The 40,899-nt window shown below is 59.8% G+C and carries 25 protein-coding genes and 7 pseudogenes; 18 read left to right on the top strand and 14 right to left on the bottom strand.

What is annotated here, in order from left to right; translation table 11 throughout:
* Nucleotides 1-439: 439 nt before the first annotated feature.
* The 8 genes and pseudogenes from IAG25_RS39510 to IAG25_RS39480 form a co-directional block, all read right to left on the bottom strand.
* The gene (locus IAG25_RS39510; RefSeq protein ID WP_187609691.1) at nucleotides 440-3,562 is read right to left on the bottom strand and encodes an adenylate/guanylate cyclase domain-containing protein; all 3,123 of its coding nucleotides are present in this window, start codon (nucleotides 3,560-3,562) and stop codon (nucleotides 440-442) included.
* 12 nt (nucleotides 3,563-3,574) lie between these two features.
* Nucleotides 3,575-3,700: pseudogene (locus tag IAG25_RS42400) on the bottom strand (double zinc ribbon domain-containing protein); the annotation flags it as partial.
* Nucleotides 3,701-4,487: 787 nt separating this feature from the next.
* Nucleotides 4,488-5,408: a 5-dehydro-4-deoxyglucarate dehydratase gene (gene kdgD / locus IAG25_RS39505; protein WP_187609690.1), complete on the bottom strand. Its 921-nt coding sequence runs from the start codon at nucleotides 5,406-5,408 to the stop codon at nucleotides 4,488-4,490.
* Between the two features lie 32 nt (nucleotides 5,409-5,440).
* The gene (gene gudD, locus IAG25_RS39500; protein WP_187609689.1) at nucleotides 5,441-6,790 is read right to left on the bottom strand and encodes a glucarate dehydratase; all 1,350 of its coding nucleotides are present in this window, start codon (nucleotides 6,788-6,790) and stop codon (nucleotides 5,441-5,443) included.
* Between the two features lie 125 nt (nucleotides 6,791-6,915).
* Nucleotides 6,916-7,809: a 2-hydroxy-3-oxopropionate reductase gene (locus IAG25_RS39495; protein ID WP_187609688.1), complete on the bottom strand. Its 894-nt coding sequence runs from the start codon at nucleotides 7,807-7,809 to the stop codon at nucleotides 6,916-6,918.
* 36 nt (nucleotides 7,810-7,845) lie between these two features.
* Entirely contained in the window at nucleotides 7,846-8,631 is a 786-nt protein-coding gene (gene garL, locus IAG25_RS39490) for a 2-dehydro-3-deoxyglucarate aldolase (protein ID WP_187609687.1), read from the bottom strand.
* A 47-nt stretch (nucleotides 8,632-8,678) separates the two neighbouring features.
* Entirely contained in the window at nucleotides 8,679-9,734 is a 1,056-nt protein-coding gene (locus IAG25_RS39485; protein WP_187609686.1) for an SMP-30/gluconolactonase/LRE family protein, read from the bottom strand.
* Between the two features lie 67 nt (nucleotides 9,735-9,801).
* Nucleotides 9,802-11,109, bottom strand: a complete 1,308-nt coding sequence (locus IAG25_RS39480; protein ID WP_255504328.1) for an MFS transporter — start codon at nucleotides 11,107-11,109, stop codon at nucleotides 9,802-9,804.
* A gap of 352 nt (nucleotides 11,110-11,461) precedes the next feature.
* Between IAG25_RS39480 and IAG25_RS39475 the strand changes: the two genes are divergently transcribed.
* On the top strand, nucleotides 11,462-12,490 hold the full coding sequence (locus IAG25_RS39475) for a LacI family DNA-binding transcriptional regulator (protein WP_187609685.1): 1,029 nt from the start codon (nucleotides 11,462-11,464) through the stop codon (nucleotides 12,488-12,490).
* A 518-nt stretch (nucleotides 12,491-13,008) separates the two neighbouring features.
* Here the strand turns inward: IAG25_RS39475 and IAG25_RS39470 are convergent.
* Nucleotides 13,009-14,111 (bottom strand): annotated as a pseudogene (locus IAG25_RS39470) (glutathione-independent formaldehyde dehydrogenase).
* A gap of 754 nt (nucleotides 14,112-14,865) precedes the next feature.
* Between IAG25_RS39470 and IAG25_RS39465 the strand changes: the two are divergent.
* From IAG25_RS39465 to IAG25_RS39450, 4 genes and pseudogenes are all read left to right on the top strand, one after another.
* Nucleotides 14,866-16,000, top strand: a pseudogene (locus IAG25_RS39465) (zinc-dependent alcohol dehydrogenase); the annotation flags it as partial.
* Nucleotides 16,001-16,372: 372 nt separating this feature from the next.
* Nucleotides 16,373-16,651, top strand: a complete 279-nt coding sequence (locus IAG25_RS39460) for a PAS domain-containing protein (RefSeq protein ID WP_187609684.1) — start codon at nucleotides 16,373-16,375, stop codon at nucleotides 16,649-16,651.
* 11 nt (nucleotides 16,652-16,662) lie between these two features.
* Nucleotides 16,663-18,057 (top strand): putative bifunctional diguanylate cyclase/phosphodiesterase, encoded by a 1,395-nt coding sequence (locus IAG25_RS39455; protein WP_187609683.1) that lies wholly within the window; start codon nucleotides 16,663-16,665, stop codon nucleotides 18,055-18,057.
* Between the two features lie 369 nt (nucleotides 18,058-18,426).
* Entirely contained in the window at nucleotides 18,427-18,936 is a 510-nt protein-coding gene (locus IAG25_RS39450; RefSeq protein WP_309244022.1) for a tyrosine-type recombinase/integrase, read from the top strand.
* A gap of 112 nt (nucleotides 18,937-19,048) precedes the next feature.
* Here the strand turns inward: IAG25_RS39450 and IAG25_RS39445 are convergent, their stop codons facing one another.
* A complete protein-coding gene (locus IAG25_RS39445; RefSeq protein ID WP_187609681.1) occupies nucleotides 19,049-20,116 on the bottom strand; it encodes an SDR family oxidoreductase in 1,068 nt (355 codons plus the stop codon).
* 97 nt (nucleotides 20,117-20,213) lie between these two features.
* Between IAG25_RS39445 and IAG25_RS42395 the strand changes: the two are divergent.
* Nucleotides 20,214-20,956: pseudogene (locus tag IAG25_RS42395) on the top strand (LysR family transcriptional regulator).
* Nucleotides 20,957-21,330: 374 nt separating this feature from the next.
* On the opposite strand, the gene IAG25_RS39435 reads toward IAG25_RS42395, so the two are convergent.
* Both IAG25_RS39435 and IAG25_RS39430 read right to left on the bottom strand, forming a co-directional pair.
* Nucleotides 21,331-21,804, bottom strand: a complete 474-nt coding sequence (locus IAG25_RS39435) for a PH domain-containing protein (protein WP_187609680.1) — start codon at nucleotides 21,802-21,804, stop codon at nucleotides 21,331-21,333.
* A gap of 404 nt (nucleotides 21,805-22,208) precedes the next feature.
* Nucleotides 22,209-23,446: pseudogene (locus IAG25_RS39430) on the bottom strand (IS1182 family transposase); the annotation flags it as partial.
* A 98-nt stretch (nucleotides 23,447-23,544) separates the two neighbouring features.
* Between IAG25_RS39430 and IAG25_RS39425 the strand changes: the two are divergent.
* From IAG25_RS39425 to IAG25_RS39415, 3 genes and pseudogenes are all read left to right on the top strand, one after another.
* Nucleotides 23,545-24,335 (top strand): annotated as a pseudogene (locus IAG25_RS39425) (oxidoreductase).
* 228 nt (nucleotides 24,336-24,563) lie between these two features.
* Nucleotides 24,564-25,931 (top strand): hypothetical protein, encoded by a 1,368-nt coding sequence (locus IAG25_RS39420; RefSeq protein WP_187609679.1) that lies wholly within the window; start codon nucleotides 24,564-24,566, stop codon nucleotides 25,929-25,931.
* 10 nt (nucleotides 25,932-25,941) lie between these two features.
* Entirely contained in the window at nucleotides 25,942-26,295 is a 354-nt protein-coding gene (locus tag IAG25_RS39415; protein ID WP_187609678.1) for a hypothetical protein, read from the top strand.
* A 1,202-nt stretch (nucleotides 26,296-27,497) separates the two neighbouring features.
* Here IAG25_RS39415 and IAG25_RS39410 read toward each other — a convergent pair.
* Nucleotides 27,498-28,627: pseudogene (locus IAG25_RS39410) on the bottom strand (IS110 family transposase).
* A gap of 247 nt (nucleotides 28,628-28,874) precedes the next feature.
* Between IAG25_RS39410 and IAG25_RS39405 the strand changes: the two are divergent.
* Both IAG25_RS39405 and IAG25_RS39400 read left to right on the top strand, forming a co-directional pair.
* Nucleotides 28,875-29,750 carry a tyrosine-type recombinase/integrase gene (locus IAG25_RS39405; RefSeq protein ID WP_187609677.1) on the top strand — a complete coding sequence of 292 codons (876 nt, stop codon included), beginning with the start codon at nucleotides 28,875-28,877 and terminating at the stop codon, nucleotides 29,748-29,750.
* A 9-nt stretch (nucleotides 29,751-29,759) separates the two neighbouring features.
* Complete coding sequence (locus IAG25_RS39400; protein WP_187609676.1) at nucleotides 29,760-30,935, top strand: IS91 family transposase; 1,176 nt, start codon at nucleotides 29,760-29,762, stop codon at nucleotides 30,933-30,935.
* Between the two features lie 774 nt (nucleotides 30,936-31,709).
* Here the strand turns inward: IAG25_RS39400 and IAG25_RS39395 are convergent.
* Nucleotides 31,710-32,564, bottom strand: a complete 855-nt coding sequence (locus IAG25_RS39395) for an alpha/beta hydrolase (RefSeq protein WP_187609692.1) — start codon at nucleotides 32,562-32,564, stop codon at nucleotides 31,710-31,712.
* Between the two features lie 124 nt (nucleotides 32,565-32,688).
* Between IAG25_RS39395 and IAG25_RS39390 the strand changes: the two genes are divergently transcribed.
* The 7 genes from IAG25_RS39390 to IAG25_RS39360 all read left to right on the top strand — a co-directional run bounded on the left by IAG25_RS39390 (nucleotide 32,689) and on the right by IAG25_RS39360 (nucleotide 40,411).
* A complete protein-coding gene (locus tag IAG25_RS39390) occupies nucleotides 32,689-33,471 on the top strand; it encodes an AraC family transcriptional regulator (RefSeq protein WP_187609675.1) in 783 nt (260 codons plus the stop codon).
* A 111-nt stretch (nucleotides 33,472-33,582) separates the two neighbouring features.
* Nucleotides 33,583-34,047, top strand: coding sequence for a RidA family protein (locus IAG25_RS39385; protein WP_187609674.1), 465 nt, complete (start codon nucleotides 33,583-33,585; stop codon nucleotides 34,045-34,047).
* Between the two features lie 7 nt (nucleotides 34,048-34,054).
* Nucleotides 34,055-35,377, top strand: coding sequence for an adenylosuccinate synthetase (locus IAG25_RS39380; RefSeq protein ID WP_309244021.1), 1,323 nt, complete (start codon nucleotides 34,055-34,057; stop codon nucleotides 35,375-35,377).
* 12 nt (nucleotides 35,378-35,389) lie between these two features.
* Nucleotides 35,390-36,022 (top strand): pyridoxamine 5'-phosphate oxidase family protein, encoded by a 633-nt coding sequence (locus IAG25_RS39375; RefSeq protein WP_187609672.1) that lies wholly within the window; start codon nucleotides 35,390-35,392, stop codon nucleotides 36,020-36,022.
* Nucleotides 36,023-36,171: 149 nt separating this feature from the next.
* The gene (locus IAG25_RS39370; protein ID WP_187609671.1) at nucleotides 36,172-37,545 is read left to right on the top strand and encodes an MFS transporter; all 1,374 of its coding nucleotides are present in this window, start codon (nucleotides 36,172-36,174) and stop codon (nucleotides 37,543-37,545) included.
* A gap of 62 nt (nucleotides 37,546-37,607) precedes the next feature.
* Nucleotides 37,608-39,908: an NADP-dependent malic enzyme gene (locus IAG25_RS39365; protein ID WP_187609670.1), complete on the top strand. Its 2,301-nt coding sequence runs from the start codon at nucleotides 37,608-37,610 to the stop codon at nucleotides 39,906-39,908.
* Nucleotides 39,905-40,411: a RidA family protein gene (locus tag IAG25_RS39360; protein WP_187609669.1), complete on the top strand. Its 507-nt coding sequence runs from the start codon at nucleotides 39,905-39,907 to the stop codon at nucleotides 40,409-40,411. The genes IAG25_RS39365 and IAG25_RS39360 overlap by 4 nt, the downstream gene beginning before the upstream one ends.
* Nucleotides 40,412-40,899 lie beyond the last annotated feature (488 nt).

Here is a 40,899-nt window from a genome sequence, read left to right as displayed (position 1 = left end):
GAGTCTTGCGGAGGAGGATGGCGTCAAGGGTGGCATTCGTTGGCGAGCCAATGAAAGTCGAGTGCGCTCTTGATTCTGTAGCTCATTCTCGCACGTTATCACGACGCGAGCCGTCTCCACATGTGACCACTAAACACCACGCGTGCTTGCATCGATTCAATGCCCACGTGAACTGCGTGGACACTGATCGAATGCGGCTTGTTGCGACCAGTTGCAGACGTTCAGCTCCGCCTCAACGCGGACGTTCCAACGTCTGCTCTGTTTACATCAAGGTAGCTTCCTTGAGATCACTCAAACGAAGACTGTCCTGCCGACATCTAAAGGCAGCGCCGTCGATCAGGGGCCCTATGTCGCTCTTGGAGCGTCGGATCGCATGACGCTCAAGCTCGTCAATCCTTCGATTTTCACTTGGCCTGCTGATTGAACGCGAGCTTGCTGCCTAGCTTGCGAGCCGCCGATTTTCAGCGTTTTCGCTCATTCGCTCCAGCGCGGTATCGATTCCCTGGAGCGCCGAACCTAATCCGGCAGCAACCACCTCCTGCCGCAGCAACAGGAGTCGAGTGCGCGTACCGGCTACGTCCGTGCCGGCTGTTGCAGCGACAACGAGGCGCGCGCGTCGCACGAGAAGACAGGCCCATGGCAAGGGCTCGGGCTGCATGAACGCTTCGAGCGCCTCAGCATGACGAAGTACGGAATCCAATTCACCCGCTTCGATGGTGGCTTCGAGAGCATGAATATGAAAGCGCAGAATCGACTGAGCAAGGCAAGGCTGCGAAATCAATACCGCGCCCTGACGCAGCGCCTCGACCCTCGCTTCCGCGCTCGGTGCGGCGCGGGCCAACATCGCATACATTGCTGCACCGGCGTACCCGAAGCCGGTGTCTTGGGCGATCTGCAACGCAGCGCTAGTCTGGCGCACGGAGTCTTCGCGTGAACCTGCTCTCAGTTGAATCTCCGCCAGCGACAGGAGAAACGTGGATTCGAAACGGCGAGCGCCGACTTCCCGAGCCAACGGTAAACCTTCGGTACATACTGCCTCAGCTTCATCGAATCGTCCGGCATCGACGAGAATCGTTGCAAGGCTCGACAACGCGAACACCTGTGCGGGCACGAGCCCTGTCCTCCGCGCATCGACTAGCGCGCGCTGCACTTCATTTACCGCTTGATCCAGCTTTGCCGCGTATTGCAGGCAATATCCAAGCATGCAGCGGTTAGGAATCTCGATTGCGATCCATTGCCGCGCTTCACATAACTCGACGCAGCGTTCGAACGATTGCAGCGACTCGGTCAGGTGCCCTTGTTCGAGCTGAGCATCGCCGAGGCCGCTCAACGCCCGGATTTCGTACTCAGGGTTATTGCTGCATTTTGCATGGCGAAGCGCCTGACGATGCTCCGCTGCGCAAGCTGGCACGTCGCCGCGCGCGAAGTGGATGCTCCCACGCAGATAGTGGATCTTCGAACGCTCCAGCTCCAGAAGAAGGGGCTCAGCGAGAGAATCTGCCTGAGCGAGCGCATCAAGCGCTTCTTCGATTGCCCCGGTCACACGATATCCGGCGGCGATCTCCATCAATGCGTGGCATCGTTGTTGATCGGATGTCGCAAGCTCGAGCGCCGAACGGCCTGCGGCTAACGAGTCGGGCAGTCGGCCGGACTCGCGCAGCAACTCGCCGTGAAGAAGCGCGAGCTCGCAAGCGACAGAGGCGTCGCGGGCAAGGGCGGCACCGCGTTGAGCCAGCGCGACTGCCGCATCGGGATGGAAATGCTGCATGCCGTCTCTGGCGGCCAGCAAGTAGGCCCGTGCGGCGTCCGGATCCTCTGCGCGATCCAGGTGTTCCGCGCGCAGCACCGGGTCTGCATCGCCGACGCGCAGCGCAACTTTCCTGTGCAGCGAACGTTTCCTGGCCTTGAGCATCGACCCATAAACGGCTTCCTGCACCAGCGCGTGTGTGAACTGAAATTCGTCGCCATCTACTCGAATCAACTCTGCTCGCACGAGTGCTTCGCAATGGTCAGCCGGATCGCTCGTAATCACGCACAGGTCGTTCGACGCGAAGCGCCGCCCGATTACGGACGCAGCCTGCAGAGCCGTTCGTTGAGCCGATGTGAGACGGTCCATCTGTTCGAGAACGAGGCTCTGCACCGTGGGCGGAACGGCTGCCACGTCGCTGTCGTGCGACGCGCGAAGCAGGTGCTCCAGAAACAATGGATTGCCCTCTGCGCGCCTTGCACACTGCTCCAGTACTTCGTTTCCCTGAGAGGATCGGTCGCTTGCGAGCATGCACGATTCTTCGTAGCTCAAGGGTCCTAGCTCGATCTGCAATAAAGGCCCGCTACGCACCGTACTGGACCATGCTTCGTTTAACGGCCCGGCTTCGATGCGCTCAGTCATCGCGAGGACGAGTGACGAATGCTCGATATTTTGTGCAATGACCATCAACTGTCGAAGCAATGGCATTGGCGCCCAATGGACATCTTCTATCGTGATCAGCACCGGATGTACTCTGGCAGCTTGCTCCAGCGTCCGTATCAAGGCCTGATCGGAGCGTTGGGTTCGAGTCACGGGGCTCATCGACTCGAAGAGCGCCTTTTCGCCTGCTGGGAGATCCACTTCCAGCAGAGCGGCGATGAAGAGCGCATCGTCTTCCATCACGATTTCTCGTTCGATGGCGCGCTCGAGCCCTGCTTGTATCGCTTCATTATCATCCGACAATGACAGGCCGAGCAAAGACGCGAGCATTGCCGGCAACGCCGCTTTTCGGCGTGAAGCGCCGAAGTCCAGTACCTGCCCGAACGGCACCGCAAAACCCCGTGACTGGGCGCGCTGTCGGACCTCGATCATCAATCTGGACTTCCCGATTCCAGCGCGGCCGCGCACGAGTATCACGGCGCCGCGTCCCGCATCCCGCGCCCGGTCCAGAACACCGGCGATCTGATCTGATTCCGTCTTTCGGCCGACCAGGGGCAAGTACTCGGTCGACACTGTGCTCAGACTTCGTACGCGCCATACCGCGACAGGAGCCGTAAATCCTTTGACTGTATGGATGCCACAGGAATCGGCTTGCACCAACGTCGCGACTGACCGAAACATTCCCTCTGAGATCAGGGTTTCGCCAGGCCCGGCCAGGGCTTGCAGACGTGCAGCGAGATTGACGATCTCGCCGGTGACGGAGCAATTGGACTGTGTGTCGCAATCGGTCTTGGCTACCACGACCTCACCTCGGGCAACGCCGATGTGCAACTTGAGCGGTCGTCCCTCGCAGTCCGCAATCGCCGAAGCCGCAGCGTGCATTTCGAGGGCGCTTCGAATCGCGCGCTCGGGATCGTTTCCGTGGGCGACGGGCGCACCGAAGACCGCCATCACTGCATCGCCCATTCGATTCAGAACCTGCCCGCCGTGGTGCGCGATGATCGTTTCCATCGCTGTGTAAAAGCGGTCGAGCATCGCCTGTACTTCTTCCACATCGCTTTTTGCGCAAAGTGTCGAATAGCCGGAAATATCGGCGAATATCGCGGTTGCCTCGCGACGGTCTTCCGCCAATGGGAAGTCGCTGGCGACGGTCATCCCGCATGCGCCGCAAGTGGTGGCAAAGGTCCTCAGCGGCGCTCCGCATGAATGACACGCGGGGTGCAGGGGCAACCCACACTCCTCGCAGAATTTCGCAGACTGCGGACACTCGTGCGCACAACGCAGACACTTCATGGGATGCCCCGGATCATCAGTGTGACCATTGGTCGCTCAGGGCACAAGACCGGGGCGCCCCATTGGCTCGAGCATTAGGGCGCGAACCCAGCCGGCAGAAAGCTACTGAGCTTCAATTCGCAACATTGCGCGCGGTTCGAACGTAGGTCAACACGATGGCGCGGGTAGTGTCGACAGGGAGCGCTGAGTTCCTGTCTTTTAGTTAAGTACTGAGATTGCCCTAGGCGCTGGACAGCTTGTCGACGATGGACCACGGTCCGCCGTGCAGGCGCTCTTCTCGTGATTAGGGGAACCTGCCAACGGCAGGCATACTGCTAGTAGCAGTGGTAGACAACTGTGGCTGGAAGGGGTCCTTAGGGTCGGGTCGGTAAGTTCGGGCCAAGGTGGCCGGAGACGCCGCGCGCTTACTGCGATCTTCGGCAACCGGCCATTTGCGGTTCCCAATGCCTTTCTGGCCGACATTCGAGCGGCTGCTTCCTTCGGACTTCAGTCTTCACACTGAATCTTCTCGCTCGATACCCATCCCACCCGTCGTGTACGTTCGCCGGAGCGCCGTCAGCGGCAGTTCGGGGATCCCGCAAACCTCTCGCGAATCGCTGGCTCCTACAGCATCGAAAGTTTCCGACGACTTTCGCTGGACGCGCGACGAGTTCTTTCCTGCAAGAGCGGTCGCCGGAGGGTTGGGATGCTTTGGCGGGTCGAGGTATGTATGCAGACCGAGCGGCGGATCGCTTTGTCTGCGCGGGAAAATGCACGCTCAAATATTACGTCCTCGCCCAGAACCTGGTTAAGTCTGTGGTCCGAGCTTCTTGATGAGCGCGTCGAGCAGCGCCAGTTCTTCGTCGTTCAGGTCGGTCAGCGGGGCGCGCACCGGGCCTGCGTCGTGGCCGACGAGCTTCGCGCCCGCTTTCACGATGGAAACCGTGTAGCCCGCGCGACGATTGCGGATCGCGAGATACGGCAGGAAGAACTCGTCGATCAGCTTGCCGACGGTCGCGTGATCGTCGGCTGCGATCGCGCGGTAGAAGTCCATCGCCGTCTTCGGGATGAAGTTGAACACCGCCGACGAATACACCGGCACGCCGAGCGCCTTGTAGGCCGCTGCGTAGACTTCCGCGGTCGGCAGGCCGCCGAGGTACGAGAAGCGGTCGCCGAGACGGCGGCGGATCGTTACCATCGATTCGATCTCGCCCACGCCGTCCTTAAAGCCGATCAGGTTCGGGCAACGATCGGCCAGGCGTTCCAGCATGTCAGCGTTGAGCTTCGAGTTCGCGCGGTTGTAGATAATCACGCCGATGTTCGGCACCGCCTTGCAAACCTCTTCCGCGTGCGCCGCGATGCCTTCCTGCGACGCTTCGGTAAGGTAATGCGGCATCAGCAGGATGCCGTTCGCTCCGAGACGCTCGGCTTCCTTCGCGTATTCGATCGCGACGCGGGTCGGACCGCCCGCGCCCGCCAGGATCGGCACCTTGCCCTTGCAGGTTTCGGTCGCCGTGCGAATCACGTTCGAGTAGTCGCTCTTCGTCAGCGAGAAGAATTCGCCCGTGCCGCCAGCCGCGAACAGCGCAGTCGCGCCGTAAGGGGCGAGCCATTCAAGCCGCTCGGTATAGGTGTCGGCGCGGAAATCGCCGTTGACGTCGAAATCGGTGATCGGGAAGGAGAGCAGGCCTTCGGAAACGATTTGCTTGAGTTCTTGCGGTGTCGTCATGGTCGGAATCAAATAAGGGTTCAGTTTATGCCTCAGCGCACGAGACACGGGCGCTTGTTATCGAACTTCCAGTTCGGAATCAGGAACTGCATCGCGACGCCGTCATCGCGCGCGCCGAGGCCGTGCTGCTGATACAGCGCGTTCGCCTTTTCGAGTTCGTCCATGTCGAGTTCGACGCCCAGCCCCGCCTTCTGCGGCACCTTTACCTTCCCGCCCACGATCTGCAACGGCTCGCGCGTCAATCGTTGTCCGTCCTGCCAGATCCAGTGCGTATCGATCGCGGTGATCTTGCCCGGCGCCGCCGCAGCGACATGCGTGAACATCGCGAGCGAGATATCGAAGTGGTTGTTCGAATGCGAACCCCACGTAAGGCCCCAGTCGTTGCACATCTGCGCGACGCGCACCGAGCCCTGCATCGTCCAGAAATGCGGATCGGCGAGCGGAATGTCGACTGATTGCAACTGGATCGCGTGGCCCATCTGGCGCCAGTCGGTCGCAATCATGTTGGTCGCTGTCGGCAGGCCGGTCGCGCGGCGGAATTCCGCCATCACTTCACGCCCCGAGTAGCCGTTCTCCGCGCCGCACGGGTCTTCCGCATAGGCGAGCACGTCGTGCTGGTCGCGGCACAGGCGAATCGCTTCCGCAAGCGACCACGCGCCGTTCGGATCGAGCGTCACGCGCGCGTTCGGGAAGCGCTCGGCGAGCGCCGTCACCGCTTCGATTTCCGCATCGCCCGCCAGCACGCCGCCCTTCAGCTTGAAGTCGTTGAAACCGTAGCGGGCCTGCGCGGCTTCGGCGAGCCGCACGACCGCTTCAGGCGTCAGCGCGACTTCGGTGCGCACGCGCTCCCAGTCGTCGCGGCCTTCGGCGCCGCTCGCGTACGGAAGATCGGTCTTCTTGCGATCACCGATGTAAAACAGGTAGCCGAGCATTTCCACTTCGTCGCGCTGCTGCCCCTCGCCGAGCAGCGCCGCCACCGGCACGCCGAGATGCTGCCCGAGCAAATCGAGCAACGCGGCTTCGAGCGCGGTCACCGCGTGAATTGTCGTGCGCAGGTCGAAGGTTTGCAGACCGCGGCCGCCAGCGTCGCGATCGGCGAACTGGGTGCGCGCCTTGTTCAGCATCGCCTGCAGGTTGCCGATCGACTGGCCGACCACCAGCGGGCGCGCATCGTCGATCGTCTGGCGGATCGCTTCGCCGCCCGGCACTTCGCCGACGCCCGTGTGGCCCGCGCTGTCCTTCAGGATCACGATGTTGCGCGTGAAGAACGGGCCGTGCGCGCCGGAAAGGTTCATCAGCATGCTGTCGCGGCCGGCGACGGGGACGACGCGCAGTTCGGTGACGGTCGGTGTGGCGTTCGATTGAGCGGAGTTCGTGGACATAAGAGGAATACCAGTGAGTTGATGGGCTGGCTGCGTGAGTGACGTGAAGTGGCCAGCTACCGTAAGTCGAGTCGTAGATAGAGGCGATACATCAACGCAATGGCGACGCCTCCCGCAGAACACATCTAGTCGGGCTTTTGCCCGATCTCATGATTCGCCATGATTTCGAGCGCGCGGACCATCGCCGAGTGATCCCATGCCTTGCCTCCGTTCGCCGAGCACGCGTTGAAAAGCTGCTGACACGTCGCGGTATTCGGCAACGACACACCCAGCGCCTGCGCCGTCGAAAGCGCGAGATTCAAATCCTTCTGATGCAGCTCGATCCGGAACCCCGGATTGAACGTGCGCTTCGTCATCCGCTCGCCGTGCACTTCGAGAATCCGGGACGACGCGAAGCCGCCCATCAGCGCCGTGCGCACCTTCTCGGCATCGACGCCCGCTTTCGATGCAAGCAAGAGCGCCTCGCCGACCGCCTCAATGGTCGCCGCGACGATCACCTGGTTCGCCACCTTGCACACTTGCCCCGCGCCGACTTCGCCGATCAGGGAGATGTTCTTGCCCATCATGTCGAAGAGCGGTTTGACGGTGTCAAAGCTTTGCTGCGAACCGCCGACCATGATTGTGAGCGACCCGGCCTTCGCGCCGACTTCGCCGCCGGACACGGGCGCGTCCATGTATTCAGCGCCGCGCTCGCGCACGCGTGCCGCGAAATCGCGCGTAGCCATCGGCGAAATCGAGCTCATGTCGACGACGATCTGCCCCGCGCGGAGGGTTTCCGCGACACCGTCTTCCCCGAACAGCACGCGCTCGACGTCCGGCGTATCCGGCACCATGATGAAGATCACGTCCGCTTGTGCCGCGACCGCAAACGGGCTGTCGCAGGCGACCACGCCTTCTTTAGTGAGCTCATCGGGCACGCCACCAAGCGTAAACGCCGCTAGCTCAACGCCGTTCTTGCGAAGGTTCGCCGCCATCGGCCTACCCATGATTCCGAGCCCAATAAATCCTATCTGTGCCATGTGTCGCCTCCACATTCGGTTGTTCGATCCAGCCGGTCACTTCGGCATGAAGTGGTCTTTCACGCCTTGCGCCGCGTTCCTCAAGAGCCCCATATCCGCGCAGACTGCGACGAGGGTGCTCCCCATCGACAGGTAGCGCTGCGCGTCCGCCTGCACCGGTGCGAGAATGCCGCACGGCTTGCCCGCAGCCTTCGCGCGCTCGAAAACGTGGGCGATGGCCTCCTGCACGTCCGGATGATTCGCGTGGCCGATGTGCCCATAAGCTGCGGCAAGATCGGACGGACCGACGAACACGGCGTCGACGCCGTCTACCGCAGCGATCTCGTCGATGGCATCGACCGCGGCGCGGCTCTCGATCTGAACCACGACGCAGATGTTCTCGTTGGCCGTATGAAAATAGTCCGCGACCGTCCCGTAACGATTGCCGCGCTGCCCGACCGACACGCCTCGGATACCCTGCGGCGGATAGCGGGTCGCGGCCACGGCACGCTGCGCATCCGCGGCGCTATCGACAAACGGGATGAGGAAGTTGAAGAACCCAGCATCGAGGAGCCGCTTGATGACTACACTGTCATTCGCCGGCGGGCGGACAACGGGCGCCGAGCGGCTGTCCTTCAGCGCCATCAGTTGCGGGATAAGCGTGAGGACGTCGTTCGGCGCGTGCTCCGCGTCGAGCAGCATCCAGTCGAAGCCGACCACGCCCAGCAACTCGGTGACGATCGGACTCGCGAGGGACGCCCAGCACCCGATCAGCTTTTCGCCTCGCGTGACGGCGCAGCGGAAGTCGTTGGGTAACGGGCGATACGGCGTTGAGGCTGTCATGGCGACTCCTTTGAAAGCATTCAGATGTGGGCTGGTGCTCGAACATGTCAAACGGCGCCTTCGGCCTCGACATACAGCGCGTACAGCGAATGCGAACTCGCCATGTAGAGCCGATTGTTTTTCGGGCCGCCGAACGTGAGATTCGGACAACGCTCGGGCAGGTGGATAAACCCGATCGGCGTGCCTCGGGAATTGAAGACCTTCACGCCGTCGAGGTCGGCCGAATTCACCCCGGCGCGACCATCCGAGCCCCAGCCGCACCATAGGTTGCCGTCCTTGTCGACCTTGAAACCGTCGAGCGAACCGGGGCCGTTCGCATCGATTAACTTGCTCTTGTTCGACAGCGTGAAGCCATCGGAGCCGACGTCGTAGCTCCACACGATGCGGCTAGGGGTAGCGCGACTTTCGATTACGTAGAGCTTGGACTCGTCGGGTGAGAAGGCGAGGCCGTTCGGGCCCGCGAGGTCCGTGATGATCGCCTGCAGGTGGCCGTCCGGCGAGATGCGATAGACCGAGTGCGGCAACTCTGGCGTCGCCTTGTCGCCTTCCCAACTGCCCGCGATACCGAAGGGCGGATCGCTGAACCAGATCGAGCCGTCCGACTTGCACACGATGTCGTTCGGCGAATTCAGGCGCTTGCCCTGATAGTTATCCGCGAGCACGGTGATCTTGCCGTTGTGCTCGGTGCGCGTGACGCGCCGCGTAAGATGTTCACAGGTGACGAGGCGTCCTTGCAGATCGCGAGTATTGCCGTTGCTCTGATTCGACGGCGAGCGAAATTCTCCCCAGTTTCCTGTCACTTCGTCGTAACGCATCATCCGGTTGTTCGGAATGTCGCTCAGGACCAGATAGCGGCTCGCGGGAAAGTACACGGGGCCTTCGGCCCAACGCATGCCGGTTCCCAACTGCTCGACCGTGCTGCTATAGATCCGGTATTTGGTAAAACTGGGGTCGAGAACTTCTACGGCAACGTCGGGGTAACGCGTATTTGGTTTGAATTCGACAGACTGCGCAACGGCGAGTCCGGTTGCGGACGCGAAGCCGCTTGCTGCTGCCGCTTTGAGGATCGTGCGCCGCTTGCTGGAAACGTCGGGCGTGGTCAATTCGGATCTCCTTGATTGTCTGTACGCATCGGAACGGACGGGTCGCGGACGGGATCGACACTCACGCTCAGTGAGAAACCGGTTTGATTTCGAAACGCTCGATTTTCCCGACGACAAACAGGTAGCAGACGATCGCGATGAGCGCGTTCGCACTCACGAAGACAAGCGCTGCGGCAAACGAACCCGTGCCCTGAACGAGATAGCCGATGACGATCGGAGTGGTGATACCCGCGGTGTTGCCGAACGTGTTGAAGAGCGCTGCGCACAGGCCACTGGCTTCCTTCGGCGCGGTGTCGGAGACCACCGCCCAGCCGAGTGCGCCGATCCCCTTGCCGAAGAACGCGGCTGCCATGATGCCGACGACGACCCACTGGTTGTCCACGTAGTTGCACGCGATCATGCAAGTCGACAGCAGCAGTCCAACGACGATCGGAACCTTGCGGGCGGCCGTCGTCGAGAATCCGTGCTTCATCATCCGGTCGGAGACGATGCCGCCCAGCACGCCACCCAGAAATCCGCAGATGGCCGGAATCGAGGCGACGAAGCCCGCCTTCAGGATCGACATGTGACGTTCCTGAACGAGGTAGATCGGAAACCAGGTCAGAAAGAAGTACGTGAGCGTGGTGATGCAGTACTGCGCGATGAACACGCCGAGCATCATGCGGCTCTTGAGCAGCTGTTTAAAGACTTCGCTGGTCGGGATCGTTCCTTCGCCACCTTTGGTACGTGCGGCGCGACGCTCCTTCGCCAGTTGCTTGTCTTCGAGGTCGACCATTGCGCCGCCGTCCGCGATATACCGGACTTCCGCTTCGTTTGCGGAGGGATGCTGTCGGGGTGCGTAAATCGTTTTGAGCCAGATTCCGGTGATGACGACGCCTAGCGCTCCCATCGCGAAGAACACGTACGGCCAGCCGTAGGTGTGAGTGATCCAGCCCATGATCGGCGTGAACAATACGGCGGCGAAGTATTGCGACGAGTTGAAAATCGCAGATGCCGTTCCGCGTTCGGCCGTGGGGAACCAGGTCGCCGTCAGGCGAGAGTTGCCTGGGAAGGCAGGCGCTTCAGCGGCGCCCACCAGGAAGCGCAGTGCGAAGAGCGTCACGATGGCGACCGCAGCCGGCAGCAACGCGACAAAACCCTGCAGCGCGGTGAGGACCGACCAGAAGAAGATGCTGCACGCGTAGACGCGCTTGGAGCCGAAACGGTCCAGCAGCCATCCGCCGGGAATTTGCGAAATCACATACGCCCATGCGAAAGACGAAAAGATATAGCCCATCGCGACCGGCGAGATACCCATCGCGTGCTGGATCGACGAACCCGTGATGGACAGCGTCGCGCGGTCTGCATAGTTGATCGTGGTGACGAGGAACAGCATGGCGACAATCAGGAATCGGGCTTTCGTGCGGCCCTTATGGGGATCGGTCCGACGTTGCGGCGCCAGCGGATCGCCCGGGTCTTCGGGTTTGATTGATGCGTGATTTTCTAAATCAATCGCACGCATGGTCTTTTGTTCCATCTCTGTCTCCGGTGGTCGACTTGTCTGATGTCTCATCACATTCGTAGATTATGTTAGCGCCAACATTGTGAAAATCGGTGTTTTCCCTCGCTAATTCGCTCGAATAGATACGACGTCGTATAACAATATTGAAACGTGAATGCGACCTGGCACAAATAACGCGCGAGCTATTAATCGCAGCGGCGCTAAAATGCGAACTCCGGGGGGAGAAATGGACGAGGCTTTCACACAAGGGTCGGAGCCGCCGACGGTGCGCACATCGGTCACGCTCGAGGACGTCGCGCGCGTCGCGGGCGTGACGGCGATGACCGTATCGCGCGCATTGAATCGGCCGGAGTTGGTACGCAGCGAAACACAGCAACGCGTGCTCGATGCGGTCCGCGCGACTGGCTACGTGCCGAACTTGCTGGCGGGAGCCTTGGCGAGCAACAAGAGCCGTCTGGTGGCGCTGCTGTTGCCCACAATCGCGACGTCGATATTTACCGATACCGTCCAGGTCATGATGGACACGCTTGCGGCGTCCGGGTATCAAACCCTTCTCGGTCTGACGGGCTATTCGTCCGCCCGCGAAGAACAAATCGTACAAACGCTATTGGGCAGGCGGCCCGACGGGATCGTCCTGACAGGCCTCGATCACACACCCCTCACGCTCGAGCGATTGAATAAAGCCAACGTGCCCATCGTTGAGATTTGGGACCTGACCGATCACCCCATCGACATGCTGATCGGGTTTTCGCATGAGGCAGTGGGAATCGCGGTCGCGCGCCATCTGCTCGACAAGGGATACAAGCGTTTTGGCGTAGTCTCCGCCGACGATCCGCGGGGCTTGCAGCGCAGCCACAGCGTCATCGATGAACTCAAAAGGCACGGCATTGATTCCGTGCCGATGGAAGTGCTCAAGGCGCCCGCGACGCTGCAAAGCGGCCGCGAAGGGCTCGTCCGCATGGCGCAGAACGGTCTTCCCGAAGTGATCGTCTGCAGCACGGATACGCTCTCGCAGGGGATTCTCACCGAGGCGGCAAGCCGCGGCATGAAGATTCCGGAAGACGTCGCCGTGATGGGATTTGGCGACTTGAGCACGGCAGCGCATATGCACCCGGCGTTGTCGACAGTTCGTGTCGACGGGATTGCGATCGGCAAACTGGCCGCCGAAGCGCTGCTATGTAGATTCAAAGGAGAACCCGCCGCGGTGTCGCGGATTGATACCGGCTTTTCGATTATTGACCGGGACAGCGCTTGAGCCTCCGTGCATGTGCGGCCTTCAGCAAGTAACGTCAGTTGTACCTTACAAGCGGTCATCGCAGATGCAAAGAACTACCGGCAGTTGTGGGTCGGGTCTGAAAGTTCGGGTCACGGTCACCGCGGATACGCGAGGCTCGCATAGCGATCTTGGGCAGCCGGCCATGAATGGACGTTCGTCTGGATCCATGTCGGACGGTGAGACGGCCGCTTTGCTCCGGCAGTCAGTCATTGGAACGCTGATGACGGGTATCGCAAATCGCAAGCCGTTTTCAAGCCGAACTTCAATGAACAGCCGAGGCGACGAGGCGGCTACTGCCCGCCACGCGGCCCGGCCTGTGCAGCGGAATCGATGAGAAGGTTCGTGGCACTTGCGCTCATCTCACGGGTGCCCATGAGTCGCGGAACTGCACCGTGGGCTGCATCTCCCAGTCCAGTTGGCGGGTTCGCGTTCTCATGGATCTCGATGAGCGGTGGGGCCCGAATTCTCGTGCGGCTATGGATCGCCGCGTCGCTTCGCTAGCCTCCGGGGTGCAAGACCACCTTGGTCCAGCCGTGCTCGCGCACGTCGAAGTGCTGATAGGCTTCAGGCGCTTCGTCGAGTTTCAACTCATGTGACACGATGAACGATGGCTTCGCGCGGCCGGCGTGAATCAGGTCTCGTAACTGCCGGTTGTATGCCTTGACGTTGCACTGGCCAGTGGCGATATGCTGCCTTTGAACCAGCACTTGCCCCAATCGAATGCGATCTGACCTTTCTTCGCCAGTTCGTCCTGCGCGCCCGGGGCCTCCGGAACGAACACGCCGACCACTCCGATCCCGCCTGTGAACTTGACCGACGACACCAGGTTGTTCATCGTGAGGTTCGGGCTCTCGTGGCGGTGCGGAGCCGGATCGTGGCACTGGTAGCCGACGCATTCGCATCCCACGTCCGCGCCCATGCCTTGCGTCAGGTCCATGACGCGCTGTACCGGATCTTCCTTCGAATAATCGATCGCCACCGCGCCGTTCGACGCTGCGGGCGCCCTTGATCATGGCCGAGTGCGCGGCCATCAGACCTACCGGGTCCGAGCCATAGATCATCACGGCGTCGCCGGGCCTCATGCCGGCGAGTTCGGTCGCGTGCCAGCCGGTCGGGAAGATGTCGGCGCACATCACGTAATCGGTCCGGTTCTCCTGGGCGCCCGGCGGCAGCTTCAAGGACATGAAGTCCGCCCAAGGTACCCGAAGATATTCGGCCTGTCCGCCCGGCCACGGACCCATGTCCGCGAAGCCGAAAGCGCCGCCGGCGATTCCCGGCTGGTTCGCGCTCAGGCAAAACGCAGTGAGGCCACGTTCGCAATTTACGCAGTGGCCGCAGCTTATATGGAATGGCAGGCACACCCAGTCGCCCGGCTTGACCCGCTCCACGGCCGGCCCTACCTCCTGGACCACGCCCAGGTTTTCGTGACCGAAGACACGGCCTTGCTCGAAGTCCGTTGTCCCTCGTACATGTGCAGGTCGGAACCGCAGATATTGGTAGTGGTGATTCTGACGATGGCGTCGGTCGGACGCTCGATTTTGGGATCCGGAACGTTGTCAATCGCGACCTGACGACGACCGCGATACACAACGGCTTTCATATCGTTCTCCCGATAGTCAACTGCAAAAAGCCTGAGCCGCGTCGAACCTACGGCGGCTGACGGCTTCGATAAACGCGAAGGCGCACCTGCGGGGCGTCCCTCTCATTCGAGCCCGCGCCTTGCAAACTACGTCTGCTATTGCTGGTTGAGGTTGAAACGTCGATAGCTATGCTAAGTAATAGATGCAAAGCGGTCCGGATTTTCGTGATGTGCGCGCGAAGATCGGCAGCTATCTTCGTGCCTGACTTTTATCGAGGGGAGTCAGTTCACGGATGCGCGCCGTGCAGCCCTCATTTGATGCGGTTTGGACTGGCGACGGCATCGATGCGCGAGGGTGACCGGTATCGCATAGGCGCGGAAAAACTTGCAGCGGGCCGCAGAATTTGCAAGAGAGGCTCACGCCGTGAACCGGCCGGCCGGCTCGCTTGCGCAGTCTGATCGGCGATCGTTGTTAGGCGAACTTGTCCAAGACGATAAAGCGCGACGAGAGCGGGGATCGGCCGCGTGTTCAACTGAAGCAAGAGGGTCGGCAGCGACGGCTTGTGTCGTGCAGCGCTGAAGATGTTTTCTTGACATGGACACCGATGGAGAGCAACCGGCCGCCGCTTCACCGCTACAGCGAGAAAGCATGAGAGAAAGGATAAGAGCAGGAAAGAAGGCTTCGAGCGGAACGGCCTCATCGTTAGCCTCCATTGTGAATAAGCGGTTGTATCGCGCGCGATCCTCTTCGCTCCTCAGCAACACGGCAACCGCCATGCGACTAGCATCGGTTCCGGACCCGATCATAGAACACCCCCGAAATGCGATCATAAAGCAATCGACCTGTGCCATCTGCGGCTCGGACCTGCATCTTTTCGATGGGTTCATGCCCGGCATGGAATCCGGCGACATCATGGGCCCCGAGTTCATGGGCGAAGTGGTGGAAGTCGGCAACGAGAATAGCGCGCTCAAGATCGGCGATCGGGTCGTTGTGCCCTTCACGATCATCTGCGGCGAATGTGACCAGTGCAAGCGTGGCAACTTCTCGGTCTGTGAACGGAGCAATCGGAACCAGGACGCCGCGAACAAAGTCTTCGGTCACACGACTGCGGGCTTATTCGGATACACGCATCTGACAGGCGGCTATCCAGGCGGTCAGGCCGAGTACGTGCGCGTACCTTTTGCGGACAGGACGCACGTGAAGATTCTCGACGGCCTCACCGACGACCAGGTGCTGTTCCTGGGCGACATCCTCCCGACCGGCTGGCAGGCGGCGGTTCAGTGCGACATCGAGCCGACAGATACCGTTGCGATCTGGGGCGCGGGGCCCGTCGGCCAGATGGCGATTCGCAGCGCTGTTCTGCTCGGCGCAAAGCAGGTGATTGCAATCGACCGGGTGCCCGAGCGCCTCGCCGTGGCGCGTGCGGGCGGTGCCACCGTCGTTAACTTCGAAGAAGGGAGCGTGCTTGAGCGCCTGTCCGATCTCACGCAGGGCAAGGGCCCCGAGAAGTGCATAGACGCGATCGGCATGGAGTCGCATGCGACGCGCTCGTTCGATGCCATCTACGATCGGGCCAAGCAGGCCGTGATGTTGGAAACCGACCGGCCCGCACGTATTGCGCGAAATGATCTACGTTTGCCGCTCGGCGGGGACGCTGTCAGTGCCGGGCGTGTACGGCGGTCTCATCGACAAGATCCCGTTCGGCGCCTCCATGAACAAGGGTCTGACGTGGCGCATGGGCCAAACCCACGTCAACCGCTGGACGGACGACCTGTTGCGACGCATTCAAGATGGCCAGATCGATCCGTCGTTTGTGATTACACACGCGGTGCCACTCGATCAAGGGCCCGAAATGTACAAGACGTTCCGCGACAAGGAAGATGGCTGTATCAAGGTCGTGCTGAGCCCTAGCCCCGCGAACGGCGACTCGGTCGCACTGGACCTTTCACCTGGGAAGTTGCAGACAGCACCGGGACCGAGGCCTACAGGTATCGAAACGAGCAGCGATGGCCCACGCGCTCAAGATGAAAGCGACCGACATGCCTGCTCAGTTGTGGTGTCATTGACCTGTGCGGCACGAACGAGAACACGAACGGCCTTCTGCGGCAATCCCCGCAGAGGCCGTCGATCACCGGGGCAACTTGCCGCGCGTTTTCGAGACCATCGGACAGGCGCAGCGGGAGACGAAGAAGGATCCGGCATAGTGCCCGGAATCCTCACCGTTCACAAACGTTGCAAATTGTCCGACAATACGTTTTGGCAAGAATAGAGGAGCAAAGGCGTGGAAGACTTTCAGGTGCTCGATCACATCACGGACGGCGTGATGTTGCTCGACCGTCAGTGGAAGTTTCGCAACGTCAACCGTACCGCTGCGCGGCTGCTGAAGCGTCCGTCGACGGAGTTAATCGGTCGGGAAATCTGGGCCGAATACCCTGACCTCGTCGGGTCTAGCTACGAAAAAGCCTATCGGCGGGCGGCCGAGACGGGTTCACCTAGCGCCACGACCGAGTTCTACGCGCCGCTCGATACGTGGTTCGAAGCGCGGCCTTCCCCTGCGTAGGCGGCATCACTGTGCTGGTGCGCGATGTCACCGAGGCGCGCGCGATGTCGGAGCGTTTGTCGGACCAGGCCACGCATGATGCGCTCACCGGCCTCATTAACCGCCGGGAACTGCTTAGCCGCCTGAGCCGTCTCGTCGATGAACGCACTGCCAATTCCGTCGATCTGCTCTTCATCGATCTGGACCGCTTCAAGGAAATCAACGATTCGTTCGGCCACGCGGCTGGCGACGAAGTCCTTCGTGTCATCGGTGAGCGCCTGCTGGTCTGGTCGGGAGAACGCGCCCATGCGTCGCGCATCGGCGGTGACGAGTTCGTGGTGTTCCTCGTCGACGCGCCCGAAGGCGAGGCCGAACGCGTCGCGCATGACGTCGTCATGCGCATGCGGGAGCGCATCGAGACGGCGTCTGTGCGGGCATCGATAAGAGCAAGCGTCGGGCTGGCGCGCTATCCCGATGCGGCGGCGAACGCCGACGAGTTGCTGCGCAACGCTGACGCCGCGATGTACCACGCGAAGGGTCTGGGCGGCTCGCGCCTGTGGGGGTTCGGTAAGGAGGACGCACAGCGTCTGTCGCATCGTCTTCGGCTGCGCGCAGATCTGGAGAACGCCAGCGCGACGAGCCAATTCGAGCTGCACTACCAGCCACAACTGAACTTGGCCACGGGCTGCATCGATGGCGCGGAGGCGCTTCTGCGATGGAACCATCCCCAATTGGGGATGCTCGCGCCAGGCGATTTTCTTGAAGTCCTGCTTGAGTCGCCGGCATACGAGGCGACAGGGGAATGGTTGATCCACCTCGCATTACGCCAGGCCGCGCAATGGCAGCGGAGCGGTCGCACGCGGTTCAAAGTGGCCGTCAACCTCTCAGCTGCAATGATTCAGAACTCGGATCTTGCAGCGCTGGTCTCGAAGGCGGCCGAGACAGCCGGCGTATGCGCTTCGGTACTCGACATTGAAGTGACGGAGACGGCCATCGTGAGCGACTTTCTCGCTGCGTCGCGCTCGCTTGCAGCCGTCCGAAAGCTCGGCCCGACCGTCTCGCTCGACGATTTCGGCACCGGCTATTCAAGCCTCTCATACCTTACGCAATTGCCCGTTGACCGCATCAAGATCGATAAGTCGTTCGTGCAGCAGCTCACCGTTGACGAAACCCGTCGCCAGGCTCGCGCGATGATAGAAGCGATGGTGGCGATTGCTCGCGCGCTCGGTATGGAAACGGTCGCGGAAGGCGTGGAGAATGCGGAACAACTTGCGTTTGTGAGGAAGCTCGGGTGCGATGCCGCGCAAGGATACTTTATCGGCAGACCGGTACCGGCTGGGGGCATCCACCCGTACGTTAAGATGCAGTTCGGTAATCTGGCGACTAGGTTTTCGTTGCCGCACGACGCGGCGACCGACTCGCGATAGCCGATAGCGCCCAGTGGCCGAGCTTCGAGTTGCTTTTGCTACGCCACGGGTCGTCGCATCTTTCCGCACAGAAGCGGACTTTGGTAGGGTCGGTAAAACGCGGATTCGGCAACAATTGAGCCCGGGCGAACGGCCGGACCGAATGCTTAGCTGCCCTTGATCATGCGAGCAAGCGAGCGGCTGCAATGGGTCGAAGTTTGACCACTCCCCAACCGCAAAATCGATCTCCCTTCGTTGAAGAGGAGGTTGTCATGGACGCGCGTAAATTCTTCCGGACCTCGCCGGGCGCCGTGGAACAAGGGGAGGCTGACCGGCCAGAAGCCTCCGTTGAAGCTTCGAGAAATTTGGGCGATTCGAACGAGGCTGCAGATGTCGTCCAACGCTCGCGAGTTGGCCTCGTTCAACCCGGCGATCGACAGCAAGCTCCGGGCGTACGATTTGACGCGCTTGCAGGTGCAGGACATCTGCATAGGAGGCCATGTAGTTGCGCGAGCGACGTTTATGCAGCAGAAGACACAACGACCGGTCCAGTTCGAAATCGCGGAGCAAACTCGGCAGAGTGTCGCGGCTTGGATTTCAGCGCGGGGGTTGAAACCCTCCGACAATCTGTTTCCGAGTCGCCTGCACGCGTCAGCGCACGTATCGACGCGCCAGTACGCTCGCATCGTGCATCGCTGGGTTGCGTCAATCGGACTGGACGACGCCGCCTACGGCACGCATACGATGCGCCGCACGAAGGCGTCGTTGATTTATCGACGAACAAAGAACCTGCGCGCGGTTCACTTACTCCTGGGCCATACGAAGCTCGAGAGCACAGCCCAATACCTTGGTATCGAGGTAGATGACGCGCTCGAGTTGGCCGAGCAAACCGAAGTCTGATAGCTGATCGCCGGTGAGCGGACGCTTGCCGGTCAACTCCTGTCATTCAGTTAGACGGCAGGATTGACACCCGGATGTCCCGTCGATCCAGATAGCGGCCGCTCGCTACTCCTCAGCCGGGAATGAGATGTTCTGCCTTCAGTCGCCCGAAAAGATCGAAGAACGCATCTGGCGTACTCTGGTAATCGAGGAACCCGGCCTTGCGGCTTTTAGTCATGTCCGTCACGACTTCCATCGGACGCCCAAGATCGGCATCGGTGTGCCACCACGAAGCGAGCCGGTCGATGTCCGCCTCCAGCAGGCCGTACTTTGCGGCGACGTCGCGCCATTGATGCGCGGCGCCCTGCATGCGGCCTTCGAGTGGTCGCATGATGCCGTCGAATGGCGCTGCTTCAATGCCGAAATAATCGGCCAGTTGCGACCACATCGTCTTCCAGCGGAACACATCGCCGTTCACTACGTTGAAGTCCTCGTTGCGGGGCGCCTTGCTCGTCGACGCCCATTCGAGATGCCGCGCAAGCAGGCGTGCGTCGGTCATGTCCGTGAGGCCATTCCACTGCGCTGCGGAGCCGGGGAAAACGAACGGCTGCCCGGTATGTCGGCATAGCGTCGCGTAGACGGCGAGCGTCTGCCCCATATTCATCGCGTTGCCTGGCGCAAAGCCGATGACCGTGTGCGGGCGATGCACGCTCCACGTGAAGCCGTCGCGGGCGGCCGCGTCGAAGAGTCGGTCTTCCTGCTCGTAGTAGAAATTCTCGACCGGCTGACGCCCCTGCGATTCACGAAACGGTGTATCAGGGACGGCGCCGGATGCGTAGGCCTCGAACGGGCCGAGATAGTGCTTCAGTCCTGTCACCAGCGCTGCATGTTCGAGCTTCGTGCTCCGGCCCAGCGAATCGAGGACGTGACGGACCATCGCGCCGTTGACGCGGATGTTCTCCTTCTCGTTCGCCTGCCGCGCCCATGCGGTGAAAAACACGTGGCTGACGTCGATGCCGGCCGTTGCGGCGGCGACGGATTCGGCCGACGCGAGATCCGCAATCACCGGCTGGCACCCCGGTACGCCGGCGGTACGTCCGCGCGATAGTCCATAAACGCTCCATCCGTTCAACAGCAGGCGTTCTGCAAGGGCTCGGCCGGCAATGCCGCTCGCGCCGACAATCAGTGCTCGATAACTCATCCTTAACTCCGGGTTTCGTTCAGAGCACAAGGATACTTCAGACGTCCGTTCTCATGAGGGATAGTATTTCTGCATTCAAGCGACTTTATGTCATCAATTGGCTGCCATCCCGAACGAACGCTTGAAGGGAATTGTTCCGTTTGTCTGCGCTGCAGATGCAGGAGGCTTCGCGGCCGCAGCCGTGCGGCTGAACCTCACGAGTTCGGCAGTGAGCAAGAGCGTCGCACGGCTCGAAAGGCGGCTCGGCTTCGTGCTTTTCGAGCGGAGGACGCGCAGGCGTTTCTCCCCACAGTATCCGGACGTGCGTCCGCACCTGTTGTTCGCGGATCGCTTCGTCGATCTCGCTGATGAAGGCATCGATCTCGCGGTGCGCATCGGCGGCCCGCCGGATCTACCGTCGTCGCTCACCAGGCGCCTTTTTAGGTCGCGAACGGCTTATCTTCTGCGCATCGCCAGCATATCTTGAAAAAAACGTCGTCCCGAAAACGATCGACGACCTGCAGGAACACACCTGCGTCGTCTACGGAGGGCCCGAGGGCACGCAGTCCCCGTGGTCGTATGCTATGGCGGACGGGCATGTCGGTCAGTGTGTCGGGCGTCCGCACAGTGGCAGGCGACGCTGAGGCGCAACTCGCATTCGTGCGGGCGGGACTCGGCATCGCGCAACTCGCGACTTGGTTGGTGCGGGAAGATCTGAAGGCCGGCCACCTCGTCAGTATCTTTCATCAAGCCGCAACAGATGGCTTGCCGCCTAGCCTGCTTTGGCCGGTCGCGCGGCAGTTGACGCCGAAGGTCCATGTGCTGGCAGAGATGCTCGAAGCGCATCTGCATATTCGATGAAACAGATTGTTCGATCTCCGTATCGATCTCTCGCTCAAATGATTTCGGTCACAGAAATCATGCGCTTGATCCTCAGTGTCTCTCCGTTAATGTACGCGGGCGCAGCGTGGAGTTAATCGTTTGCGAAAGGGCTGCTTAGTCAGGCCGACACAAAGGCAATGACGTGCCCGCGAAACAGGACGAGTAAGCGTCTGTTCTAGACCCGAGACCCGTCACACTCAATTTGTCGAGCCGACGGACTGCTTCGGGTTCGACTACAGCCAGTGCCAAGGAGCTGAGCCTGCGCCCTTCCGAAAACTCTCGCACTTGCGAACTACTATCGCTCCTTCTAATCCCGTGTACCTGGCATTGAGCATCGTGTTCACATCATTCTTTTATGCCGGAATAGGCTGCTCGTGATGCATTGCAACCGCCTCGTCAAGCGATCTGCAGAGTTGATCCACGCATCTGATGGCCGGCAAACGCTTCACGGGATGAGCTATATCGTCGGTAGTCAGGATGATTGAGCCAGTTCCGAATAGGCGTTGCCACCATGGGTGGATTGCCGTGATGCGCTGAATCCGCGAAAGCTCGAGAGTCGACACACGACGACGCAGAATGCCCTGCGTCCAGGTAATTCGCGTAGTATCGATGACGATTCGGGTGAACGCGGTCTTAAGGAACGGCAAACCGACACCGATCAGAACCGCGCCGACTTGTGCAAGCAGCAAATTCCACTGAAGCGGGAAATAGTTCGACGCGCAGTAATGTAAAGCGCCAATCATCGCTGCGACACCGCCCCCCTGCAGGAGCGCTGGAAGGTTGCAGGCCTGCGACGGTGCGCCGCTGAAAATCAAGTGATTAGCCATCGCATACATCCCATTTCTGACCTACCGCAATGGTTGGCCGACGAAAAACGTAGCGTCGCTTTATTCGCCCGGGCGTCGAAGAGCTGACCGCTGGCGGGCGACGCTGCCATGACTTTTACCTCAAGCATAGCTACACGAGACAATTGTAGCGCAATGGTCGTTGCAGATTGGCCCAATGTCTCTTTCCGCACGAGGGCCTGTCGTAGGCGCACCGCCGCGAACGGCTAATGAGGAGCAACCTGAGGTGTTCCTCATCGGTCAGAGTTCGGCCCAGACCGTGTCAAAACGCACAGCCACTCGAATTGACGAAACGCCGTATCGGTGCAACTCACAATCTTTCGTTGCGCATGCCGACTTCTAAGTCGCGGGCGAAGTTATCGCCGAGTGTTCAACTCCTGCGGGCATCACGCCCGTATCGCCTTCATAACAACGTCTGAACCAAGTATCTTAGTCACTCGCTTGATGTTGTATGCAAGCACGTGCAAGCTCATTTCCGTGCTCACCCGCTCAATGGTTCGAGTCAGGAAATGAGTGGCTCCCATCCATGCCTTGATCGTGCCAAACGGGTGCTCGACGGTTTGCCGCCGGATCCGCATCATTTCAGGTGCATGATCGAGACGCGTCTGCATATCCTCAAGAACAGCTTCGTGTTCCCAACGGGCCACGCGACGTTGTGGACTGGGCGTGCAGTTCTCCTTCAACGGACATTGCTGGCAATTCGAACTCCAGTATTTACTGATCTTCAAGCCGCGTTCAATGGTAGAGAATCGCCAAATAAGTGTCTCCCCTGCCGGGCACCGATATTCGTTCGTCTTTGCGTTTTAAATGAAGTCATCCTTCCCGAAGCGGCCATCAGCAGTGGCCATCGAGGTCACCGTCTTCGGAACAAACACCGTTATTCCAGCCTCGTGGCATGCGAGTATCTCTTCACTCTTGTAATAGCCACGATCCGCAACAGCAGTGATCTTTTCGACGCCCATTTCAGCACGAGCAAGCTTGGCCGTCGATGTCAACTGATCGCGATCAATACCATCGTTAGTGACGACGTGCGCGACGATTAGATGGTGCTTCGTGTCGACGGCCGTTTGTACGTTGTAGCCGACGACCCCCGTGCCGCGCGTCTTCATCGAACGCGCATCCGGATCGGTGAGCGATATCTGTCCGTCGGGTGCCGCCTTGAGTTGGACCTCGATCTCCTTGAGACGTTGCATCTGCTCCTTCAAGGCTGCAATCTTGTCCTGCAGTCGCTCCGTCCTGGCCTTCGCGATTGTAGGCTCCTGACGATCGGCTGTGTCCATCGCCTGAAGATACCGAGCAATACTTGACTCCATGTCGCGCATGCGCCGTTCGAGCTTGGCGTTCGTGAAGTTGCGGTCGCGATGGTTCACCGCCTTGAACTTGCTGCCGTCGATCGCGACGATTGCTTCAGCAAAAAGGTCAGACGTTGGCATAGCATCACAAACTGACGGCAGACGTTGCGGATAGATTTGCCGTTGTCTTTACGGAACCGAGCTATGGTTTTAAAGTCCGGAGCCAGTCGACCAGTGAGCCACATCAGCTCGATATATCGCTGCGCTTCGCGTTCAAGACGACGATTGGACTGGATGCGATTGAGATACCCGTTGATATAGATCTTAAGTATCGCTTGTCATCTTCCCATTAGCACTCGCACTTCGCCGTCACCTAAGCACGACGTGAGCTGCAGAGTACCTACACGCTTGAGAAATCAGGAGGTCTACGATGATGCCTGACGCTCCGACGATCGCCCTCGTCGGCCCCGGCGCAATCGGCACTACGGTCGCCGCCGCGCTCCACGAAGTGGGCCGTACACCGGCGCTATTTGGCCGTACCGCACACGCCTATCTGGATTTGCGATTCGACGGCGGCCAGATTCGCGTGCCAGGACCCGTGCGGACCAACCCCAACGACATCGAAAAGAATGTCGATCTCGTCTTCGTCGCGGTGAAGACGACGCAGGTCAATGCCGCGTCGACGTGGCTGTCCGCGTTGTGCGGCGAGAGGACCGTGATTTGCGTACTGCAGAACGGCGTGGAACAGAGGGATCAATTCGCGTCTTACGTGTCAGAAGACCGTGTAGTGCCTTCGGTGGTCTGGTTTCCCGCTCAACGCGAAGCCGATGCCTCGGTGTGGCTGCGTGCGACGCCGAGGCTCACATTGCCGGACACGTTGGCTGCCCAGGGCGTCGTGACGGCGTTGCGTGATACCCGTTGTTCCGTGGACGTGGCTGCGGATTTTACAAGCATCGCGTGGCGGAAACTGCTTCAAAACGCAGTGGCGGGATTGATGGTACTAGCGGGCCGCCGCGCCGGCATGTATTCCCGCGCCGATATCGAGCACATGTCTCTTGCGTACCTGAAGGAATGCCTCGAAGTCGCTAAGCGGGCTGGCCGCTCGAATGGGATACCCGGAATGGCGTCATACAGCGTTGCGGCCAAGCGCGCGGCATTGCCACGCCTGTGAGCGATCTGATCGTGCCGCTTCTGGCGGCAGCGAGCGACGGACCGGACTAAACGCAGTGGGGCGGTAGACGCCAAGAAAAAACCGCCTGAGTGTACAGGCAAAACGTCGGGTCTCCTTAAATCACGCACCGGTTAAGCGTAGCCGAATTTCAAAAGTTCATCCATTGGTTCGTTATTTAGGCTGAAGAGGAAACCGACATCTGCGCTGATATGCGGGTCACCGCAATCTTCACATGATTTTGGCGGTCTGAATGTATCTCGAGCTCGGAGGAAAAACCGATGACTACGGTCACTGAAAACTTGTGCGCTGCAGTCCATCTGAATCGAATCGAATGTCAGTACGTGATCGATCGTTTGGAAGATCGCCATAAGGCTCGCCTGCCCGAGTTCGGAATCAACACGGAAAAGCTACTTTATGAATCCAAGCATGCGCGATTCAGAAGCCTGCTCTTCAGCTCATTACTGCTTGTTGCAGGTTGCTGGCTTGTAATTAGAGCAGTAGAAGCCGTCGACACGGGTTGGAATATAATCCTGCTGCCATATTACATCGGCAGTCTCCTGGCGCCACTGATTCTCATAGCGGCGATCAAATTTGCAAAACACCTGATGGTGATCAGGCATCTTCGAAAGAACTTCCAAGAAGATATTATTAGGGAGTCTGGGGCCAACGAAACATCGGGGACTGGCAACGTAGTTATTTCGGGTGGCTTCTCGCCTTTTGCGGGCTATGGCATCGATATTGAGGGATGGTCCTTCGCTGTGGACGCCACAAAGGCAAGTGATACTGACAAGCGAGTATCGACTTTTACACAGGCGGAATTTCTGAATCATGTCTCCGCCTCCGTCAAAGAAAATATTCGGGGCTGCGTGATTGACGATAAGCTGTTCGTAAATGGACAGCGCATCCAAAACAATAAGCTATTTCTTTCAGAAATAACAGCTGTCCCCAAGACTTCGATAGATCCGAGCTTCGTCACAGATCGAATCGGCGACTTGGACAAGGATATTCGCCATTATCGTGCTTTATCGATCCCCCTCGCTGAGGGCCAATTTTGCTTAACGTACTTTCTTCGCTCAACTATGTTAGGCAATGATCTTTTCATCGAATGCCGGAGTTTTCTGCTTCTCCCTATTTGGAAGTATTATTCTCCGCTCGAAGACCTGCCGAACTGGCGTGGGCTGACTTACCACACTAAGGTCTTTGCGAAGTTTTTACTTGCTTCTCCAATAAGTTGGTTATCAGGGCCCATTGAAGTTCTAAGCGCCGTTGGTCGAACATATGAGCAGATGAAGTGGAGCTTGTTTGGACATCCAGAAGACAAACTAAAGAGAAAAAATGCGTCATATAACTACGGGAACAATGCCAGTCTTCGGGAACGTTTTGCGTCAAACCGCTACAACTCGTATTTTCAAATGGTAGACAAAGACATGTCTGCGAAGACATGTCAGTACATTCTCATAAACTCGATTGTCGATTTTCTTGCTTCGAAAGGCATCGCGACAGACGAAATAAAGGAGCGGCGAACCCAGATTTTCAATTCAGGAGTCATTGTATCTGGCGGAACGGTCACGACGCAGCAGCTCGCAGTTGGAACCGGAGCGGTGGCGAAAACGAAGATTGCCTCCATGGTCACAAGTAACGAATGACGGAGTACCTATGAAAAACAGTGGCATCATCGTTAACGACCATGGACAATTCAAAAGCCATCAGACTGCCGTCGGGGAAAACGCGCGCGTGATCAACGGCGAGAAACAGACACAAAAGTTGTTAGTGCGTCGGATCAATCGTCTTCTGGATGAGCTTGAGTCTTCTGATCTTCCTGAGAAGACAACTGAGGTTCTGCTGAATGCGGCTCTGGAGATGAAACGAGAGGCGAAGAAGGCAAACCCCGATAAGTCGCTTTTCGAAAAATCACTAGCAATCATCGAGAAGACGGCACCGACAGTCGCTGCGATCGCTAGCGCCGGCAAAGGAATACAGGAGTTGGTCAGTGCATGGACAACAGGATGATCACCTTCTCCCCTGCTGACATCGCGTTGATGCCGGTTAGTGAGGCCAAACTGTGCTCTGCTCGCTACGGCGGTGTGGATGACCGGACCGTTCCGTTTGCTGCCCTTCAGCGCCGGATCGGGCCACCGGCTGTTGTGGGTCGTGAGGCGGCATTCATCTTAGCATGCATACCAACCTTCCAAGAACCCGTATCGCGCCGTGCGCTACCTCATCAGCAACGACCGGTCTGATTTCGACATAGGCTTGATGCAGGTTAACCGTCACCTTCGAAGCTGTTACATGGCCGTCTGACGCTCAGGCAAGGTTCGGAGCGAAGCAGTTTTCGCATGGCGCGCGGCTATTTCAATAAGATCGATTATCGGAATAGCACCGTTGGTGATGCGGTGTGGGCAAGGAAAGCAACCGTTGCGTAGTCTGTGGCACGCTGCACACGTCGGGAGGGCAACGTGAAGCAGTCCCATCGAATCGATCAACGGGTAAGCGTGTGTCGAGTTTCCCGAGCACGCTTCCCTCGCAGCGCTGCGTGCGTGGTGTGAGGGCCTTTCGGCGCGCGCGGCCGTCGAGCGCTGTTTGTCGCACCGGCGAATCCAAGCGCAATCTCGCGGCGTGCTTGGCCGAATCAGACGCCGCTTGATCAATATCGCTCAAGCAAGCGGACGAGACGATCTAGCCGAGGTTTTCCGGATCGGAGCGCGGCCCACGCACGACGGGGTATGCTGTTTCACAGTGCGATCGAGGCGTTGCGTGAGTTGCAGGACCGGGTCCGCAGATCAGCGACGATCTCGGTCTATGGTTAGCGCCGCGAGCGGGACACCAGCGAGGCATTAAAACCATGCCTGATACAGCAGAGTATTTCATGCGGAGCGGAGATGGCTACCGCGCCGGCAGGACAGCTGAGCAGGCCGTGTCCGTTTCCCCAAAAGTCTGTGAGCTGATATGACTTCCCGTGTCAATCGCGATCGGTTCTCGGTTTTGGTGCATCTGAATTTCCTGAGGGCGACGTAGCAGTACGTCTCGACGGTGGGTCACACTGATATCCGCGGGTTGGTTACCGCATTACTGTGGTCCGCCCTATGAGCCTGCCGCTACCTAAAGTCGCAAGTCGCATGAAATGTGTTGCATAGTCCAATCGCGGGTTACTCGGGTGCCGGGCTACGCCGCCTTCAGGAAACTCTCGGTGTCGTCGTTGAGGGGATGTTGTGTCAGCCTGGTCTGGCATCCTTTGGTAGGGCGAGGGACATTGCCATTCTGCTGATGTCCCAGATGAATCCCGCGAGCTCTCGGGCAACGGCAACCACGCCGATGTTCACATTCTTGCCGCGCGCTGCGAGCTTTCGATATCGTCGGCACAGTCGCAGTTGAGCATCCCATGCGCGGTCAATGATCGGTTTCGGGAGTCCTTCATGGCGGCGTTGTATGTCCGGGCTCACCCGAGCGGGGTATCTGTAACTCCACGCAGCCTCTACGAGCAGCTTTCTTGCGTAGCTGTTCCCGTTTTTTGTAATGCTGCCTTGACGGCGGCGCTCTCCCGAAGAGTGTTCGGAGGGCGTCACCCCGAGCCAGGCCATCAGCTGGCGCGGGTGCTCGAATCGCGACAGGTCGCCGAGTTCGGCGAGCATGCCTACGGCGGTGGTGAACTGAATGCCCCGCATTGCCTGCAGTCCCAGTACGGCCGGATAGAACCGCCAGTCGACAATTGCTTCGCGTAGCGCCACCTCAAGGCGGTCGCATTGTGCGAGCCTGTCTTCGATAGAACGACGGCACTCGTCAAAGGCCAGTTGTTGCCAGTGGTTGGGGAACGCAAAGGCGCTGATCCATCTTCGATGTGCCGGCCCCCAGTTCGCGCTGCCAGTGTAGCGAACACCATGAGAGAGCAGAAAGGACTTGAGCCGCTGACGCGCGTGCTTGAGATCCGCTTTGGCGGCTGCCCACGCGCGAGCCAGGTCTCGGAATGCCTCATCTTCGACACCAGGTACGTAGACTGGCGAGAGATCGCCCGCGCGCAACGAGCGCACGAGTTTGATGGCGTCGCGGCGGTCGGTCTTGACTCGCTCGCCTGGTTTCCTCGGAATCAGCGACGGAGCACATACCATGCAATCGGATCCCTTCTGCACCAATTGTCGGTAAAGGCCATAGCCGCATGGCCCTGCTTCGTAGACGAAGCGGACGTGGGTCGCCTTTGACTGCATGCGCTGACGGAGACGATCGATGTCCGTCTTCGAAGTGCCATCTTGCCCAGCAATTCGACCTCGCCTATCCCGACGGCGTAGGCTGCTGTGATCGACTCCTTGTGGACATCCAGACCGACATACACCGTGCTATCGTGTCCCATGCTGGCCTCCATGCTCGAAATCGCCGGGTGTCGCCCACGTGCACACCATGCGGCTCTGGCAGCAATGCTAACCCGCGTTTGATTCAGCACGGCGGGCCAGCCACCATCTCACGGCAAGTCATACTGCCTAAACCGCTCGCGCGGTATGCACTCCGTTTGAACGTGGTGGTTCTTCATAGGAAACCCGCTCGGTTTCCTATGTTGAGCAATGAGGCAATCCGCCTCGTTACTCGACAGGAGCCCAGCCATGACAACCCCCATCCAACGCATCAGTCCGCTACGCCAGCGCATGATGGACGACATGCGCATGCGCCGACTCGCGCCGAAGACGCAAGCCAACTATCTTCGCGTGGTGCGACAGTTCACCGTGTTTCTCGGGCGCTCGCCTGACACGGCCACTGTCGAGGATTTGCGACGCTATCAACTGCATCTGGTTGACCACGGCGTGTCGCCGATTTCCCTGAACGCGGCGATCACCGGCTTGAAGTTCTTCTTCGGCACAACGCTCGGTCAAGAGCAGTTGATGGCGAAGATGCGTCCGATTTATCTGCCGCGTACCTTGCCCGTCATACTCGGCCGCGATGAAGTGGGCCGGCTGATCGCGGCAGCCACTAATCTCAAGCATCAGACGGCACTCGCATTAGCTTACGGCACAGGATTGCGGGCCAGCGAAGTGGTGGCCTTGAAGGTCGGTGACATCGACAGCCAGCGCATGACGCTGCGCGTTGAGCAGGGTAAAGATCACAAGGATCGATATGCCATGCTTTCGCCCATCCTGCTCGAGCGCCTGCGGGTTTGGTGGCGAGTCGCCCGAGCCCAGGGCAAGATGCTCGACGGCGGCTGGCTCTTTCCGGGGCTCAATCCGATCGAATCGCTCAGCACCCGCCAACTCAACCGGGCGATCCATGCAGCCGCCCAGGCCGCCGGAATCGACAAGCGCGGGTCCATGCACACCTTGCGCCATAGCTTTGCCACTCATCTACTGGAACAGAAGGTCGATATCCGCGTGATCCAGGTCATGCTCGGGCACAAGAAGCTTGAGACCACGGCGCTTTACGCCCAGGTCGCCACCGATATTCTGCGCGAGGTGGTCAGCCCTCTTGAGAGTTTGCATCCTGAGTAGCTCGCCGTCGTGGCGCATTGCGCGCTCGAGGTGGCGGACGTCTTTCGCTCTCTTGGCCCGACGTGGCGTCAATCCGCCCACCTGAGCCTTGGGCAACTGAAGGTCATGTCCGCGATCGAACAGTGCCGCAGTGCGGCGCTGGGAGGACACGTGCTGCGCTGCCAAGGGTGCGCCGAGATCGAAGTCGCCTACAACTCATGTCGCAATAGACATTGCCCGAGGTGCCAGGCTAGCGCTGCGCGGCGGTGGCTAGAAGCGCGTGAGGCTGATCTCCTGCCCGTCGAGTACTACCACGTGGTCTTCACACTGCCAGCTGCGATCAGCGCGATTGCGTATTACAACAAGGCCGTCATCTACGGACTGCTGTTCGATATCGCGGCCGAGACATTGCGCACCATCGCCGCCGATCCGAAGCATCTCGGGGCACAGATCGGTGCCACGCTCGTCCTGCATACCTGGGGCTCCGCGCTCACGCATCATCCCCATGTGCATGGCATCGTTCCCGGTGGTGGGTTGTCGCCGGAGCGAAGCCGGTGGGTCGCGTGCAAGGCAGGTTTCTTCCTTCCAGTGCGCGTACTCTCGCGCTTGTTCCGGCGACGCTTCCTCGAAGAGCTGGAGGCCATGTATCGCCGCGGCCGGTTGCGCTTCTTCGGCGAATTCGCCGAGCTCAACGATCTCACAGCCTTTGCTAAATGGCTTGCGCCAATGCGCGCATGCGAGTGGGTGATGTACGCCAAACGCCCATTTGCGGGACCCAAAGCCGTGCTCGCCTATCTGTCGCGTTACACGCACCGGGTCGCGATCTCTAACCAACGCCTGGTCTCGCTCGACGAGCACGGCGTTACCTTCCGCTGGAAGGACTACCGCGAGCAGGGACGCACACGCAACAAGACCATGACGCTCCAAGCAGATGAGTTCGTGCGCCGGTTCCTATTGCACGTGCTGCCTGGCGGCTTCCACCGCATCCGCCACTACGGTCTGCTCGCGAACCCATCGCGGCGCGAGAATCTCGCGAGGATCCGCGAATTGCTCAGCATAGTGCCTGCCCGTATCGAACTCAGTGCCAACGACGTAGCCGCAGTCGCAGTGCCGCCAACCTTCGTTTGCCGGCACTGCGGTTCGCCGATGGTCATCATCGAGATACTCCAGCGCAGCAGACCTCTCCGGGCACCGCCTGTTAAGTGAGCCAACGCATGAACGCTATCGCGTTAGGATGCACACATCGACTGTCGGCTCTTCGGCAACGGGAGCCAATAGGAGACGCCTGCGCCTATCGTTCCAAACGGGTGGTTTGGTGCTGGCCGCGTTGGCGTGATAGTAACGCTCAGCAGCGTCGCTGCTACGATCGGGGTTGCCCAGGCTCAGATTTACCCACGTTTATATCCACCGTGCCCTCAATGAAATCGAACAAATCGCCATAGCGGTGAAATGTTCGGACCATGTCGGAGCACTCCGCGGTTTCCTCCCTTGGGGCTTGTAGGACGCCTGCCCGCTGACGTCTGGGTGAGTTGACGTGCCGACGGATCAGGGCAGGCGTCCTACAACCCTAAACACTAAGCGCCGTTCGATGCCAACCCTAGCGAGACGTCCGAATGTCCAATTGGCCTTCGAAAGTGCCCCTCCGTATCTGACAAAACAAGGGCGCACGCGTAGGTAGCCTTCGCGCGATTCCACTAGTGGTGCGTACGCTCGCCTGCGAAAGCCGACGAAGGTCCACGCGAGGCGTCGCATGCGTCGCGCGCGAGATTCGTGCGCCGCCGCGACCAGGAACATGGGTCACACCGATCGACTCTGCCACGCGATGTGCGGGAGTTTCATGGCCGTGACGCTGGGATTGTCAAAACATGACCCCACCCAGATGGAAGCCGCAGGCAATCGAGATTCCGATCGCCCAGCGCCGGCCGACGGCCAAAATATAATGTCGTTCGGCCGCGTACCTAGTGGGATGATTGTCGACGCTTACGATTCGATCATTTCGATAACGGCCTTTGATAGTGCCGCGGCCGGTTCGCCGAGACGATCGACCGCATCGAAATGATGTCCGTCGGCTTGTCGGACGATCCGCACGTCCAGCCCATGGTTGTTCAACAGCGTCTGATACTCAGCCTGCAACCTATGGAACTCGTCCGATTCGTCGCCGCCGACTGTCAGGATGAAGGGCAACGGCCGCTTGGGAAGATGAAACTTCGGGCTATACGCGCGTACCTCCGCGTCGTCTAGTCCCACGACCTTATTGAGGTAGCAAAGACGAATCGGTTCGAGATCGTAGAGACCGCTGATTGCGCAGGCGCCCTTCAGGACATCGTTCGGCAGGCCGCGGCTCTCCCAGTCCGTCCCCGCAAGAATGGCGGTCAGATGTCCGCCCGCAGAGCTTCCGGATACGAAGATCGCGTTGCGATCGAAGCTCAGTTCCTCCGCGTTTCGATACAGATTCGCGATGGCCTCGATGTTGTCAGACACGATATCGGCCATGCGCACGGCAGGCGCCAGCCGGTAGTTGATCACGGCAACGTTGATGTCCGCATCCAGATACGGCCGGGCGACAGTGCTGAAATCCGACTTGTCAAGGGACTGCCAATATCCCCCATGAATGAAGACCAGCACGGGGCGCCCGTTCGTCCTGGCAGGAAAGAAATCGTACGCCTGCTGCGCCTCGTTCCCGTAGCGAAGGTCTTCGCGGACCGTGTGCTCCGCGCGAAAGCGTTTGCTTTCCGTTTTCCACCTTGCGAACACTTCGAGATGGTCTGGAATGCCCGCGCGGACGTTGTATTGATTGTCGAGCGCCTCTTGATCGAATGAGCGGTAAACCGGCATGCTGTACCTCGAGAAACAGATGAGTGTTTGAATGATCGATCCGGTCCGTGGATCGCCTTCAACCGTACCGCGACTCGGTTTGGCCGGCGCGCGCGCACGTGACAACGATCAACGAGGAAACGCCATGTTCGGAAAGAGCGAGGACCGTGAGGATTATCAGGCAATCGCGCGGCCCGTGGGAGGAATGGCCCGTGACCTGCCGGACCGGTTCTTTATCGACTATCACGCGCACGTCCGAGGTCAACTCATTTACGCCTACGCGGGATCAATACTGGTCACTGCCGACGGCGGCTCGTGGGTCGTGCCGCCCCAACGGGCCGTTTGGGTTCCGCCAGGGGTCAGGCACTGCATGCAGGCCGTCGGCAAGATCGAAATGCGCACGCTCTACTTCGCGCCGCAGCGCACACCGCTCGACGCGTCGAACTGTTGTGTTGTCTCCATTTCTCCGCTTCTTCGGGAACTGATCGCGGCCACCGTCGCGATGCCCGTCGACTACGACGAGCAAGGACGAGACGGGCTCGTCGTCGAGCTGCTCTATCACGAGGTAAAGCCGTTACAGGTCGAGCCTTTGCACTTGCCGATGCCGGCAGACGAGCGCATCGCGCGTATATGCCGCTGGATTATCGCGAACCCAGCAGAAGAAACCTCGCTCGAGTCCTGGAGCAAAGTTGTCGGGGCAAGCGAGCGGACCATTATCCGGCTCTTTCCGGATCAGACGGGCATGACATTCACGCGCTGGCGTCAACAGGCGCGATTGCTGGCAGCGGTCCAGATGCTGGCCGAGAACCGCTCGGTCACCGAGATCGCGTCGGTGCTCGGCTATGACAGCCCTAGCGCCTTCAGCGCGATGTTCCGCAAATCGCTTGGACGAAGCCCCAGCGAGTTTTTCAGGGTGATGTCGGAGTGATGAACTTGGCATTTACGCGATAGAGCGCGACCTATCCGCGAGAGCATGACGCCCGCGTCCTCTCCAGAATGATGTTGAGCCGCCTCGTTCCGGCGGCGTCAAGGAGAGAAGATGTCAATCTACGATCGCATTAAGGAAGCGGGTCTCAGCTTGCCCGTCCATACACCGGTCCGTGCAGCGTTCAAACCATTCAATCGACACGGAAACTTGCTGGTCATCTCCGGGCAATTGCCGGTTCGTGACGGCAAGGCAAAGTGGACCGGGTCCGTGCCGGAAGTAGTGTCCGTCGAGGATGCACGCAGCGCAACGCGACTCTGCGTGCTCAACGTGCTTGGATGGGCGCACTTGGCGACCGACGGCCACCTCGAGCGCATCTCGAAGGTGCTGAAAGTCGGCGGTTATGTTGTCACGTCTGAAGGCTTCGCCGATGCACCGACGATCATCAACGCGGCGTCGGAATTGATCAATCAGCTCTTCGGCGAGCGTGGCGAACATGCGCGCATCGCAATCGGCGTCGCTAGCCTGCCGATGAATGCGCCGGTGGAAGTGGAAGCGACCTTCGTCGTCGAAGACTGAGATGACTATGACGCGCGGTTACGCGGACGTTCTCGTCGGCCTTCAGTATGGTGATGAAGGCAAGGCCAAGATCATCGACCATCTGGCTCATGCCTACGACATCATTGCTCGGTTCAACGGCGGTGCCAACGCGGGGCATACGGTCCGTACGCCGCTGGGAAGCGCGAAGCTAGCGCAAGTGCCATCGGGCGCATTTCACCCTGACAAGCTGCTCTATATCGGCTCGGGCTGCGCGGTGAACCTCGAGAAGCTGGCCGGCGAGATTGACGCGCTCGAACGCGCCGGCCTGACGCTCGACGGACGGTTGCTCATCAGCGGCCGTTGCATCGTCGTCCAACCCGTTCATGTCCGCATGGACGTGCTACACGGATCGGACATCGGAACGACAGGAAACGGCATCGGTCCGTGCTATGCAGATCTCGCGCTCAGAATGCGCTCCGAATGCCGTACCGTCGTTCAACTTCGCGATTTGCACAAGAACCTCGACCTCGCCTTCGGACAGATGGCAGCGTACGACCGCCTGTCGGCACCTTGTTCCAAAGCGCATGAGGCCGATGTCGCCGCCACCTTCCATCGACTTCGGGCGGCGTGGACGCGCATCTTGCCTTTCGTCACGATGGACGACCTATTCCTGACGCGACTGGTGAGAGCGGGCAAGCGGGTGCTTTTCGAGGGCGCGCAGTCGTTGCAACTCGACGTGTCGCTAGGCGATCAGCCTTATGTCACGTCGAGCCATACGAGTGCATCCTTCGCCTACGTCGGTGGCGATCTCTCGTGCCACTTTCACCGCAAGACGTTCGGCGTGGCGAAAGCGATCGTGTCGCGCGTGGGTGCGGGGCCGTTTCCCTCAGAATTCGGCGGCATGGCGTCTGCGTCCTACTGTGCTCGGGCCGCTAAGGAGGGGACCGGGCGCGAAGCCGAACGCGCGAGGTTCGATCCGCGTGCGCTTCTTGCATCCGGCGATCCGTTCGAGCTTGGCATCGCGCTGCGGATGCTGACGGACGAATACGGCACGGGCAGCGGGCGGCCCCGGCGCATCGGCGCACTAGACGTTTCGCAGCTTGCCGACGCGGTAAGCCGTCACGCCGTAGACGAGATCTATCTCAACAAGTGCGACAGCCTCGCCCTATTCCCCAATAAGGCGTCGGGCGCCATTCCGGTGTTCGATGAAGCGTCGCTTCGCTGGTTCCCTTCCTTCGCGGGACCGTTGAATGCCAGTTTGCCCCCTTCGCTGCGCGGTCTGATCGCGCATATCGAGCGACGAACCGGAAGCCGTATCGCAGGCATAGGCACAGGTCCGGCCCGAGACGACATCATCTGCTTTCAATGAACCACATAGACAATGACCCCATCCTTCCTTAACGTTCAAATGCGTCGAAGCGATCTCGCATGGACAGACTGGCCATCGATTCTCGCTTTCCTGAAAGATGAACTCATTTGTCGAGTCGCCGTACACGACAAGCCTTTTCCGTACGTGCTCGCGCAGAGCTTCACCTTTACGGGCGATGCATTTCTTATTCACTGCTCTCGTTTTGGTAGCTTCGCCCAGAAGCTGCGCGAGAACGGACACATCACCATCGAAGTGGACAGACCTGTGTCCTTGCTCAAGGCGCCCAAAGGACAGAATACGAGTCTCGAGTATTACAGCGTAATCGCCCGTTGCCACGCGTCCATCGATCACAACACGGAAGCCGTTATTCGCCACCAGAACCAGGCGCTAGACAAGTTTCGCCCAGAGAAAGACTATTCTCCAATCGAACAGGGCGCGGCCAACCAGATCATTGTGATTCGTTGCGCCGTAATTGAGATGACGGCAAAGAAGCGCATTCTCGCCGACGGTCAATATTCTCCGCCTGGTCAGCCCCAGGCTCCGTATCTTCGCTACCCGTTTGCCGCAGGCGCGACTATGTCCGGCCTCGCTCCCGACCCGTTCGATCCCAATCGATTTGCAAAACGGAATCAGGGCGACGCATAGCCGTTGCGCGGCAGCATAACTTGGCGTAAGCGCGACCATCGACGACATTTTCTAACGCGCCTGCCTTCTTTTGACGACTGATAGTGGATCTGCCGCAGGGAAGTAATTCGGCAAATCCACGTACAGGAAGTCACCGAGGAGATACTCGAATGAAGATGGGCAATGTCGACGTCACATGCTTTGGCGTGGCAGACCGGCTCGAAAGACTGCCGGTTTGCGGTTACCACCGCTGGCTATTTATGATCATTTCGCTTGCGTTTTTCTTTGACAACGTCGACCTCGCCACCATGACGTTCGTTCTGGGTTCAATCAAGTCGGAGTTTGGTTTGTCGCCTGCGCAAGCCGGCCTGCTGGGCAGTGCAGGATTCGTAGGGATGGCCTGCGGTGCCGTCTGCTCGGGAATGCTAGCCGATCGTTTCGGACGTAAGCCGGTGTTCCAGATCAGTATGGTCGTGTGGGGAATAGGAAGTTTGCTGTGCTACACCGCGAGTGACGCGACCGAACTGGGCATTTACCGCGTGCTGCTAGGCATCGGCATGGGCATGGAGTTGCCGCTTGCTCAAACGCTCCTGTCCGAGTTCATTCCGGCGAAGAGCCGCGGTAAGTACCTCGCGCTCATGGACGGAAACTGGCCAATCGCGTTTGTGTGCGCGGGCTTGCTGTCCTACGTGGTGCTCCAATCGCACAACTGGAGAATGTTGTTTCTCATCGAATCGATTCCCGCCCTGTTTCTGTTCGTCATCCGCCGCAGCGTGCCGGAATCTCCGCGCTGGCTCGAATCGCAGCGACGTCATGAAGAAGCCGAGCAGATCGTCTCAAGTATCGAACAAACGGTAATGAGCAAACTGAAGATCGACACGCTTCCGCCGGTCACGCTTTCGGTGGACGCCCGTCATCATGAAGCGCGCGGTCTGAAGGTGCTTTGGTCCTGCGCCTATCGTCAGCGGACCATGATGGTCGGCGTGCTCTGGTTCTTTGCGCTGTTGGGCTTTTACGGACTGAATACGTGGCTCGGAGCATTGCTTCAGGCATCTGGTTCCGCGGTGACAAAGTCCGTGCTGTTCACGGTGTACATCTCGTTGGGCGGCATCCCGGGTTTCCTGACCGCTGCGTGGGCCGTCGAACACTGGGGCAGAAAAGCGACGTGTGTCGCAACCTTGCTCGGTGGGGCGATCATGACCTATGTCTTCGGTCATGCAGCGCAATGGGGTGCGTCCTCAGCGGGATTGATCATAACGGGTGCCGGAATGCAGTTCTTCGCCTTCGGCATGTGGGCCGTGCTCTACGCTTATACCCCCGAACTCTATCCGTCGCGTGCTCGAGCAACGGGTTGCGGGTTCGCGTCGTTCTGCGGACGGATCGGCGCATTGCTCGGCCCTACGCTCATCGGCTGGCTCTTGCCCGTCGTACAGCAAGGCGGGGTGTTCATCTTCGGAGCAACGTGCTTCGCTATCGCATCGCTCGTTGTACTGCGATTCGGCGTCGAGACACGCGGCGAAGTGCTCGAAGCCGTGTCGGAGTGACATGAAAAACGTCAGGACGTTTTTACCAACATTGTGTCAAAGAACCACGCCAACCGACCCATATGACCCAAGACAAACGAGCGGCGCTTGCCGCCGAGGCGCTCAACTATCACCAATTTCCAACTCCGAGGAAGATCGAGATAGCGTCGACCAAGTCGATGCTGACGCCGCGCGATCTAGCATTGGCCTATACACCCGGCGTCGCCAGCGCCTGTGAAGCGATCGTCGAAGACCCGCTGAACGCCGCGCGCTTCACGGCGCGCAGCAATCTCGTGGGCGTGGTGTCGAACGGCACGGCGGTGCTCGGTCTCGGCAACATCGGGCCGCTCGCGTCCAAGCCGGTGATGGAAGGCAAGGCCGTGCTCTTCAAGAAGTTCGCCGGCATCGACGTGTTCGACATCGAGCTCAACGAAAACGATCCGCACAAGCTCGTGGACGTGATCTCCGCGCTCGAACCGACCTTCGGCGGCATCAATCTGGAAGACATCAAGGCGCCGGATTGCTTCATCGTCGAACGTGAGTGCCGCAAGCGCATGAAGATTCCCGTCTTCCACGACGATCAGCATGGCACGGCCATCGTCGTCGCGGCGGCTATCACGAATGGTTTGAAGGTGGTGGGCAAGAGCATCGGCGAAGTGAAGCTGGTGGCATCGGGCGCGGGCGCGGCGGCGCTTGCATGTCTGGATTTGCTCGTCGATCTCGGCATGAAGCTGGAAAACATCTTCGTGACGGACCTGGCCGGCGTGGTCTACAAGGGCCGTGTCGAACTGATGGACCCGGACAAGGAGCGCTTCGCCCGCGAAACGAGCGCGCGCACGCTCGCGGAAGTCAACGAAGGCGCAGACGTGTTCCTCGGCCTGTCGGCGGGCGGCGTGCTGAAGCAGGAGATGGTGAAGGGCATGGCTGCGAAGCCGCTCATTCTCGCGCTCGCCAATCCGACGCCGGAAATCCTGCCGGAACTCGCGCTCGAAGTGCGTCCGGACGCGGTGCTCGCGACGGGGCGCACGGATTACCCGAATCAGGTCAACAACGTGCTGTGCTTCCCGTTCATCTTCCGCGGCGCGCTCGATGCAGGCGCGACCACGATCACGAAGGAATTGGAAATCGCGGCCGTGAACGCGATCGCGGAACTCGCGCGGCAGGAGCAGAGCGATATCGTCGCGACCGCCTACGGCATTCAGGACCTGTCGTTCGGCCCGGAATATCTGATTCCGAAGCCTTTCGATCCGCGCCTCATCGTGAAGATCGCGCCGGCAGTGGCGAAGGCCGCGATGGATTGTGGCGTGGCGACGCGGCCCATCGAGGACATGGACGCCTACGAGCAGCACCTGCAGCAGTTCGTCTATCACAGCGGCACGACGATGAAGCCCGTGTTCCAGCTTGCGCGCAGCGTCGAGCCGGAGAAAAAGCGCATCGTGTTCGCGGAGGGCGAGGAAGAGCGGGTGCTGCGCGCGGTGCAGATCGCCGTCGATGAAAGAATCGCCAAGCCGATTCTCATCGGCCGTCCGGCGGTCATCGAGCAGCGCATCACGAAGTTCGGCCTGCGCCTGACGCCGGGCGTGGACTTCACCGTCGTCGATACGGACCACGAAGAACGCTACCGCGACTTCTGGCAAACCTATCACCAGATGATGGCCTGCAAGGGCATCAGCCAGCAGATGGCGAAGCTTGAAATGCGCCGGCGCACGACGCTGATCGGTTCGATGCTCGTAAAGAAGGGCGAAGCCGACGGCATGATCTGCGGCACGGTGAGCACCACGCACCGGCATCTGCATTTCATCGATCAGGTGATTGGCAAGAAGGACGGCTGCAACGTCTACGCGGCGATGAACGCGCTCGTGTTGCCGGGTCGCCAGATTTTCATCGTCGATACGCACGTGAACGTCGATCCGACGCCCGAGCAGCTCGCCGAAATCACGATCATGGCGGCGGAAGAAGCGAAGCGCTTCGGCATCGTGCCGAAGATCGCGCTGCTGTCGCATTCGAACTTCGGCACGAGCAACGCGCCGACCGCGCAGAAGATGCGCGACGTGCTCGCCATCCTGAAGGAGCGCGCGCCCGATCTCGACGTGGACGGTGAAATGCACGGCGACGTCGCGCTGGATGCCCGTTTGCGCAAGGACGTGGTGCCTGAATCGACGCTTGAAGGCGATGCGAACCTGCTGATCCTGCCGAACATCGACGCGGCGAATATCTCGTACCACCTGCTGAAGACGGCGGCGGGCCACAACATCGCCATCGGGCCGATCCTGCTCGGCGCGGCGAAGCCGGTTCACGTGCTGACGGCGTCGGCCACGGTGCGGCGGATCGTCAATATGACGGCATTGATCGGTGCGTACGCAAAAACCAAGGGAGCGCCATGAGTGCAGATGACAGACTACTTCGACTGATCGGAGGCGATCGCTTGGCGCAAAGGCCGAAAGGGAACTATAAAAACATCACACGGTGGGGAGATCTTGTCTTCGTCTCGGGTAAATCCGCGGGTAGATCCGTCGACGGCAAGATGCCCAAGGGCCGTTTAGGGCAAACGCTGTCGCTCGATGACGGGATCGCATTCGCACGTGAAGCGGCTCTCGAGCTACTGCTGACGCTGTGCAAAGAGCTTGGATCGCTCGAGCGCGTGCAACAAGTACTCGACATACAGGGCTTCGTCAATGCGGACGCTTCGTTCGAAGAACATGCGAAGATACTCGATGGTGCTTCGGATGTTCTCGTTGACGTCCTCCGTGACGCGGGATTACACGCGCGTTCGGTTTTCGGATGCGTATCATTGCGTGGAGGTCAGCCCGTGATCTTGCGTGCCGTGGTCGGACTGAAAACCTCACCGCGAGAAAAGCCGTTTCAATTTTCGACGGATTTTCGCTGAAGCCTATTCAGCAACGACGAAAATTCTCCGATGTCACTGATGCCGGACGACGGAAGATATCCGGTTTGAGACATCAGCATTGACTATCGTCAGGGGACCGCTCCGGGTCGAAAGTGTGAATTGGCAGCGACGCCGGTGCGCCGACAGTGGTTGGACGGGCGACGTTTCTACATCTCGCGATCAAGCAATCCGGTCGGCATCTTCGTCGAGGAACGCGCACGACGCGCGCCTACCGCGAGATGCAACTATTCGTCTAGGTCCTCGTGCGACTTCGAACTGCGGGCCGCCGGCACCGTAAGTGTGTCTGCAAGATGGCGAGCAGAATATCAACCACTCGAAAAATCAGTCTCTGTCAGACGGACGTTACTCGTTGGCCGGGCCCGTAGTTTTCGTCGCGCGACCGCTTCGATCCGGGCGAACCCGTCTCTGAACACGCTCACCAGTCGGCTGTCGTCCGCATCGGGCGGCAGCCAGAAAAAGACTTCCAA

Origin of the sequence: Caballeronia sp. EK, assembly GCF_014384845.1 — a bacterium.
Taxonomy (GTDB): Bacteria; Pseudomonadota; Gammaproteobacteria; order Burkholderiales; family Burkholderiaceae; genus Caballeronia; species Caballeronia jiangsuensis.
Note: the sequence above shows the minus strand (reverse complement) of the source record. Positions and strands in the feature narration are given on the sequence as shown.

Excerpts from the sequence above, each read along its gene's own strand:
- IAG25_RS39380 (WP_309244021.1), top strand. The coding sequence starts at position 34,055 with ATGACGCGCGGTTACGCGGACGTTCTCGTCGGCCTTCAGTATGGTGAT.
- IAG25_RS39420 (WP_187609679.1), top strand. The coding sequence starts at position 24,564 with ATGACTACGGTCACTGAAAACTTGTGCGCTGCAGTCCATCTGAATCGA.
- IAG25_RS39385 (WP_187609674.1), top strand. The coding sequence starts at position 33,583 with ATGTCAATCTACGATCGCATTAAGGAAGCGGGTCTCAGCTTGCCCGTC.
- IAG25_RS39365 (WP_187609670.1), top strand. The coding sequence starts at position 37,608 with ATGACCCAAGACAAACGAGCGGCGCTTGCCGCCGAGGCGCTCAACTAT.
- IAG25_RS39480 (WP_255504328.1), bottom strand. The coding sequence starts at position 11,109 with ATGCTGTTCCTCGTCACCACGATCAACTATGCAGACCGCGCGACGCTG.
- kdgD (WP_187609690.1), bottom strand. The coding sequence starts at position 5,408 with ATGACGACACCGCAAGAACTCAAGCAAATCGTTTCCGAAGGCCTGCTC.
- IAG25_RS39375 (WP_187609672.1), top strand. The coding sequence starts at position 35,390 with ATGACCCCATCCTTCCTTAACGTTCAAATGCGTCGAAGCGATCTCGCA.
- IAG25_RS39495 (WP_187609688.1), bottom strand. The coding sequence starts at position 7,809 with ATGGCACAGATAGGATTTATTGGGCTCGGAATCATGGGTAGGCCGATG.
- IAG25_RS39510 (WP_187609691.1), bottom strand. The coding sequence starts at position 3,562 with ATGACCGTCGCCAGCGACTTCCCATTGGCGGAAGACCGTCGCGAGGCA.
- IAG25_RS39475 (WP_187609685.1), top strand. The coding sequence starts at position 11,462 with ATGGACGAGGCTTTCACACAAGGGTCGGAGCCGCCGACGGTGCGCACA.
- IAG25_RS39405 (WP_187609677.1), top strand. The coding sequence starts at position 28,875 with ATGACAACCCCCATCCAACGCATCAGTCCGCTACGCCAGCGCATGATG.
- IAG25_RS39395 (WP_187609692.1), bottom strand. The coding sequence starts at position 32,564 with ATGCCGGTTTACCGCTCATTCGATCAAGAGGCGCTCGACAATCAATAC.
- IAG25_RS39390 (WP_187609675.1), top strand. The coding sequence starts at position 32,689 with ATGTTCGGAAAGAGCGAGGACCGTGAGGATTATCAGGCAATCGCGCGG.
- IAG25_RS39435 (WP_187609680.1), bottom strand. The coding sequence starts at position 21,804 with ATGGCTAATCACTTGATTTTCAGCGGCGCACCGTCGCAGGCCTGCAAC.
- IAG25_RS39415 (WP_187609678.1), top strand. The coding sequence starts at position 25,942 with ATGAAAAACAGTGGCATCATCGTTAACGACCATGGACAATTCAAAAGC.
- IAG25_RS39445 (WP_187609681.1), bottom strand. The coding sequence starts at position 20,116 with ATGAGTTATCGAGCACTGATTGTCGGCGCGAGCGGCATTGCCGGCCGA.
- IAG25_RS39360 (WP_187609669.1), top strand. The coding sequence starts at position 39,905 with ATGAGTGCAGATGACAGACTACTTCGACTGATCGGAGGCGATCGCTTG.
- gudD (WP_187609689.1), bottom strand. The coding sequence starts at position 6,790 with ATGTCCACGAACTCCGCTCAATCGAACGCCACACCGACCGTCACCGAA.
- IAG25_RS39450 (WP_309244022.1), top strand. The coding sequence starts at position 18,427 with ATGTCGTCCAACGCTCGCGAGTTGGCCTCGTTCAACCCGGCGATCGAC.
- garL (WP_187609687.1), bottom strand. The coding sequence starts at position 8,631 with ATGACAGCCTCAACGCCGTATCGCCCGTTACCCAACGACTTCCGCTGC.
- IAG25_RS39370 (WP_187609671.1), top strand. The coding sequence starts at position 36,172 with ATGAAGATGGGCAATGTCGACGTCACATGCTTTGGCGTGGCAGACCGG.